49 protein-coding genes and 2 tRNA genes (1 of these 51 only partly in view) are annotated in these 57,671 nt (G+C 55.5%); 25 read left to right on the forward strand and 26 right to left on the reverse strand.

The window, feature by feature from the left end; translation table 11 throughout:
• The 3 genes from ABEA92_RS26415 to ABEA92_RS26425 all read right to left on the reverse strand — a co-directional run.
• On the reverse strand, positions 1-707 hold the 5' portion of the coding sequence (locus tag ABEA92_RS26415; protein WP_345687963.1) for a prenyltransferase/squalene oxidase repeat-containing protein. Its footprint begins 247 nt before the window's first position; only the first 707 of its 954 coding nucleotides appear in the window; the start codon lies at positions 705-707; its stop codon lies beyond the left edge, outside the window.
• Entirely contained in the window at positions 704-1,297 is a 594-nt protein-coding gene (locus ABEA92_RS26420) for a thioredoxin family protein (protein WP_345687965.1), read from the reverse strand. The genes ABEA92_RS26415 and ABEA92_RS26420 overlap by 4 nt, the downstream gene beginning before the upstream one ends.
• A gap of 148 nt (positions 1,298-1,445) precedes the next feature.
• A complete protein-coding gene (locus ABEA92_RS26425) occupies positions 1,446-2,264 on the reverse strand; it encodes an enoyl-ACP reductase FabI (protein WP_345687967.1) in 819 nt (272 codons plus the stop codon).
• A gap of 171 nt (positions 2,265-2,435) precedes the next feature.
• Between ABEA92_RS26425 and ABEA92_RS26430 the strand changes: the two genes are divergently transcribed.
• Positions 2,436-4,469, forward strand: coding sequence for a sigma-54-dependent Fis family transcriptional regulator (locus ABEA92_RS26430; RefSeq protein WP_345687969.1), 2,034 nt, complete (start codon positions 2,436-2,438; stop codon positions 4,467-4,469).
• 248 nt (positions 4,470-4,717) lie between these two features.
• Positions 4,718-5,458 carry an alpha/beta hydrolase gene (locus ABEA92_RS26435; protein ID WP_345687971.1) on the forward strand — a complete coding sequence of 247 codons (741 nt, stop codon included), beginning with the start codon at positions 4,718-4,720 and terminating at the stop codon, positions 5,456-5,458.
• On the opposite strand, the gene ABEA92_RS26440 is transcribed toward ABEA92_RS26435, so the two are convergent.
• Positions 5,455-6,018 carry a hypothetical protein gene (locus ABEA92_RS26440; protein WP_345687973.1) on the reverse strand — a complete coding sequence of 188 codons (564 nt, stop codon included), beginning with the start codon at positions 6,016-6,018 and terminating at the stop codon, positions 5,455-5,457. The two genes, ABEA92_RS26435 and ABEA92_RS26440, sit on opposite strands and share 4 nt — an antisense overlap.
• A gap of 412 nt (positions 6,019-6,430) precedes the next feature.
• Here ABEA92_RS26440 and ABEA92_RS26445 point away from each other — a divergent pair, with 412 nt between their 5' ends.
• Positions 6,431-6,982 carry a DinB family protein gene (locus tag ABEA92_RS26445; RefSeq protein ID WP_345687975.1) on the forward strand — a complete coding sequence of 184 codons (552 nt, stop codon included), beginning with the start codon at positions 6,431-6,433 and terminating at the stop codon, positions 6,980-6,982.
• A gap of 81 nt (positions 6,983-7,063) precedes the next feature.
• Here ABEA92_RS26445 and ABEA92_RS26450 read toward each other — a convergent pair whose 3' ends face one another.
• Entirely contained in the window at positions 7,064-7,702 is a 639-nt protein-coding gene (locus tag ABEA92_RS26450; protein ID WP_345687977.1) for a hypothetical protein, read from the reverse strand.
• Between the two features lie 38 nt (positions 7,703-7,740).
• Between ABEA92_RS26450 and ABEA92_RS26455 the strand changes: the two genes are divergently transcribed.
• From ABEA92_RS26455 to ABEA92_RS26470, 4 genes are read left to right on the forward strand one after another with little or no spacing between them, the layout of a single operon-like run.
• A complete protein-coding gene (locus ABEA92_RS26455; protein WP_345687979.1) occupies positions 7,741-8,274 on the forward strand; it encodes a hypothetical protein in 534 nt (177 codons plus the stop codon).
• Between the two features lie 54 nt (positions 8,275-8,328).
• Positions 8,329-8,718 (forward strand): DUF4112 domain-containing protein, encoded by a 390-nt coding sequence (locus ABEA92_RS26460; protein ID WP_345687981.1) that lies wholly within the window; start codon positions 8,329-8,331, stop codon positions 8,716-8,718.
• Positions 8,719-8,763: 45 nt separating this feature from the next.
• Positions 8,764-10,167, forward strand: a complete 1,404-nt coding sequence (locus tag ABEA92_RS26465; RefSeq protein WP_345687983.1) for an ArsB/NhaD family transporter — start codon at positions 8,764-8,766, stop codon at positions 10,165-10,167.
• Between the two features lie 14 nt (positions 10,168-10,181).
• Entirely contained in the window at positions 10,182-11,126 is a 945-nt protein-coding gene (locus tag ABEA92_RS26470; protein ID WP_345687985.1) for a universal stress protein, read from the forward strand.
• Positions 11,127-11,162: 36 nt separating this feature from the next.
• Here ABEA92_RS26470 and ABEA92_RS26475 read toward each other — a convergent pair whose 3' ends face one another.
• The 4 genes from ABEA92_RS26475 to ABEA92_RS26490 all read right to left on the reverse strand — a co-directional run bounded on the left by ABEA92_RS26475 (position 11,163) and on the right by ABEA92_RS26490 (position 17,301).
• Positions 11,163-12,143, reverse strand: a complete 981-nt coding sequence (locus tag ABEA92_RS26475; RefSeq protein WP_345687987.1) for a type II secretion system F family protein — start codon at positions 12,141-12,143, stop codon at positions 11,163-11,165.
• 113 nt (positions 12,144-12,256) lie between these two features.
• Positions 12,257-13,225 carry a type II secretion system F family protein gene (locus ABEA92_RS26480; protein ID WP_345687989.1) on the reverse strand — a complete coding sequence of 323 codons (969 nt, stop codon included), beginning with the start codon at positions 13,223-13,225 and terminating at the stop codon, positions 12,257-12,259.
• Positions 13,226-13,395: 170 nt separating this feature from the next.
• Positions 13,396-14,715, reverse strand: coding sequence for a TadA family conjugal transfer-associated ATPase (locus ABEA92_RS26485; RefSeq protein WP_339938627.1), 1,320 nt, complete (start codon positions 14,713-14,715; stop codon positions 13,396-13,398).
• A gap of 567 nt (positions 14,716-15,282) precedes the next feature.
• Positions 15,283-17,301, reverse strand: a complete 2,019-nt coding sequence (locus ABEA92_RS26490) for a M13 family metallopeptidase (protein WP_345687992.1) — start codon at positions 17,299-17,301, stop codon at positions 15,283-15,285.
• 308 nt (positions 17,302-17,609) lie between these two features.
• On the opposite strand from ABEA92_RS26490, the gene ABEA92_RS26495 reads away from it, so the two are divergent.
• Positions 17,610-18,260 carry a protein-L-isoaspartate(D-aspartate) O-methyltransferase gene (locus ABEA92_RS26495; RefSeq protein WP_345687994.1) on the forward strand — a complete coding sequence of 217 codons (651 nt, stop codon included), beginning with the start codon at positions 17,610-17,612 and terminating at the stop codon, positions 18,258-18,260.
• Positions 18,261-18,362: 102 nt separating this feature from the next.
• Here the strand turns inward: ABEA92_RS26495 and ABEA92_RS26500 are convergent, their stop codons facing one another.
• Entirely contained in the window at positions 18,363-19,073 is a 711-nt protein-coding gene (locus ABEA92_RS26500; RefSeq protein WP_345687996.1) for a hypothetical protein, read from the reverse strand.
• Between the two features lie 285 nt (positions 19,074-19,358).
• Here ABEA92_RS26500 and ABEA92_RS26505 point away from each other — a divergent pair, with 285 nt between their 5' ends.
• From ABEA92_RS26505 to ABEA92_RS26515, 3 genes are all read left to right on the forward strand, one after another.
• Complete coding sequence (locus tag ABEA92_RS26505; RefSeq protein ID WP_345687998.1) at positions 19,359-20,261, forward strand: C1 family peptidase; 903 nt, start codon at positions 19,359-19,361, stop codon at positions 20,259-20,261.
• Positions 20,262-20,893: 632 nt separating this feature from the next.
• Positions 20,894-21,538 (forward strand): hypothetical protein, encoded by a 645-nt coding sequence (locus ABEA92_RS26510; RefSeq protein ID WP_345688000.1) that lies wholly within the window; start codon positions 20,894-20,896, stop codon positions 21,536-21,538.
• A gap of 563 nt (positions 21,539-22,101) precedes the next feature.
• The gene (locus ABEA92_RS26515; protein ID WP_345688002.1) at positions 22,102-23,193 is read left to right on the forward strand and encodes a glycosyltransferase family 61 protein; all 1,092 of its coding nucleotides are present in this window, start codon (positions 22,102-22,104) and stop codon (positions 23,191-23,193) included.
• 60 nt (positions 23,194-23,253) lie between these two features.
• Here the strand turns inward: ABEA92_RS26515 and ABEA92_RS26520 are convergent, their stop codons facing one another.
• Positions 23,254-23,793: an AlkZ-related protein gene (locus tag ABEA92_RS26520; protein WP_345688004.1), complete on the reverse strand. Its 540-nt coding sequence runs from the start codon at positions 23,791-23,793 to the stop codon at positions 23,254-23,256.
• 618 nt (positions 23,794-24,411) lie between these two features.
• On the opposite strand from ABEA92_RS26520, the gene ABEA92_RS26525 reads away from it, so the two are divergent.
• Both ABEA92_RS26525 and ABEA92_RS26530 read left to right on the forward strand, forming a co-directional pair.
• Entirely contained in the window at positions 24,412-27,885 is a 3,474-nt protein-coding gene (locus ABEA92_RS26525; protein ID WP_425572504.1) for a PVC-type heme-binding CxxCH protein, read from the forward strand.
• A gap of 1,264 nt (positions 27,886-29,149) precedes the next feature.
• Positions 29,150-29,635 (forward strand): transposase, encoded by a 486-nt coding sequence (locus tag ABEA92_RS26530; RefSeq protein ID WP_345688008.1) that lies wholly within the window; start codon positions 29,150-29,152, stop codon positions 29,633-29,635.
• 873 nt (positions 29,636-30,508) lie between these two features.
• Here ABEA92_RS26530 and ABEA92_RS26535 read toward each other — a convergent pair.
• A complete protein-coding gene (locus tag ABEA92_RS26535) occupies positions 30,509-31,693 on the reverse strand; it encodes a hypothetical protein (RefSeq protein WP_425572505.1) in 1,185 nt (394 codons plus the stop codon).
• A 430-nt stretch (positions 31,694-32,123) separates the two neighbouring features.
• Between ABEA92_RS26535 and ABEA92_RS26540 the strand changes: the two genes are divergently transcribed.
• On the forward strand, positions 32,124-32,468 hold the full coding sequence (locus tag ABEA92_RS26540; RefSeq protein WP_345688010.1) for a hypothetical protein: 345 nt from the start codon (positions 32,124-32,126) through the stop codon (positions 32,466-32,468).
• 233 nt (positions 32,469-32,701) lie between these two features.
• Here the strand turns inward: ABEA92_RS26540 and ABEA92_RS26545 are convergent.
• Positions 32,702-32,785, reverse strand: a tRNA-Leu gene (locus ABEA92_RS26545).
• A 295-nt stretch (positions 32,786-33,080) separates the two neighbouring features.
• Here ABEA92_RS26545 and ABEA92_RS26550 point away from each other — a divergent pair.
• Entirely contained in the window at positions 33,081-33,833 is a 753-nt protein-coding gene (locus tag ABEA92_RS26550; protein ID WP_345688012.1) for an MBL fold metallo-hydrolase, read from the forward strand.
• Positions 33,834-33,991: 158 nt separating this feature from the next.
• On the opposite strand, the gene nusB is transcribed toward ABEA92_RS26550, so the two are convergent.
• Together nusB and ABEA92_RS26560 are read right to left on the reverse strand one after the other, a co-directional pair.
• Positions 33,992-34,414, reverse strand: a complete 423-nt coding sequence (gene nusB, locus ABEA92_RS26555) for a transcription antitermination factor NusB (protein WP_345688014.1) — start codon at positions 34,412-34,414, stop codon at positions 33,992-33,994.
• 204 nt (positions 34,415-34,618) lie between these two features.
• Positions 34,619-36,529 (reverse strand): serine/threonine-protein kinase, encoded by a 1,911-nt coding sequence (locus ABEA92_RS26560; protein WP_345688016.1) that lies wholly within the window; start codon positions 36,527-36,529, stop codon positions 34,619-34,621.
• Between the two features lie 159 nt (positions 36,530-36,688).
• On the opposite strand from ABEA92_RS26560, the gene lnt reads away from it, so the two are divergent.
• The 3 genes from lnt (at position 36,689) to ABEA92_RS26575 (ending at position 40,080) form a co-directional block, all read left to right on the forward strand.
• The gene (gene lnt, locus ABEA92_RS26565) at positions 36,689-38,425 is read left to right on the forward strand and encodes an apolipoprotein N-acyltransferase (protein ID WP_345688018.1); all 1,737 of its coding nucleotides are present in this window, start codon (positions 36,689-36,691) and stop codon (positions 38,423-38,425) included.
• A 161-nt stretch (positions 38,426-38,586) separates the two neighbouring features.
• A complete protein-coding gene (locus ABEA92_RS26570) occupies positions 38,587-38,763 on the forward strand; it encodes a hypothetical protein (RefSeq protein WP_345688020.1) in 177 nt (58 codons plus the stop codon).
• Between the two features lie 240 nt (positions 38,764-39,003).
• A complete protein-coding gene (locus ABEA92_RS26575) occupies positions 39,004-40,080 on the forward strand; it encodes a fatty acid desaturase family protein (protein WP_345688022.1) in 1,077 nt (358 codons plus the stop codon).
• A gap of 197 nt (positions 40,081-40,277) precedes the next feature.
• Here ABEA92_RS26575 and ABEA92_RS26580 read toward each other — a convergent pair whose 3' ends face one another.
• The 3 genes from ABEA92_RS26580 to ABEA92_RS26590 all read right to left on the reverse strand — a co-directional run bounded on the left by ABEA92_RS26580 (position 40,278) and on the right by ABEA92_RS26590 (position 44,226).
• Positions 40,278-41,726: an anti-sigma factor family protein gene (locus ABEA92_RS26580; RefSeq protein WP_345688024.1), complete on the reverse strand. Its 1,449-nt coding sequence runs from the start codon at positions 41,724-41,726 to the stop codon at positions 40,278-40,280.
• Entirely contained in the window at positions 41,723-42,355 is a 633-nt protein-coding gene (locus ABEA92_RS26585) for an RNA polymerase sigma factor (RefSeq protein ID WP_345688076.1), read from the reverse strand. The genes ABEA92_RS26580 and ABEA92_RS26585 overlap by 4 nt, the downstream gene beginning before the upstream one ends.
• 464 nt (positions 42,356-42,819) lie before the next feature.
• Positions 42,820-44,226, reverse strand: coding sequence for an arylsulfatase (locus tag ABEA92_RS26590; RefSeq protein ID WP_425572509.1), 1,407 nt, complete (start codon positions 44,224-44,226; stop codon positions 42,820-42,822).
• 229 nt (positions 44,227-44,455) lie between these two features.
• On the opposite strand from ABEA92_RS26590, the gene ABEA92_RS26595 reads away from it, so the two are divergent.
• Complete coding sequence (locus ABEA92_RS26595) at positions 44,456-44,611, forward strand: hypothetical protein (RefSeq protein WP_345688028.1); 156 nt, start codon at positions 44,456-44,458, stop codon at positions 44,609-44,611.
• 63 nt (positions 44,612-44,674) lie between these two features.
• Here ABEA92_RS26595 and ABEA92_RS26600 read toward each other — a convergent pair whose 3' ends face one another.
• Positions 44,675-44,911, reverse strand: a complete 237-nt coding sequence (locus ABEA92_RS26600) for a hypothetical protein (RefSeq protein ID WP_345688030.1) — start codon at positions 44,909-44,911, stop codon at positions 44,675-44,677.
• 568 nt (positions 44,912-45,479) lie between these two features.
• Between ABEA92_RS26600 and ABEA92_RS26605 the strand changes: the two genes are divergently transcribed.
• Together ABEA92_RS26605 and ABEA92_RS26610 are read left to right on the forward strand one after the other, a co-directional pair.
• A complete protein-coding gene (locus ABEA92_RS26605) occupies positions 45,480-45,887 on the forward strand; it encodes an HPF/RaiA family ribosome-associated protein (RefSeq protein WP_345688032.1) in 408 nt (135 codons plus the stop codon).
• Entirely contained in the window at positions 45,884-46,279 is a 396-nt protein-coding gene (locus ABEA92_RS26610) for a GreA/GreB family elongation factor (RefSeq protein WP_345688034.1), read from the forward strand. Before ABEA92_RS26605 ends, ABEA92_RS26610 begins: the two co-directional genes overlap by 4 nt.
• A 32-nt stretch (positions 46,280-46,311) precedes the next feature.
• Here the strand turns inward: ABEA92_RS26610 and ABEA92_RS26615 are convergent, their stop codons facing one another.
• On the reverse strand, positions 46,312-47,763 hold the full coding sequence (locus tag ABEA92_RS26615) for a sigma-54-dependent transcriptional regulator (RefSeq protein WP_345688036.1): 1,452 nt from the start codon (positions 47,761-47,763) through the stop codon (positions 46,312-46,314).
• A 32-nt stretch (positions 47,764-47,795) separates the two neighbouring features.
• Positions 47,796-49,313 carry a sensor histidine kinase gene (locus tag ABEA92_RS26620; protein WP_345688038.1) on the reverse strand — a complete coding sequence of 506 codons (1,518 nt, stop codon included), beginning with the start codon at positions 49,311-49,313 and terminating at the stop codon, positions 47,796-47,798.
• 460 nt (positions 49,314-49,773) lie between these two features.
• On the opposite strand from ABEA92_RS26620, the gene ABEA92_RS26625 reads away from it, so the two are divergent.
• Positions 49,774-50,286, forward strand: a complete 513-nt coding sequence (locus ABEA92_RS26625; protein ID WP_345688040.1) for a HEAT repeat domain-containing protein — start codon at positions 49,774-49,776, stop codon at positions 50,284-50,286.
• Between the two features lie 66 nt (positions 50,287-50,352).
• Here ABEA92_RS26625 and ABEA92_RS26630 read toward each other — a convergent pair whose 3' ends face one another.
• Complete coding sequence (locus ABEA92_RS26630; protein ID WP_345688042.1) at positions 50,353-50,499, reverse strand: hypothetical protein; 147 nt, start codon at positions 50,497-50,499, stop codon at positions 50,353-50,355.
• A 113-nt stretch (positions 50,500-50,612) separates the two neighbouring features.
• On the opposite strand from ABEA92_RS26630, the gene ABEA92_RS26635 reads away from it, so the two are divergent.
• Both ABEA92_RS26635 and ABEA92_RS26640 read left to right on the forward strand, forming a co-directional pair.
• Positions 50,613-51,605 (forward strand): site-2 protease family protein, encoded by a 993-nt coding sequence (locus tag ABEA92_RS26635; RefSeq protein ID WP_345688044.1) that lies wholly within the window; start codon positions 50,613-50,615, stop codon positions 51,603-51,605.
• Positions 51,606-51,896: 291 nt separating this feature from the next.
• Positions 51,897-52,706: an inositol monophosphatase family protein gene (locus ABEA92_RS26640; protein WP_345688046.1), complete on the forward strand. Its 810-nt coding sequence runs from the start codon at positions 51,897-51,899 to the stop codon at positions 52,704-52,706.
• Positions 52,707-52,804: 98 nt separating this feature from the next.
• On the opposite strand, the gene cmoB is transcribed toward ABEA92_RS26640, so the two are convergent.
• The 4 genes from cmoB to ABEA92_RS26660 are packed head-to-tail and all read right to left on the reverse strand — an operon-like array spanning position 52,805 to position 56,642.
• Complete coding sequence (gene cmoB, locus ABEA92_RS26645) at positions 52,805-53,785, reverse strand: tRNA 5-methoxyuridine(34)/uridine 5-oxyacetic acid(34) synthase CmoB (protein ID WP_345688048.1); 981 nt, start codon at positions 53,783-53,785, stop codon at positions 52,805-52,807.
• Positions 53,782-54,528, reverse strand: coding sequence for a carboxy-S-adenosyl-L-methionine synthase CmoA (gene cmoA / locus ABEA92_RS26650; RefSeq protein ID WP_345688050.1), 747 nt, complete (start codon positions 54,526-54,528; stop codon positions 53,782-53,784). Before cmoA ends, cmoB begins: the two co-directional genes overlap by 4 nt.
• A gap of 52 nt (positions 54,529-54,580) precedes the next feature.
• Entirely contained in the window at positions 54,581-54,865 is a 285-nt protein-coding gene (locus ABEA92_RS26655) for an acylphosphatase (protein ID WP_345688052.1), read from the reverse strand.
• A gap of 4 nt (positions 54,866-54,869) precedes the next feature.
• A complete protein-coding gene (locus ABEA92_RS26660; RefSeq protein WP_345688054.1) occupies positions 54,870-56,642 on the reverse strand; it encodes a SpoIIE family protein phosphatase in 1,773 nt (590 codons plus the stop codon).
• Positions 56,643-57,026: 384 nt separating this feature from the next.
• Between ABEA92_RS26660 and ABEA92_RS26665 the strand changes: the two genes are divergently transcribed.
• Positions 57,027-57,098: transfer RNA gene (locus ABEA92_RS26665), tRNA-Gln, on the forward strand.
• Positions 57,099-57,671 lie beyond the last annotated feature (573 nt).

The following is a 57,671-nucleotide window of genomic DNA, read 5'->3' on the forward strand; positions in this document are numbered from 1 at the left end:
CCTTCGTCGGATTGCATCTCGGACAAAAATTCGATCGTCGCGGTGTGATCGATCGCATCGAGTCGGCCAAGCGACTTGAGCGTCCCGATCGCGGCAGCGGTGGGATTTACCCCAGGTCGTTTTGCGGCTCGAATTTCCAGAAACCCGCCATCGACATGGGCTTGAGACTCGAGAAATCGCAGGATGCCGTCGGTGTCGGGAACCGGCACTTCAATCAACTCGTGACACAACACCGACAAAAACGTCTGATAGGTGCTACCGGCTCGGCCTTCGGGGGTTTTAGCGAAACCGCCATCACTGGTCCGCAGTGTGGCCAGCAAATCAGCAATATTGGTTCGCCATGAATCATCTTCGTCCGCGATCACCACGGCGCCGACAGACAATTCACAGATGGCGGCAGCAAACACCAGCGAAATCAGATCGATGATCGATTCGCGGCGCTGCATACAGCCACGCAAAAAGCGAGCGGCCCGTTCCCCTACCTCGGGCGTCATCCCATCCAAAATCCACAGCCCCCGCAATGCAAAGGCGGTGTAGTAGGGATCGCTTTCGCCTTCGCGTCCTGCGAAACCGCCATCGTCACGCTGCTGCGCGACGAGCCAGTTTGCATGAGCTTGGCGAATCTCGGGCGATAACCCTTGCGCGCCAATCGCCAAACGCAAGGTCAACTCGTGCAGGTAGCTTTGCGGAGCCTGATTGTCGCTCACGCAGTACCTTGCGGATTGAAGTACTGGGGCTCATTGCCTTCTTTCCACTTGATATTGCAACCAAGCGAAGGCGTTTGATTCTCGCTCGGCTTCTCGCCAGCAAGCACCGCATCCAAAGCGGCTCGCAGGTCTTTCCCGGTCACCGGTTGGTCGTTCTTGGGACGACTGCTATCGAGCTGGCCTCGGTACACCAATTTTGCTTGATCGTCGAACAAGAAAAAATCAGGAGTACAGGCTGCATGATACGCCTGAGCCACACTTTGATCGCCGTCAAACAGATACGGGAACGCGTAGCCACGCTCGGATTTCTCCTTCTGCATCGCCTCGGGATTGTCATCCGGATACTTGTCCGCATCGTTACTGCTAATTGCGACCACCGAGACGCCTTTGGCCATGTATTCATCAGCAAGCAACTTGATGTGGTCGGCAACATGCTTGACGTATGGGCAATGGTTGCACATGAAGATCACCAGCAACGCCTTGCCACCCGAGACGTCCGCCAATGACACTTCGCCTCCGCCACATTCGGGAAGCTTGAAATCGGGTGCGGCGGTGCCAAGGGGCAACATTGTACTTGCAGTTCTTACCATCAGAAATCCGATCGAGTCATAGGATTGGGGAAACGGGGGAATGGCCAACCAGCGTAGCCATCACCGTGATTGTCATGTCGTGAAACAACCCCGCTTCGTCCGCGGTTTGGCGACGCATCGAAGCAGGGGTTGAACGAACAGCGACGCTTTAGGATTGTTGCAGTTGATCCAACAGACGACCGGGGCTGCCCATCGCGTGGTAGCCACCATCGACATGCAGAATGTCGCCGGTGATACCGTTGCTATCATCGCCGAGCAAAAACGCTCCGGTCCGCGCGACTTCGTCATGCGTCACGTTGCGGCCCATCGGTGCCATGTGCTCGTACATGGTCAACATTTTTTCGACGCCGGCCGCACGACCGGCCAGTGTCCGGATCGGACCCGCTGAAAGGGCGTTCACTCGTACTCCTAATGGCCCCATGTCGTAAGCCAAATAACGGACGGTGGCGTCCAGTGCTGCTTTACAGATTCCCATCACGTTGTAGCCGGGAACGCATTTCTCCCCCCCGAAATAGGTCATGGTAGCTATCGCACCCCCCGGGTTCATGATACCCTTAGCAGCGTTAGTACAAGCGATCAAAGTGTAGACACTGACGTCCATCGCCAATTTAAAACCAGCCCGACTTGTTTCAACGGTGTCGCGAGAAAGGTCATCGCGGTCCGCAAACGCGATGGAATGCAGCATAAAATCAATTTTTCCAAATTGTTCTGCGGTGTGATCAAAAACACTGCGGATGTCGTCGTCATTTTGCGCATCCATGGGTACAAGAAACTTAGCGTTCTCATATTTGTCGGTTAATTGCGAAACGCGACGACGATTCCGTTGTCGTTCGTCATCCGGACGGTCTGGCAAATGAGTAAATCCACATTCACCACCTTGATCCATGATTTGTTTTGCGATGGCCCACGCGATCGAATGGTCGTTCGCCACGCCCAAAATCAGACCTTTTTTGCCTTTGAATTGCATTGTCTCTTCATTCCTAAAAATCTTGGCGGTCACGTATGGAGACCGAGTTTTGCAAATATCGCATCAACAGTTTACGCGATGGAACTTCGCGCCGCGTGGCAACGAAGTCACAGGATAACGGTTAAGTACCGTCTTCGTCTATTTGTCTAATTTCGCTTAGGAAACCTTTCAATGACCGAGACACCTGCATTGATTGAATCCGACCGGTTCGATAACGAGTTATCGATGGATATATTGAAAACATTGCAAGCGGACCATTCGCGTCATGATTTTTTAGACGTGGCGATTCCCGGGGTCTTGCAGTCGATGGGCGGAACCTTGGGCGGGTTGGTCAGCCAACGCAGTGGCAAATGGACTCCGGAATGCTGGGTCGGCGAAAAAATGCCGTTTCCACCGGAATTGGTTGGGGAAGCGTTTGAGCGTGGGATCACCATTTCGGCGGACGGTTGGCATGCCATCCCCTTGGCGCAACCGCAACACAGCGGCACCGCGGTTGGCGAACCGTCGCCCAGTTCCGCATTGGTGATGCGATTGGCCGATGATTTGAGTCACCGCGAACCGTCCCGATCGGTACCGCATACCCAACCGATTGCCGACATGTTATCCGCGGCGCTGCACCGCATCGACGCACACGACCGTAATCTGCAGCGAATCGAGCAATTGTCCTCAGTGCTGCGTGCTGCGGCTCAGTGGCAGCAACTTGATGACGACGAAGCCTTGCTGCAGCGGATCGCCGACACCGCCACGAAGCTGCTGCACTGCGAACGCGCTAGCATCTTTTTGTGGGACCGACGTCGCAAGAAACTTGTGGGTCGCCCCGCACTTGGCGTCCAGGGCAAACCGCTCGAAGTGGACGACAAAGCGGGCGTGGTCGGCGAAGTGCTCAGCAGCGGCGAAGCCAAAATCTGGAATGGCAACAGCGACGACGATGAATCGCGAGTCAACCGCACGGTGGACCGCTCGCTCGAGTTCCAAACGCACTCGTTGGTGGCCGTCCCGATGTGCAACCCGGTGGCCCACTTTGGCGCCAACACCAAGCCGACCGCACACGGTCGCGAAGAGATCGTGGGTGTATTCGAAGCGATCAACCGTCGTAGCGGATCGTTCGATCAATCCGACGCCATGCTGCTTTCGGACTTGGCACTACATGCCGCCGCGGCGATCCACAGTCTGCAAACGCGAAAATCACTGACCGATTCACGCGACCGATTGGTCGACGATGCCGCCGCCAAGACTCAATTGATCGGTGATCACCCGTCGATTGACCAAGTGCGAAAGAACGCCCAGAAGGTTGCCGCAACCGATTTGACGGTACTGGTACTTGGCAACAATGGCACGGGCAAAGAGGTGCTGGCGCGACACATTCACTACGAAAGCAATCGTCGAAGCGGTCCGTTCATCGCCGTCAATTGCGCGGCGTTGGTCGAGTCATTGTTAGAAAGCGAATTGTTTGGTCACGAGAAAGGCTCGTTCACGGACGCCAGCCACACCCGTGTCGGCAAGTTCGAATTGGCCAACGGCGGAACGCTGTTCTTGGACGAAGTGGGCGACATGAGTCCCGGAGGCCAAGCGAAATTGCTGCGTGTGCTCGAAGACAAAGTTGTCATTCGCGTCGGTGGGTCGCAAACGATTCCCGTCGACGTCCGCGTGATCGCGGCGACCAACCAACCGCTCGAACAACGGATTGCCGAGAAACGTTTTCGCGAGGATTTGTTCTTCCGGCTCAACGTGGTTTCGTTAACGCTTCCTTCGTTAGCCAAACGAGGCGAAGACGTGCTGCTGCTTGCCAATCATTTTTTAAAGCATTTCGCCTATCAAATCGGACGCACGGTTCCGACGCTCGATGCGAATGCAAAACTGATGATGCTGTCGCACCCGTGGCCAGGAAATGTCCGTGAGCTGCGAAACACGATGGAACGTGTTTGCTATCTGTGCAGTGGTGATCGGATCGGAGTTGATGACTTGATGTTGACCGGAAACACGCCACTGCAGTCGGGCGGCAATCGGGAAGCATCGTTTTTAACCAATGCTCCGCCGACGCTTTCCGATGCGACCCGCATCTATCAAATCGCCCATATCAATCAGGCAATCGAGAACTGTCGCGGCAATATGACCGAAGCCGCCGAGCGACTCGGGCTGCATCGCTCGAATCTGTATCGAAAAATGCGTCAACTCGGGATGCCTACCTCGGGCGAAGGGGCATAAATCGACGGTGCTTCCGATTTCAAACGCGTCCGATTCAGTCACGTCCGATTAAGGGATGTGTCATTGGCGATACTGGGCCATTTGCAACATCGGGGCCATTGACGTCGCTCGGGCACCACCTTTCCGAAGCAGCCGGGATCGCCTAAAAACAGGGCTCCGCGATCGATCACACGGTCGCATCTGCAACGAAAAATCCGCCCAGCCCCGCTGCGGTGGAGCATCTGTTCATAACAAGCCCCCCATCGGTCATGCTCGAACCTCGCCGCACGCTTTACGGATCCCTCGATTGCATCGTCATCGACGGAGGCCCATCGCCCAAAGTCTTGGTCGTGCTGTGTCATGGCTACGGAGCTCCCGGCACCGACCTTGCGTCGTTGGCGTTTGAATGGATCACGCTGCTGGGTGAAGACGCAGGTGATTTTCGCTTCGTGTTCCCTGCGGCACCGCAAACGTTGGCCGAAATGGGAATGCCCGACGGTCGTGCTTGGTGGCCGATCAACATGGCTCAACTTGCTCAACATGTCCAAACGTCGTCCTTCAGCGAACTTCATACTGCGGTCCCGCCAGGGATCGATGATGCGCGCGAACTGCTGAGCAAAAGTATCGAGGCGATGAAAGCAGAGATGGACGCACCATCCGCTCCGCTTGTGCTAGGCGGATTTTCGCAAGGAGCGATGTTGACGCTTGATACGGCGCTTCGTGGGAAAATCGATCCCCCACAAATTTTGCTTTTGTTCTCCGGCACGTTGGTCTGTCAAACGCACTGGACCGCATCGCTCAGCCGACTCAAGCAAACCCGGGTCTATCAATCGCATGGCAACGTCGACCCCATTTTGCCGTATTCCAGTGCGGTCGCGTTGTCCAATTGGCTAAGCGAAGCCGGCATCGAAACGGAATTTCATTCGTTTCGTGGAGGACACACCATCGATGGCGAATCGATCGAACAGACCGCAAAATGGATGACCGCTTTGCCACGCGACTCGAACTAGTAGTCGCACTCCACGCTGGAACTGCTCGAATCGGGGGTCCAATCGATCAGTGGGCGATGGTTGGCATGAGATCGAGTGACCATGCAAAGCAAGGATGGGATCGCAAGTTCGCGATGGGTCGCCATCGAAACCACCGCCAAGTTATACGAGACCATCGCTGCGTGCGATTTTTCTTGGGCGTCCGCCAACCCCTTCATGCACCCTTGGATTGATCCACGGGTTGCCAGGGCTTCGTTGTCCTCAATTCGCTTTACAAGTGACGAGGAAGTCATCAGCAATTGACGCTGTGCGTCGGCAAGCGATGCTGCCGACGCGCGGTTGGAACTGTCCGAACGCAGTTTTTTCAACGCGTTATCCGATTTCCGAAACGCTTCGGACAGTTGAACCTGATGAGCCATCTCAAAGTCACTCGGCAATGCATCGAGCAGATGACCGACAATCAAATGTTCCTTTGCGATGGCTTCGACTAAACACTCGAGCGACGAATCGCAGTGCTGCTGCATTTTGACCATTTGACGATAGGCCGTAGCAAGGGAGACGAGCCCAGCAAACATCGCCATCGCAGTTAAGAACGCAATGATCTGTAGCAAAATCCCCCCCTCATCCATTCGTTGCTGATTGAAATCTCATTTGTAACATATCCTATCCCTTGACGTAATAAATTGAGTTCCATCTTTTTCACAGGTTTGTATAAAAATACTGCAAGTTCGGCGCCATTTTCGAACTTGTCCCCAACTGCACCGCTGCGACAACCGCATGTGACCCGGGAAAAAAACGCGATAATATTAGAAACCACAAATCCCCCTGAGAACCAAAAACCTCAAATCGAGCAATAATCTATATCTTGGTATGATTTTCACATTGATATAGTTAACTTGAGTCACTGCGATTGGCCGATCGGTCAGCGCAAACACAGCTCGACGAGCTGACGGCCCACCATTCACTTCCCCCCTCTTTTTACCCCCGGTTAACATGACACGAATTGCGAGCCGGCGGCCGATGCCCGCTGAAACGACGCTGCCCTACCATCGAGAGTTGATCGAGCGTGTCAGCGGTGACTGTGTTTTGAAGGCAATGGATAAACAATTGTTTACGATCTGCGAGTTGGCGGGCAGCTTGTGCGTCGAGCAACTCGACAAGGTTCATCCGCCCTATGGGTGGACGATTCGCCAAGTCTACGAACACTGCACCAATGCCGAGCGTGTGTTTGGCTATCGCATCATGCGATTTGCGGCAGGCGACACGACGGAACTGCCCGGATGGGACGAAAATCTGTACGCCAACAGCCGTTTTGGGCTCGGCAGTTTTCACCAGATCGTCAGCGAATTGGGAGCGCTTCGCCAAGCCAACCTCGCGTTACTGAAGCGAATGACCCCGAACGCTTGGGACCGCAGCGGCGTCGCTGAGAAACAAACGGTCACGGTGCGGGCACTCGCTTGGATCGCCGCCGGACATCTTCAGCACCACATGGAAATCGTTGCCGATCGCTGCAAGGTTCCACTGAAAATGCCGCCCGCAATGTAGATCGCGGTTGGCCAGCACCCCGCGTCGCCCTGATGAAATCCGTGTCGCCCTGAGACCCGACGCGTGAAACGCCACTTCCCATCACCCCGCAGGGGACTGGGACGCACCGCGATGCGGCGCTGGTTCATTCGTTTCCGCTTGACCGTGAAACTCGGCCCGCTCTTGAACCTCAGGCCGCTGTTGAGACGCAGGATTGTTTTGCTCTGCGAGATAGTCCTGAAGATCCGGATGCGCCTTCATCGTTGCCAATAATGCCAACAAGCGATCAGGGTGTTCTTGCCGATCCATCAACGTGTAGATCAGCAACAATTCGCGTAACCGCAACGGGGCGTACAGCGGATCGGGAAGCGATGCTTGGGACAGATCAAGATTGGCATGGTAAGCCAACAAATGAGCCGCATTTTGTCGGTCGCAAATGCCAAACCCATGCGTGTTAGGATACAGAAAGTGATTGCTTAACCGCCACAGCATCGCGATGATCACGGCTAGGATTGTCAATTGAAAACCGGTCGCGATGACCAGCGGAACCGGGCCTGACACTCCCGCTCCGTACAAAATCATCATCCGCAATTGGTACGCGGTCATCACCATGATGCCCGCGAACAGCACTGCAAATGCCCCCGCAATGATTCGCGTTGCCCACCCCAACGCACGGTGAACGACGGGACGATGTGGCAGCGGAGGCGGCAAATACGGCGAAGACGAATGCGGTGAAGACAACGAAAATTTTCCCACGATACAAAATGGTTTGAAACGCAATGTCGACAATTATCCACGCTCGATTTGCCCTCGCGGTGCTTCTGTTGGGGCTACAAACACTTGGACTGCCGAACGATGCATCGGCGGTGGAACGATATTCGCTCACGCTAGAGAAGCCTCACCGACCGGGTGACCGTGGCGAGATCACGCTTAGCGACGAGCAGCTTCAAGTCAAAATCTTGTCCTCCACAGGGATTGGCAAGCTGAAATTGCATCGCAGTGCCACCGAAACGTCATGGCCCCAAACCATCGTGGTGTTGCTTCAGTACGCCAGCGGAGACCCGCTCAGTGAACTCGAAGGTTTTACGCTGCGAGGTGAATCGAACCTGATTCAAGGGTCTCGGCGAACCAGCGATGCGATGGACCACTTCATTTTGACCGACGAGGGAACCAAATTCCAGAACTTACCCGCTCGAAAGGCCAAGATCCGTGTCTCGCGGACGAAAGAGGCGATGCGAGTGGAGATCCCTGGCAAATTGCTCTCGGAGGAAACGAAGATTGAAATCCAGTGGATCGATTACTACCGCACCTGAGCGTCCCTTTTGAATCTACTGTCAACAGCCAACCTTTTTTAACAGCCATCCTTGATGCCCAACGCCAACGATCGAAGTCAGAATCCCGACCTGGAAAAACTGCATCGTTTTGCCTCGATGTTGGATGATCGATTCCGCATCCCAGGAACCAACATTCGCTTCGGTTTGGACAGTTTGATCGGTCTAATTCCAGGAATCGGCGACGCCGCGACTGCGGTGAGTCATGGGTATCTATTTTGGCATGCGTTCCGGCTGGGGGTGCGAAAGCGGGTGTTTTGGAAGATGTTGTTCAACGCGTTGTTGGATTTGTTGGGCGGTGCGATTCCGGTGGTCGGAGACATTTTTGACGTTTATTGGAAAAGCAACCGCCGCAACGCCGACCTGATCGTCCGCGAGCTAAAAAAACAGGGGCAACTCGGTGGTGGACGATCACCCAGGACGTGATAGGTTGTGGGGGCTCGTCGTATCCCGTCTGCCTGCTCCGCATTGATGAATGATCCAATGGACTTGCTCGCTGCTGCTGTAGAAGAAACGCCGATCGAACCCGCATCGGCTGGAATCATGTTGTTATTCGCGGCCGTCATGATGGCGACTTACGTCGGCGTCGCGATCGAGCGGTTTCACAAAACCGTCGCCGCGTTGTGCGGCGCTGCCGTGTTGGTGGTGCTCGGCATCGCGTTGGATTTGTTTCCCTATCCCAAGATCTACGATTTTCTAAAAGAAGATTTGAATATCTTCGGCGTCATCATTGGCACCGGGATCCTCGTTGATGTCGTTGGCAAGAGCGGACTGTTCCACTTTCTCAGCATGTGGATCGTGCGACTGACCGGCGGCCAAGCAGGCAAGTTGTATCTGACGTTGTGCTTGGTAACCTTTCTATTCGTCTCGGTGCTGACGATCGTCCCGGCCATGCTGATTCTCAGCTCGTTGGTGCTTGTGATTTGTCGATCACTCGATTACAAGCCTGCACCATTACTGTTAAGTGTTGCCATTTGTGCCAACAGCGGCGCGATCGCCACGTTCGCCAGCGGCTTGCCCAACATCATGATCGGGACGGCCGCAGGGATTCCGTACATGCAGTTTTTGAAAGTCTCACTTCCCTATGCGGTGGTCAGCCTGTTCATCGCGATTGCATTTTTGCGATTCTTTTTTCGCAACGACTTGCCCTGGAAACAATCCGCCGAACAAAAGGCGGCTCTGCAAGACCAAATCGATACGTTTGATCCATGGGCATTGGTCGAGGACCGTAAGATTTTGTTGCGAAGCGCCACCATTTTGGCTTTGACCGTTGTCGGTTTTGCGTTGGCTCAGCAGATGGGGGTGGGGATGGATTTCATCGCCATGGTCGGTGCGACCGCTGCGTTGTTGTTTGCGGGCAAGGGGGTCGAGGATGCAATTCACAAAGTCAACTGGACCGTGATCCTGTTCTTCATGGGATTGTTTGTCATCATCGGCTGTGTCAAGCAAACCGGGGCTCTTGGTTGGGTCGCCGAGCAAGTGATCGCGTTGTCCGACAACCAGCTTTCATTGCTGGTCCCACTGCTTGGAATTTTTTCCGCCGTCGCCAGCTCGATTGTCGACAACATTCCTGTTGCGGCCACCTTGATCCCAATCGTCCAAGACATTTCCGGTGACACGGTACCGGCTGAACCGCTGTGGTGGACATTGATCATCTGCTGCAACCTTGGTGGCAACGGAACGCCGATTGGTTCGATCTCGTGCGTGATCGCGATCTATGCACTGAAACGCGAAGCCGGGGTGCACATCGGCTGGGGAACGTTCCTAAAACTCGGTGGCAGCATCATGTTGGTTCAAGTTGCCGGAGCGATCGTCTACGTGATGCTGGCCTACAACATGGATTGGATCCCCGACCTTCCCCCTCTCGCCCATTGATCGATGGAAAGAAAATGAACAACGAATCTGAATCACATGATCTGGATCGCGAAGTCGATGCTTCGATGCGAATGTTCGAGCGATCCAAAGTCGGCCATGCCGCCGCGATCACCCCGATCGTGCCCGCGCGTGCCCTGTGGGTTCTCGATGGTTCCCCGCAAGACGAAACCGGATTGACGTCGGCGATTTATTTGCGTGAACGCTTCAACATCGAAACGCTTGTGCTGGACGCGCGTGACAGCGTCAGCGGCGATTCGGAATTGGCCGCAACCATGTGCAAGAAAATTTCCGGAGCCCGCCCCGTCAGCTCGACCGAAGGCGAAGCGTACGAAAAGATTATCGCATCGCTGGATCGCCATGATGTGGATCTCGTGATCGTGCCGTGTCCCTTTGGCCGCTCGTTCCAGCACGTCGGCACCGACAGCGCCGGGACGGTGATCGACGTATTGCTCAGCCGCTGCCCTAAACCGATCCTGGTGATTCGACGCGATGACCAATCGCTTGATGAGTGCTGTCACACCGTATCGATGATCGTGGGCAGCGAATGCGACATGGAACAACGTGCCGCCGGTTGGGTGTTTGGCTTGGCAAGCGAAAAAGCGACGGTGACGCTCAATCTGGTGATCGAAAAAGAGCATTTCGAGAACATTCGCAGCATCCTCGAAGCGATCGACCCCGAAAAGCCGCTTGAACCAGAACAGTTCAGCGAAGCGTTGACCAAGACGCATCAATCGATCCACTCCGCGATGGCTAAAACTGCAACGCAGCGGAACTTGAGCTACCGTTTGTCGCCACAAGCAGGCGAGATCGCGCCCCCGAATCCGCTGAACGACAAGCACAAAATGCTGCTCGTCATGCCGTTGGAAGCCGACGATCGTTTTGGCCAAGGGTTTGTCCAAGACCGCATTCGCCGCAGTCCCCATCCTGTGTTGATCGTGCCGGGGCACACGCCCCAGTAACCCATCCGTCACCGACGGATCGGCCGACGATCAAGCTTATTGGCTGATCATGTTGCGATACATGCTGATGCCGGCAGGCCCGACAAGGACCACGAAAATGCCCGGGAAGATGAACAAAACGAGTGGGAAAATCATTTTCACCGCCGTCTTAGCCGCCTTTTCTTCGGCGATTTGACGTCGTTTGGTTCGCATCGCATCGCTTTGGACACGCAGGGCGCTCCCCACGCTCGAACCAAATTTGTCCGCTTGAATCAGGATCGAAGCCAACTGCTTTAGATCATCCACGCCGCTTCGTTGACCGAGCGCGCTGAGCACTTCGCTTCGTGGGCTACCGAATTGCAGTTGTTGATTGGCGACGTTGAATTCTTCGCCGATGTGACGATGACTCTTCTTCATCTCTTCGGAAACCTTCCGCAGTGCTTGGTCCATCCCAAGCCCGGCTTCGACACAAACGACCATCAAGTCCAATGCGTCAGGCAGCCCCAAAAAGATCTTCTCTTTCCGCTTCTTCGCCAAATGTCCAAGCACGAACTTGGGTAGCATGAAGCCGACGATCAATCCGCCCAGCAATTTCACCAACATGCCTTGGGTCAATCCGTCGGTAAAGATCCCCAGCACACCGCCGAAAAACAGACCGATGCATGCGATGATCAACTGAATCCCCTTGAACACCACCGGAGCGGTATCACGACGGAATCCTGCGTTCATCAACTCGACTCGCAACGCTCCCATCTCTTCCTCGCTGCCGGTCACGGTATCCTTTAGCGGAGACGTGGCTTTTTCAAGCGCCGCGGCAAGCTTGGCGTTCTTATCTCGTTTCTTGTCGATATCAGACAGCTCGACCGTAGCCCCTCGGGTGCTACGCATCGCATCCAGACGAGCTTCGGCGCGTGGCTTGTTGTCGCCACTGACCCGTCCGAGCACGACCCACGCGACCCCCGTGACCGCAACAAAGATTGCGATCGACGTCAACGTCACCGGATCCAAAGCAAAAGCGAGTATCGTGAATGTGTTCATGGTAGATCGTTCCTGGCAGAACTCGTTCGACGAGATAAATAATTCGTGAGGGTATGACGTCAATTTAATGGATGAACCACCGCGTCATGGGAACGCGGTGACAATGGGCCTGGTTAAACTTTGATCGTGATAATTTTCTTGATCATCAACGCACCCAACAATTGTGAAAACAGAGCACCGCCGAGCATGTATTGACCATATTCGTCAGTGAACAACATCATCACGTAGTCGTAGTTCAATTTCAGCATCACCCCGAACAATACCGGCGGCAACGCCAACAGCACCGCGCCACTCATTCGGCCTTCTCCGGTCAACGCTTGGATTTGACCTTGGATCTGCAGACGTTCGCGAACCAAATGGCTGATCTTGTCAAGAATTTCAGCCAAGTCGCCCCCGGTTTGACGCTGCAAGATGATCGCCGTGGCAAAGAAGCGAAGGTCCATGTTTGGGACGCGCGCTGCCATCCCTTCGATGGCTTCTTCGAGTGGAATCCCAAAGTTTTGCTCTTCAAACGCCCGACCGAACTCGACCGACAACGGGGCTTCCATCTGCTTGGAAACCAAGTCGAAACCGGCGTTCAGCGAGTGTCCTGCGCGAAGTGATCGGCCCAGCAACTCAAGCGCTTCGGGCATCTGGTTGCCGAATTTATTCAGACGTCGTTTGCGTTTGAACATCAACCAACCAACCGGCAGCGTCATGAATGCCAAACCCACGATCGGTGCCAATAGGATTGGCAACGGAGAGACCACGGTAATCACGATGCCGCCGACGAGCGTGGCCAAACAGATCATGGCAAACTGCATCGCGTTCATGTTGATGTCGGCTTGCTCGAGATAGTCGTTTAACCCCGGCACCTCTTCTAAGAACTTGGCCAACGGGTTGGTCGAATTTTCACCACCATTGAGTAGCAGCGACTTGAAATCCGATTCGGGGCTGTTGGTCGCCCCACGCCGTGAAGCCATTGCAGCCAATCGGTCTTCTGCCGACGTCGAGTCCGAGTTTGGCATCAGAACGTTGATGGCAAATGCGACGATGGACGCAACAAAGACACCCACGGCGACAACAATGACGATTCCGCTCATGACAGGAAAGCTTTAATTCTCGAGGAAGTGGTTCAGGCGTGCCTCGGTGTTCGCGTCAACGCGGTGGGGCACTTGGTGACTCGGTTTACTTTGTGTTTTTGTAACCTTGCATGTCGGCCGGGCATGCACCCGCGACCGACACGTTCGAAAGGGCTGTAACGCCGCCGGGTCTAGGCGGGCATGATCACGCGTTCGCGGAATGCGCTGGCGGGCAAACGCACGCCGGACGACTCCAATTTATCCATGAACGATGGCCGGACTCCGGTGCATTCGAAGTGTCCAAATGCCTTGCCGTCTTCGTCGACGCCCTTTTGGACATAACGATAAATGTCTTGCAATACGATCGTGTCTTGTTCCATCCCGACGACTTCGGTGATTGCGGTCACGCGACGCGGTCCACCTTGCAAACGGTTGGCTTGAATCAACACGTCGACTGCACCAGAAATTTGTTGGCGAATCGCTTTGACCGGCAAATCAAACCCGGCCATCATGACCAACGTTTCCAAACGGGCGATGGCGTCACGAGGGGTATTGGCGTGAATCGTGGTTAACGATCCATCATGACCGGTGTTCATCGCTTGCAACATGTCCAACGTCTCACCACCACGACATTCGCCGATGATGATTCGCTCAGGACGCATACGCAGCGCGTTTTTGACCAAGTCGGTCGCGGTCACCGCCCCGGTACCTTCGATGTTCGGCGGACGTGTTTCCAATCGCACGACATGGTCTTGTTGCAACTGCAATTCCGCCGCGTCTTCGATGGTTACGATCCGGTCTTCGTGACCAATGAACGAGGAAAGCGTATTCAGCAGCGTCGTTTTACCAGAACCGGTACCACCGGCAATGATCATATTCAAACGTGCCTTGATACAGCCTTCTAACAACATCACCATCTCGGGGGTGAAGGCTTTGTAGTTCAGCAGGTCTTCGAGTTTCAGCGGGTTGCTACCGAAACGACGAATCGAAACCGCCGCTCCATCGAGTGCAAGCGGAGGAATGATCGCATTGACACGCGAACCGTCTTCCAAACGAGCATCCACCATCGGACAGGTTTCGTCGACGCGGCGTCCCACTTTGCTGACGATGCGGTCGATGATTTGCAGCAAGTGTTTGCCGTCACGGAACTCGACGTCCGTCTTCTGCATCCGGCCGCCTTTTTCGACGTAAATATTTTTGGGACCGTTGATCAGAATATCGCTGACCTTGGGGTCCTTCAAAATCAATTCGAGCGGGCCAAGTCCGAGCACTTCATCGAGCACTTCGTCAATGATACGATCGCGTTCCTGACGGTTCAACAACGTGTCTTCGGCATCGCACAGATGCTCGACCACAAGTCGGATTTCACGAGTCAGCGTTTCGCCCTTCAACTCGCCAACGCGTGAAAGGTCTAGTTTGTCGACCAATTTCCCGTGAATGCGTCGCTTGATCTCTTCGAACTGATGCTGACGATTGACTTCAGGTTTAGCTGTTTGTGTACCAGATCGCATGACTGGAAGTTCCCCGGTGAATGCTCAGACAATTGTTTCGTTTTGACTTCGACTGCCATCCCTGTTTCCAAAACAGGGCTCCGTTGCGAAGCATGCTGCTTGCAGCCATCCTGCGACGTGAAACGCTTGCCACCCCTTACATGCCCATGGGGGGGACGCAGCACCTTCGCGATCGAATGACCCACGCAAACATAGACCACGATTAGGGCACAGGTCGCCTAAACCGTACAAATTACGCCAGAACGTGCCGGGTACAGAAAGTTTGCCGAAGCAATCCAACCTGTGTCGCTTGAGAAAAAAAACAGGTTATTCCGGTCCTAGCGAATGCAACGATCGCCGAGAGCAAGCGGACGCAAGCAACGAGAGCGTGCTGACGCAAGGAAATGGGGCGTGCAAGTAGCCGGGACCAGCGGGCCGACAGCAGAGCGGCAGAGAGAAAGCAGGGGAGGAGAGCGGGGACGCCGTGCGGCGGCACTCGAATTGAGTCACCGCCGCGACCACCACGCGAACGTCACGGTGACGATCGCAACCTCATCGCTTTGGATCCGGTATCGATGCCTCGTGAACCTACCAAATGCGGACGCGTTCTTCCGGTGGCAGGTACAACGGATCACTTGGCTTGACGTCAAACGCCTTGTACCAAGCATCCATGTTGCGGACGATTCCGTTGACGCGATACTCGCTCGGGCTGTGAGGATCGGTAATCAATCGCTTCAACAACTCTTGCTCGCGATACAAACGTCGCCAAATTTGCGACCATCCCAAAAAGAAACGTTGGTCCCCGGTCAAGCCATCGATCACGGGTGCCTCTTTGCCGTCAAGCGACAATTGGTAAGCCTCGTACGCCAGGCTCAATCCACCCAGATCGCCGATGTTTTCACCAAGCGTCAGGTCACCGTTGACGAAGTTGCCTTCGACCGGCTCGAATTCGCTGTACTGTTTTGACAAGATGGCAGCGCGACGCTCGAATTCTTCGCGGTCGCTCGGGGTCCACCACATTCGCAGATTGCCATGACCATCATATTTGCTGCCCTTGTCATCAAATCCGTGGCTCAATTCGTGCCCGATCACGGCACCAATCGCGCCGTAGTTCACCGCATCGTCCGCCGCCATATTGAAAAACGGTGGCTGCAAGATCGCCGCCGGAAAAACGATCTCGTTCATCGTCGGGTTGTAGTAGGCGTTGATCGTTTGCGGTGTCATGTGCCATTCGTCGCGATCGATTGGACCGCCTAACTTTTGCAAATCCCGCTCGTGCTCGAAATTTGCCGATGCGATGATATTGGACGCCAACGAATCGGGATCGATACTCAGTTTTGAATAGTCTTTCCATTGATCGGGATAGCCGATCTTGGTGGTGAACAACCCCAGCTTCTCGATCGCTTGTTTCTTGGTTCCTTCACTCATCCAATCTCGCGACTCAATCCGTTTTGCGAAGGCTTGCTTCAAGTTTTCGACCAACTCATTCATCCGTTCTTTTGCTTCGGGCTTGAAATGCCGTTCCACATAAACTTGGCCGACAAGCTCGCCCAACACACTGCTCGTCGTGTTGACCGCCCGTTTCCATAGCGGCTCTTGCTCGGTGATCCCGCTGATCGCGGTGTAATGAAAATCAAAGTGACGCTGTTCAAGCGACTCGGTCAATTCCGAGGCGTAGGCGTCGAGCAAGCGAAATTTCAAGTAGGCTTTCCAAGCTGCCAAATCGGTCTCGACAAACTGAGTTGCAAAGGCATCGATGTAACTTGGTTGGCGGACGACGTACTTGTCTTGCTTCTGCAGCCCAGTCGCTTTGGCATAAGCCGTCCAATCGAAACTGCCAAACTTTTTAGCCAACTCGGCCGCAGTCATCGCGTTGTAGGTTTTGTCGGGATCTCGATTCTCAGTCTTTGTCCACTGAGCCTGGGCGATTGCATGTTCAATCTTGTAAACGTTTTCGACATCCGCGTCACTCACCTCGCCGAACTGGCTTAGCAGATCACGAATGTAGACCTTCAATTGCTCGCGAAGCTCGACGTAACGTGGTACGTCTTCGAGATAGTAATCACGATCCGGCAGCGTCAATCCCGCCTGAGTGACGTACACGGTGTACTGATCACTTTTTTTCGCATCCACTCCGACGAACGATGCAAACGGACCGTAGACACCGTTTCGCGACAACGATCCAAGCACTTTAGCAAGCTCGGCTTTGGATGTTGCCGAATCGATGGTGGCGACCAAAGGTTCAATCGGTGAAATTCCAGCCTCGTTCCGCGATTGCATGTCCGTCACGCTGCGGTACAAGTCGCCGATCTTTTGTGCCGCCGAGCCCTTGCTACTTTTTTTCGCCGCCGACTCTTCGATCAATTCACGGACTTGCTCGCGAGTCTGGTCATTCAAAATCGTGAAGATGCCGTAGTCCGACTTGTCTCCAGGAATTTGGGTCGTTTCCAACCATTTCTGATTGGCATATTTGTAAAAGTTCTCACCCGGTGAAACACTTTCACTAAACAGCGATTTGTCGATCCCGGACACAGCGGATGTCGCTGCCGAAACCGTTTGTTGTGCATGAAGCGTTGCCGAAACCAGCGAGCTGGTGATACCGCACAAGCATGCGCTCGCGAAAAGTGAACTTCGATTAAAACCTATCAATGGTAGTCTCCGACTGGATTGAATTGAAACGTTAGCGGTCCACAGCATCCGCTGTGCCAGTGGGGGTGAAAATCTCGCCACATTGGCTCGAAATGGCCATCAGTCTCGCTGCCACGCCAAAATGCCGCCCCCCTGACCACATTCAGCCGGCATTCTATCCGAAAACCGGCAATTGCTTTATCCGCGTGACGAGAATCTCGGCAGTTTGTTTGCCGAGATCCGCGGCGGTATGATGAACGAAGACGCAGCATTGGAGTGGCCAAGTGATGGGCGACGATGATTTTCAACATCAGCGAGCACAATTGATCCGCGACGAGTTGCCACAACTTGGCATCCATGACGAAGCGGTCCTGCATGCGATGATGTCGGTCCCGCGAGAACACTTTGTCAGCGAAAAGAATCGCGAATTCGCCTATCGCAACGCCCCGCTGCCCATTGGTTTTGGGCAAACCATCTCGCAACCACTGATTGTCGCCTACATGATCGAGGCCTCGCAGTTGGCGTCGCACGAGCGATTGCTCGAAATCGGCACCGGATCTGGATACGCCGCCGCCGTGATGTCGAAAATTGCAAAGGAGGTTTTGACCGTCGAGCGGCACCCCAAACTTGCTGAATCGGCACGCAAGCGACTGAAGCGACTCGGTTATGAAAATATCCGCGTCTTTCAATCCGACGGCACCCTCGGGTTACCCGAGCACGCCCCTTTCGCCGCCATCATTGTCGCGGCGTGCGGCCCCAGCGTGCCTCCGCCACTGCTTCAACAACTCGAACTCGGAGGACGCCTGGTCATTCCCGTAGGCGAGAAACAGGGATCTCAAAAACTGGTTCGCGTGACGCGGCAAGCGGAAAACAAATTCAAGCACGAAGAATTAGGATTCGTACACTTCGTACCGCTCGTCGGTGAAGCGGGCTGGTAGACGGATCCCGATTGGGGCGCGGGCAAGATGCCTCAATCGCGGCCTTCAGTCCCAACGCCGGCGGCAGGACATGGGACTCGCAATCACGCCGCTGACGGACCATCAGTCGAGTCGATCCCACAACACGCCTTCTCCGGTCCCGTCGCCACGGAACCGCAGCAGCCTCGACTCCTGGTTGCGATTGAGACATTTGATCGCGTCAGCGAGCCGGCGTTTGGGATCAAGGTCGGGCTTTTGAGACAAAGGATCATCAATTTTTGCCGGCCAACCATCCTCTTCGAACGCGGTCAAAATCGTTTCTTGATTCAGCGCGGGCCAGCGAAACCGTTTGATCAACTGGGTCCCCAAACGCAATTCATGACGTGCGGCATCCCAACACGGACCGCTGTTGGCCAGCGGAGACGCCGTCTCGCCACTCCGGTTCACATGCACACCACTTGAAGATCGCACACCACTTGAAGATCGCAATTGCCGTGACACCAACCGTTGGCCTTCGTCAGAAAGCGTGAAACAGGATCGGCCATCAAAGACGACCCCGGCTAGCTCGCGAACCATGCGATGCTCGTCCCCCGGTGAACTGAGGTCCTGGCCATGCAACAGCCAATGACGACACACCAACCAGCGAACATCATTGATGCGGATTCCAATCTCTTGCAACTCGGCAAACGAAATCGCAAACTCCCACGGCGAGCATGCCGCATCCGCCGCATATTGCGCCGCGTCATGAAGAAGCGTGAGTGCATCGGCGAATGAATTCAGCTTCTCGGTAACGAATTCATCTTCGCGATGCCAATTTTCGCTGACGACATCCATGTTTGAAAAACCTATGGATTGAAATCAAACCGATCTTCGTGCTTGAAATCTACACGCCCCCCATCCGAAGGTCAAGGCACACGGGTGCATGAGCTTGCTTTCTCGATTCATCTCTTCGCAATCAAGAACCATGCTGCTTCTTTTTGCAACCTGATGGCTTCACCACGCTGTACGTATTGAATTCTTGCACTCGTCGGTTCAATAGCCATTCCAGGTGCAATGGAGGGAGACAGCCATGACAAGTCGCGGCAACGAAACGGTGCTGTCAACGACAAGGTGCGGTCAATGACATCATTTACTCCTGAGGCGTTTGGCTGGTGTCCCGATATCACCGATCCGCGAGACTTTCCGTTCACCCAGGGCATCTTAACCAACCGTCCCGCGACACTCGCCCCAACAACACCGTCCCCGCCAACACTCGCCCGCCCGCTGAATTCACTGCCGGACTTTTTGGCCACTTCGCGATTGCCGGCTGCACAAATTTTGGACGAAGAAACACTGCAGCTGCATCCACGCAACGACGGTCCAGATCATTCGACCGCTGCAGTGATGAGCTTGTCATTGGTCGATTGGCTCAGCCGACGGTGGCGTGGCATCCCACTGAACCGCAGTGTCAAATTCTTGCACCAGATGACCATTCGAACTCAGGGAGGCGGCGGTGTGATGGGAGTCGGTCTACGGGCGACGCTCAAGACGCTGGTTCGCTTCGGCGCCCCTCCCGAACCGATGTGGCCATCGAATTCCCCCGCAGCGGACTTTCCCACGGACCCGATGCTGTTTGCATTCCGCGGCGACTATGCGAATTTGAAGTTCTATCGCATCGACGATCGCTCCAGCTCAGCGAACGACACCTTGATTGCGATCAAACAGTGGTTGGCATCAGGAGCTCCTTGTTTGTTTGGATTTTCGGTTCCCGATTGCCTTACCACTCACAGCTGGATCCCCCATGAACACGATCGCAGCGGCATTTTGGGCGGGACCGCAGCCATCGCGATGGGATACGACGACGATTTTGTCGAAAATGCCCCGCGGCCTGAACTGCGAGGTGCCTTGCGAATCCGCTGCGGCTGGGGCGACCAGTGGGGCGAGCATGGCTATGGATGGTTGCCCTATCGCTACGTCCTGGAGCGTTGGGCCATCGATTTCTGGGGAGTCCATTACCCGCAACGCCCGAGCGTCTCGGAATGATCCCGTTGCCGTCGTGGCTGGCGAGTCGTCGCCGTGGTTGGCGAGTCATTGTGAAACCGTGGTACAGCGATGGGACGCCCTGGGGGCAGCCATCGGGTTAGTATCGAACACTGCATGCCCGGTCGGCTTCCGTTGTTCTGCCGAACCAACGTCTTAAGATCGAAACAGCGCCGTAGGTGGTTGGCACTTCCGTTGATTTCGTTACCCGGTACCGAGGAAACCAAGCAATGACTCTGTTTCGCACTCTGGCTCCATTACTGGGGCTCTCTGTTTTGATGGTCACCAGTGCCAACGCCCAACACTTCGGTGGTCACCGGATCATTCATTCGCAACCGACATGCTGGACAGTTCCGACCTATCGCACCATTTTGCCACCGCCAGTGATCCATCACTCACCGTCGCTCTGTTATTGTGGGCATCCCAGCACGCCACATCCGCATGGGCATTGTCATGTCGTCCATCCGCCATGCACACACTGTGGACATTACCCATGCCGCTGCCACTCGCACCACCCACACTGTTCCCATTGTGGACACTACCCCTGCACGTGCCACCATCACGACCCTTGTTCGCACTGTGGACACTACCCCTGCAACTGCGACTGCAATCATTGTTTGGATTGTGAGATCCGGATGAGCCATCACTGCGACCGACGCACCTGCAGCAAAACTCCTATCCACGTGAAAATCATTGGCCGCATCCCGCGAATCGATGAAGAAACGAATTGCTATGTGACAAAGATCGATTTCCAAGCACCGACCAAAGTGCCCTACGTCATTTCAAAAACACACAGGTGTGTCGAGATTGGCAAACGTGCGATCACCTGTCTGCCCGGCTGTACGTTCTCGCTATGCGTGCCCATCAATGAATGTTGTGAAAACGTGCTGACCTGTGAACTTCGCAACAAAACGATGAACCTGCGTGCTTGGAAACGAAACAATGGGACGTATGACGTCTACGTCTTGAACCAAGCAAGCGGTCCTTTTTCAGCAGGGGGCATGCCTGAGAAATGGTTGGTCATGCACTGCGCGACCAAGTCGCAAGTCGAATCAAAATTCCCAGAGGTCCAAGTCACCGCGCGCGACGGCAAACCGGTGTCGGAACGCGTGGTGTTGAATCGTCGCGTTCCTCAATCCACGTCGGCCGACACCGAGATGGAATTCGTTGTTTCTCAGCCGGACGAAAAAACGGCGGCGGACGAAGACAAACCGTCAGTCACCAGTCGTGCGGCGACCGCGACGCCCCAGCCACCGCTGGCCGGTTTGGCAGCCCAATGAGTCGACAACCAAATCGCACGTCGCGAAGTCCCGGCGGCTTCGCGACGCGATCACACAAAACGCGGGCATAAAGCGATTTAGGAACGATTCGGAAATAACATCGGCAATCGAGTTTTGTGACAAATCACGCGGGTGACGTGTTTTCTTTGTCGTGAACGAGGCTACGTACCCCCTTCGTGCCACTGAGTCGCTGGGACTCGTTGTCTCGTCCATTACCTCCAAAGCGGACGGCCGAGCTACGCGCATTCCAGCAACGCTCTAGCGGAACGGCCAAACGCCACCGCAGGGTTCGTGTCATTCGGGAAACATATCGAAATGACGAATCTGTTTTCGAACGGTTGCTTTAGAGGAGGTTTTGCGAAAGAAACGAGAGAATCCCACGAGGCTTGCAGGTTGGTCTTGAACCGGTCACGCGACAAACGATACATACAGGCCGCAGAACCGGTTGTTTATGCTAGCCATACACTGCGCTAGCCGCAGACTGCACGAAGCAATGGCCCGGGTGACAAAGGAATTCTGCCCGCGTGCGAAGCCGCCTTGCATAGCCCCCCTGGATGGATAACGTGAAGATTCGAGAGTATGAGACGCCTCTATCGGGTGAAATCGTCGAGCGGCCTCTTCCTTCGAATTTGGATCCCCGTCATCGCGATCGTTTCGTCGAACTGCAGCATGAACGTTTGACGCATCCCAAGATCGAGATCTATCAAGACGCAGAAGTCCGAGGACGCGGTCCGGTGTTTTCACAGGGCCGTCCCATTGCCGAATCGTTCGCGGCAACGCCGTGCTTAGACCGCTGGTATCGTCGACACGGACCGGCGAAGGCAGCGATCGAAGCATGCCTCAGCCGGCCGCAAACACTCGACAGGCCAGCGCTCTGGATTACCGACAACTGGTGTTCCAACTACTACCACTGGATGTGCGATACTTTGCCGCGACTCGAATTGGCGGCGATGCATTGCGACCTTCCATCGACAACCCTGTTGTTGCCGGCACAGCTCCGGCGAATGAGGTTTGTGGCGGAATCGCTGCTTACGTATGAGCTGAAAGAAGTTCGATTTTTGCATCGATTCGAGCGAATCCGCTGCCGTGAATTAACGATCCCTTCGCACGTCGCGTCTTGCGGCAATGTCCGTCCGCCGATAATCCACGCGTTACGAAAACGGTTCTTGGATCAGATTGCTCAGTGCAATGAAACCGACGGTTCTTCGCCGCAACCTAGGCGAATCGATAGCACACGGATCTATATCAGCCGCCGCAATGCCAAACGTCGACGCATCGAAAACGAGCAAGACATCCTGCCGATCTTAGCCGAACACGGTTTCGCCACGGTGGTGGCCGAAGACCTTAGTTGGCTACAACAGCTACGGATTTTCTCTCGGGCGCACTCGGTGGTGACGAACCATGGCGCGGGCCTGACCAATATCCTGATGATGGCACCGGGATCCCAGGTGCTTGAAATCACAGGCGACGAGACGTTCAGCGTGCCTTGTTTTCATTCGCTCGCCGCGGCGTCCCAACTCGACTACCGGTACTTGGTTGTCGACCAAGCAAACGCTCGAAAATCGTCGCATGATGGGCACCTGCGGGTAGCCCCCTCGTCGCTTGACCGCACCCTCACGGAAATGCTGCAGCCACTGCAACGCCAATCAGCCTAGCGTCGATCCCAACGTCATGGGCGATTTCGGCAAGGCAACGAACCGCGGTCCACCCCATTTTCACTCGTACTGGCTCACGATGTCCAAGTGAACTTCACGCATCGGCAACCAGAAATCGTTTTTCAGTTTCGGGTCGTTGGAGCGGACGATGTTCAGACTCACTTGCAACCTCTTGAGCGCCGAATCGAACTGGCTTTTCGTACATCCCAATCGCGTGATCGCTCGCTTGCGAAGCGGGCCGGTGTAATCGGGCTCCAACCGGATCAGCTCATACACGTCCTGGGACAGCGGATCCAATTCGCAAACCCGCTTGAATGCGACCGGGTAGTGCACATTGCGAAAATGCTGCATCTCCATCAGCACCGCATCGCCGCCAGGGACCTTTCCATAGAACACAGTATCGGGATAGGTCTGGGGAATCCGCGTCTTCCAGTCCCATACGGCCTTCACCTTTGGACTCCATCCGCCACCGCTGGGTTTCTGTTCGGACAATCCCGTGTGGTCCCACAACGAGGGGTAAGGCGAGTCTTTGCTGCCGAAAACCGTGCAAACCTTTTGCTTCAACACAAATTGGTAGGCTTCATCGAATGTCGTGATCATGGAAACGGCTAAATGAGTGAAAAGCACAGCACCACGGTGCGTTGACATCAGTGCCCCGGAAAACACCCTCGGCTTTATAACCAAACCGCCGCCCCCCGCCTAATGCTGTCCACTTCGATCAGCCCCCCGCTCAGGACAAAAACGACACTATTGCGGTATCATCATCGAGCAAACCAGTCCCGCAGAGGGGGCCAAAATAGACTCCGTTTACGATGGGCGACTCGCCCACGGAAAAACGACAATGACACAGTCTCAACAATGGGGCACTTGGGTTGATTCGAACCATTGCCCGGCTACAAACGGATCAATCCCGCGTCGCCCTGCTGCAGAAAAAGCCCTTGGCGACGGCGATCCCGCGATCCATCTCCGCAGGGACTACCGCCGGGTGCCTCCGCATAAACGGCCTATCGGACCGTCAAACCCGCTAAGAATCAACATCAAGGGTAAATCGAGTTCTCGCTTCGTAGGCATCTAGGTTACAATCGTCCTACCTACCGTTGGGGAACGCCCCGTTAACCGCACCATTCCTTGCCCACTGTGTCATTGTGCGACCTTGTTCGCATAAAAACCCAGCCAAAATTAAGCGACATCGAGAAAATGAATCGCAGCTTTTTTGCCATGCTTAAAACGCCATTACCTATACTTTTGATCACCGCCATATTGTCATCGGTGATCGCGGCTCCGTCGGCGAAAGCGGAGACGCCGTTTAGCTTCAAAGCCAATGATGTGGTTGCCATTTACGGCAACGGCCTGGCCGACCGAATGCAGCATGCTCCGTGGGTCGAAACGATTCTGCAGAGCCATTTGAAGGGGATGAATGTCCGCTTCCGCAACATGAGTTTTTCCGGTGACATGGTCAACCAAAAACCCCGCAGCAAGGGGTTCACCAACGACGACGAGTACCTGCAACACGTCGCCCCGGACGTTGTCTTTAGTTTCTACGGATACAACGAGTCCTTCGCGGGCCTCGGTGGTGCGGATGCTTATCAAGCCGAATTGGTGAAATTGGTCCAGCGATACACCGCGTTGCGACGCGAGAAAGGAAAGGAACTCCGCTTCGTTCTGTTCAGCCCCATTGCCTATCAAAACACCGGCAACCGGCATCTTCCCGAGGGAACGGAACTGAATGCGAATCTGGCTCTCTACACCGAAGTGACTCGCAAAGCTGCGGCCGAAGCGGGTGTCACCTTCGTCGACTTGTTCACCCCGACGATGCAGTTGTTCGCGTCCACGACGGAACCGTACACGATCAACGGCATCCATTTAAACGCCGAAGGATACTACAAACTTGGCGGTATCATCTCGCAAGCGTTGCTTGACAAACCGGCACCGCCCAAAGATCAACTTGCCGACATCTACGCCACGGTCCAAGACAAGAACTGGCATTGGCACAATCGATATCGCGCCACCGACGGCAACGACATCTGGGGCAGTCGATCGACGCTGACGTTTGTCGATGGTCAAAGTAACGCCGACGTGCTCAAGCACGAACTGGTGATGTTGGACGTGATGACCGCTAATCGCGACAAGGCGATTTGGGCGGCGGCTGAAGGTAAAAAACACGTGGTCGACGACAGCAACGTCCCGCCTCCCGTGAAAGTCATCTCCAACGTTGGCGGCGGCAGCAAAAGCTCGAGCGCCGCGAAAGAAGGCAGCATTGATTACCTAAGCCCCGAAGAATCGCTGGCAAAGATCAATGTTCCTGAAGGCTATGAATTGAACGTCTTCGCATCCGAAGTTCAATTTCCGGACCTTGCTAATCCTGTGCAAATGCAAGTCGACTCCAAAGGACGCTTGTGGGTTGCCAGCTGGAACACCTACCCGAAGTGGGAACCAGGCAAGGAGATGAACGACAGCCTGATGATTCTCGAGGACACCGACAAAGACGGCAAAGCCGACGTTCGCAAGATCTTTGCCCACGTCCACAACCCGCTCGGGTTTGAATTTTGGAACGACGGCGTCATCGTCACTTCGGGTCCAGACTTGTTGTTTTTGAAGGACACCGATGGCGACGACAAAGCCGACGTGCGATACCCGCTGCTACAAGGTTTGGGAACTTCCGATACCCACCACGCCGCAAACAACTTGATCTACGGTCCCGACGGCGGGATTTATTGGCAAAGCGGAATTTTCTTGGTGCACAACCACGAAACGCCTTGGAAGCAAAACCTGCACATCGGCGATTCGGGCATGTACCGTTTCGACCCTCGTACGTTTGCAATCACGCCTCACGCCGCCAATGCACCGAACCCGCACGGCACCAGCTTTGATCGCTGGGGTTATTGCTATGCAAACGATGGCACCGGTGGCCGATCCTACCAAGTGCGTCCCGAAGGCAAGGGATTCAAAATGCATACCTTGCTGACAAAGGAATTCCGTCCAGTTGCGGCGAATGCCATTCTTTCCTCGTCGCACTTTCCCGAAGAATTGCAGGACGATTTCCTGATCTGCAACACGATCGGTTTCCTCGGTGTCAAACAATATTCGCTCGACCGCGAGGGCAATGGCAAAGACCGTGCGTTCGGAGAGGTCTGGGGAACGCCTGGACTTGAATTGCTGAACAGCGATGATCGCAATTTCCGCCCCACCGATGCAGTCGTCGGCGAAGACGGTGCGTTGTACGTTTCCGATTGGCACAACGCCATCATCGGGCACATGCAGCACAACATCCGTGACCCCAATCGTGACCACCATCACGGCCGCATCTTTCGCTTGACAGCGAAGGGTCGCCCACTGCAAGAGCCGGTTGCGATTGACGGTCAACCGATCGAAGCGTTGCTTGAAAACCTGAAGCACCCGGTCGATGGAGTTCGGCACCGAACCCGAGTCGAACTGAGTGCTCGCGACTCGGACGCCGTGATCGCCGCGGCACAGCAGTGGATCAAGGACTTTGACCCCAACGATGAAACCGAGGCCCACCATCTTCTCGAAGCCCTCTGGTTGCACCAACAACACGGTGTGCGAAACGAAGAACTGCTCAATACGCTGCTAAGTTCGGACGTCAAGCACGCGGTGGTCGCAGCCAAGACGGTCAAGCATTTCTGGGAGAACGTGGACGCCAAGGGAGCGAGCGGTTTTGCGGCCGCTGCCGAACAGGAATTCGTCAAGTTCACTCCTCCGAAGCACCTCAAAGGGGCCGACCGAAAGGCTTACAAATTAGGAGCGGAGGTCTATCAACGCGAATCACACTGTGCGACTTGCCATCTAACCCATGGCCAAGGAAGTGCGAATGTCTATCCCTCGCTGGTCGGCAGCCCGTGGGTCAACGGTAGCGAAGAGCGTCTGATCAAAACGACGCTGCACGGTTTGTGGGGCAAGATCACGGTCAACGGAAAAACCTTTGACCCATCGCGAGGGGTGCCCCCGATGACGGCGTTCCGATCGTTGTTAAACGACGAAGAACTGGCAGCCGTTTTAACGTTTGTCCGCAACACATGGGGCAACCAATCCGCACCGGTCAGTTCGGCGAGCGTGAAGAAGATTCGCGAACAGACCCGTGACCGTAGTACTTTCTGGAAGCCCGAGGAATTGCTCGCCGAGCATCCGCTCGAAGCATCATTGGCCTCGGGAAGTGCCGAAACGAAAGAGTTTTCGAACGAGGCGTTAGAAGCCGAGCTGTTGAGTGCATCGCCAGCCGAACTAGCGAAGACGGCCATTTCCCGCGGCAATGTTCAGCGAGGCAAGAGGTTGTTCTTTGAATCCGGCGCGGCCTGTTTCGCTTGCCACGAACCTCCCAAGGGAGCCGCTCGCCTGGGCCCTGACTTGGCTAAAGTCGAGACCAAGTTGACACCCGAAGAACTGGTCGATTCGATCCTGCGTCCCTCGAAGCTGATCGACAAGAACTATGCCCAAGTCAGCGTGTTGACGGTCGAAGGCAACGTCTACACCGGCGTTCGTGTAGCAGAGAACGACGACGAAATGGTGTTGCAAAACCTTGCCCAGCCTGATCCTATCAAGATCAAGCAAGACGACATCGAAGAGGTCGTCGAGTCCAAGGTATCGATCATGCCCGAGAACCTGACCCGGCAATTGCGAAGTCGCAAGGAGTTCGACGATTTGATGAAGTACATCATCGAAATCCGCAAGCGATAATCGCGGCTCTGCTTGATGGTCCTGATCACAAACGGCGCGGGAGCAGAACTCCCGCGTCGTTTTTTTATGCGTGGTCAGTATTCATGTTCACCACCCGCCCTAAAACCGCGACGCGTAAGCGGCCGGGTCTCCCCGAACCAAAGCTGCAACGTACAAGCAAAACCCGATGCCTCACGGCAAACGGCTCACACCCCCTGAGCCGTGACGCGTAAGCGGCCGGGTACCGTCGAACCACCGCTGCAACCTACAAGCAAGACCCGATGCCTTACGGCAAACGGCTCACACCCCCTGAGCCGCGACGCGTAAGCGGCCGGGTCTCCCCGAACCAAAGCTGCATCGTGCAAGCAAGACCCGATGCCTTACGGCAAACGGCTCACACCCTCTGAGCCGCGACGCGTGAGCGGCCGGGTCCCACCGAACCACAGCTGCAACGTGCAAGCTAAAACCCGATGCCTTACGGCAAACGGCTCACATCCTCTGAGCCGCGACGCGTAAGCGGCCGGGTCTCCCCGAACCAAAGCTGCAACGTGCAAGCTAAAACCCGATGCCTCACGGCAAACGGCTCACACCCCCTGAGCCGCGACGCGTAAGCGGCCGGGTACCGCCGAACCAAAGCTACAACCTGCAAGCAAGCCCCGATGCCTCACGGCAAACGGCTCACATCCCCTGAGCCGCGACGCGTAAGCGGCCGGGTCCCGCCGAACCACAGCGGCATCGTGCAAGCTCGACCCGATGCCTTACGGCAAACGGCTCCCCCCCCCTTAGCCGTGACGCGTAAGCGGCCGGGTATCCCCGAACCACAGCTGCATCGTACAAGCTCGACCCGATGCCTTACGGCAAACGGCTCACACCCCCTGAGCCGCGACGCGTAAGCGGCCGGGTCCCACCGAACCACAGCTGCATCGTACAAGCTCGACCCGATGCCTTACGGCAAACGGCTCACACCCCCTGAGCCGCGACGCGTAAGCGGCCGGGTATCCCCGAACCACAGCCGCAACCTACAAGCAAGACCCGATGCCTTACGGCAAACGGCTCACCCCCCCTGAGCCGCGACGCGTAAGCGGCCGGGTCTCCCAGAACCAAAGCTGCAACGTACAAGAAAAACCGATGCCTCACGGCAAACGGCTCACATCCTCTGAGCCGCGACGCGTTAGCGGCTGGGTACCACGGTAGCCTCTGAACATCGTTTTAGGAAATGCTTTCGATACAACTCGGCTCTCATCCCTCGTCTGTGATACATTTAACATGATTGGGGGCAATTTGCATGAACACGACACCGCTTGGGCTGTTCATTACGTGGACGGTGTACGGCACCTTCCTGCCCGGAGACGCCCGTGGCTGGAGGCACCGCAGCGTTGGGCCTCAACTTGCTCAGCCTCACTTGGAAACTTGGCACCGCGATCGCTTAGGTCACGATGTCATTCTTCTTGAAGACTCAATGCAATTAGTTGCAGAAGCTGCGATTTATGAGATCTGCGATGTTCGGCCCTGGTCTCTCTGGACGACGTCAGCGCGAACAAATCATGTGCATGTCGTCATCACCGCGCCGGAGTACAAGCCCAAAGTGGTGCGAGACCAATTGAAGGCAAAAGCAACCATGGAACTTCGCCGAACATTTGCAATCTGGAGAGATCGTCCAGTCTGGACAGGGAAAGGTGACATTGAATTCCTACATAGTGAATCAGAGATCCAACAATGCGTGATTTACATCAACGAAGCCCAAGACCGCAAGCACCGCGATTTGATGTGAGCCGCGACGCGTAAGCGGCCGGGTCTCCCCGAACCACAGATGCAACGTGCAAGCAAGACCCGATGCCTTACGGCAAACGGCTCACATCCTCTGAGCCGCGACGCGTAAGCGGCCGGGTACCGCCGAACCACAGCTGCAACCTACAAGCAAGACCCGATGCCTTACGGCAAACGGCTCACACCCCCTGCGCCGAGACGCGTAAGCGGCCGGGTCCCCCCGAACCACAGCTGCATCGTGCAAGCTCGACCCGATGCCTCACGGCAAACGGCTCACATCCTCTGAGCCGCGACGCGTAAGCGGCCGGGTACCGCCGAACCACAGCTGCAACGTGCAAGCTCGACCCGATGCCTTACGGCAAACGGCTCACACCCCCTGAGCCGCGACGCGTAAGCGGCCGGGTCTCCCCGAACCAGACCTGCATCGTACAAGCAAGACCCGATGCCTTACGGCAAACGGCTCACATCCCCTGAGCCGTGACGCGTAAGCGGCCGGGTCCCGCCGTACCAAAGCTGCAACGTACAAGCTCGACCCGATGCCTTTCGGCAAACGGCTCACATCCTCTGAGCCGCGACGCGTAAGCGGCCGGGTCTCTACGAACCACAGCGGCATCGTGCAAGCAAGACCCGATGCCTCACGGCAAACGGCTCACACCCCCTGAGCCGCGACGCGTAAGCGGCCGGGTCTCCCCAAAACAAAGCTGCATCGTGCAAGCTCGACCCGATGCCTCACGGCAAACGGCTCACATCCTCTGAGCCGCGACGCGTAAGCGGCCGGGTCTCCCCGAACCAAAGCTGCAACGTGCAAGCGAGCAGGGGCAATCGATTAGGATTACATACTCACTTGCACCTTCCGTGCAGCGTGTGACACCTTGCTCTACTGCGCTACGGCCTCGAAGATCGCGATACGTCCATCGTTTCGTTTGCCTTTGGCGTTTTCTCCGCCGTTTGGCCATGAAAGGACAACGCCGTACAGTTTGCCGTCCTTTTCGACGGGGCAGAATCCGTGCATGTGATGCATGTACTCGAGTTCGTCGTAGGTTGCGGGAATTAGCGAACCAGTGGGCTTGCCGTCATCCATCACCAACACGGGAGCCACGCCGTTGGTCATCGACAATGGATTCAGCAGCGGCAAAAACATGCTCGAACCGTGATGCGAGATGTTGCAAGGGTTCGAGCCTTTGGGCAACTCGACGTAATACTTGTTCTCTGCGCCCGTCGCCTTGATCTGCGCGCCGCCGGTGGTGAAAGCGTAGACACGACCATGGGCACGCGAGGCGACTTCGACAATCTCCTGGCCGCTCTCATTCGCGACCTGAACACCGTGTGCGGTGTTGAACGGGCCACCCACGTTCTCCTTTCCGCCCCACGCAGGACCACTCCATTGCCACTGGCCGTCACGGTACTCGGCCGACAATGCATAGTCGCCCGGAGCATAGCCGATTACGGTGACGAGTCGTTTTGCTTCAGGAAGGTAAACCACATCGCAAGGAGTGAATCTGCCACCGGCAGCGAAATACGAATTGACGGTCGGATTGTCAAACTCGGTGCCTTTGGGTTGTTTCAATTTGGCGACCACCTTGCCACGCTGCGAAACAACCACTTCGCCAGTGTTGGTCGATGCGAACGCCCAATACGATTGGCCATCCATTACAAAGCAATCGGCTCCGTGAGCGTTCATGCCACCGGCAAAGATCGAATCTTGATCCTCAACCAATTTCCATTCTTTCAATTCGGCATCCAGCGTTACCAGACCATGTTTGGCAACCACCGTCACGATCTCGTGGGTCGTCTGGTCGACATCAGCATTGTTGTGCAAACCGCCCTTGGCCGCAGCGATCATCGCATCAGACTGCTTGCCCAATTCAGGACGATGCTCCCAGCGATAGGTCTTGCCGTTCGCATTAAACGTGTTTTCAGCAGTCGCCAGATCGACCGCCACGACAGGGTGTTTCGCATCAGACGCGTGATCGTGATCGTGCCCCTCATGGGCAATTCCCTGCGAGGAAATTCCAAATGCGAACGCGATATTTAAACAGAAAACAGCTCGGGTGTATGGCACAGTAGCAGGCTCGATTGAGGAAGAAAGGGGACAGATTGCGGCGTTATTGTGACCCAATCTCTGCCATAAATCAATCACCGCCCCTTTGCAACGGGCAAGGACCCCGTGGCCGACTTTCAACAATTTGACACCGTTTCAGCGATGCAATGTCTCCAGACGGTTGGCATTGTGTTCGTCTTCGGTGGGATTCGAGTCTAGAGTCACGAGCCGCGTGATTGCGGTGGTTGTGCAGATTGTCGGCGGCAGGGCGGAGATGTTTCAACAAATTGCGACTGTAACGCAACGAGTTGCCGGTCCGCGGTGATTTCCGCGTCCTAATCTGGTTGCAGATCGATATTCTCGCCCTAAGTGCGAGCTGCACTCGACGACTTGTCTTGGCGTTCGGCGATTAATCATGCAACACAGCCAGCTTCATGTAATGAATTCGAAAATGACAATCAAAAAGTTTTTCACACTCACTTGCGGCGTGATCGTGCTCTCTTCGGTCATGGTTTCGATGCCAGAAATCCGTCCAGCTCAGGCGACGACGCCGAAAAGCCTCATACCGGCCGATTTTGAAATGGAAGGCACCTGGGTGTTCGCAGCATCGACGACCGACACCGGCATCCCCATCGAAAATCCAAAGATCGTTCACATCGAAGGCGTGCCGTTTGTCGTCGGTAAACGCAAAGGTCGATTCGAGACGTTTCAAGAAACCATGTTTGCAGGCGGCAGTACCTACATTCGTCTGAAATCGATCAACCTGATCCAGCAGGTTCCGGAATCGAACCAATGACTCATCATGGATGAAATTCGGGCTGGCTGTCCTGCGATCTTGTTAGAGATCCTCTCGCATCGGGATCTTTAGCAAGATCCACTACCAAAAATTTTCGGTAGCACACCAAAGTTGATCAAAACCGCAGAAAGTCCTTTCCCATCAGCACAAGCCACCATTGGCCAGAAAATCGAACCAGAGAAACGAAAAAAGGGTTTTCGCTGCTCAAGCGAAAACCCTTTGATTTCGATCAGTGCGGATGAGAGGACTTGAACCTCCACGCCCTTGCGGGCACTAGAACCTGAATCTAGCGCGTCTGCCAATTCCGCCACATCCGCGAATTAGCCCTAGAACAATATCGCGATTTTCCTTGAATCGCAAGTGGATGCGAGCATGAAAAAGTAGAATTCACTTCCCTATCCCACTGGCCCAAAAAAGTGGCCGACGAACGCACCACGGTCGCTCGCTTTCGACCGCCACCGCTGGACGCTTGTCAATCGCGAAGGCCTCTCAATCCGCTGCTCGGGATAATCCAACCGAGAACGCTTCTCTCTGATATACTTGGGTGCTACAACTTGCCCCCCTGATTACCCCATTCCCTTTATTTTTTGGTCCGAGCGAGGATTGGCGAGCATGCAACTTCATTGCCTCGGTACGGTAGGCTATCACCCCAACGCCCATCGCCATACCTCGTGCTACTTCCTGCCCGAATCAGGACTGCTGTTGGATGCCGGGACCGGCGTCTTTCGCTTGGCCCCCCTGATCCAGACCGATTCGCTTGATGTGCTGCTCAGCCACGCTCACCTGGATCACACCTGTGGCTTGACCTTCTTGCTGGACGTGCTGTTTGAAAGCCCAGTGAAGACCTGCCGAATCTGGGGCGAAAAAGACAAACTCGATGCGGTCCGCAAACACTTATTCAACGACTTGATCTTCCCCGCGTCGCTCAACGCCGAGTGGATGGAGATTGATTCGCTTGATGAGTTTCGAATCGGCGACACGATGATTTCACACCGCCCTCAGGATCATCCGGGCGGCAGCGTGGCTTATCGTATCGAGTGGCAGAAACAACAAAAACGACTTGTCTATGCCACCGACAACACTGGTGACACGAGCGACGAGATGGCTCAGTGGGGTCAAGCATGTGACCTGTTGATGCAAGAGTGCTACTTTCGTGACGCGTCGGCCGAATGGGCAAAGAAGACCGGGCACTGCTGGACCAGCCGCGTGGCCGAAGTCGCTCAGCGGATCCGCCCCAAAAAATTGTTGGTCACTCACATCAATCCGCTTGAACAGTGCAATGATCCCGTCGATCTGGATGTGATCCGCAATGCCGTCGATTGCCCCGTCGTGCTCGCCGAAGACGAGATGACGATCGAGTTCTAGAACCGTCGGAAATCTAAAACAGTCGAGCGTTAAAAGCCTCGAGCTGAACAAGCGAAGCGACCCGGAAAAGCAGCGTCGCTGTGGAGGGGCGATGAATGCCCCGCGATGAATGCCCCGCGAAGACAACGCCGAAGCGTCAGCCGTGGCCAACCGCGGCGTCAGTCTTTGGACTGCTTGGCTTCGAGTTCTTTGTACAGTCGGTCGAGCACCCCGTTGACGAATCGCGGGCTGTTTTTGTCGCCGTAACGTTTTGCCAAAACAATGGCTTCGTTGACCGCGACACGCCCCGGCGTATCACCAAACAAAATCTCGTAGCCCCCCAATCGCAACACATTGCGGTCGGTCACCGCCATGCGAGGCAGCGTCCAGTGGCTGGCCAATTTGCTCAGATGGGCATCGACATCATCACGATGCTCGAGCGTCCCCATCAACAATTTGTAGGCGAACTCGGTTAACGCTTTGCGTCCTTGTAAACGCGAGCGAATGAACTGCTTGGCGGATTCATCAGAGCGGGGATCGTTAACGTCCGCCTCGTAAAGCAGCTGCAATACAATCTCGCGGGCACGGCGGCGAGTGGACATTCGAACCTGACAACAATGAGGGGAAACAAAATGGAGATGCGTGTGTGGGATTCTATGCGGAAATCAGAGAAGCGCCGATTGGGGCAGCGAAGAAACCTTTGATTTCATTCGAGCAGCCCTTCGCCCAATGCCATCGACTTGGGGGGGCAGCGGTGCGGACGCGGCACGCCCCCCGATGGTGCAAAACACAGACCGCTCAGCTCGCTAGCGTGCGGGCGAAGGAGGCGGCAACTTTTCGAGCTGACGCCGGGCTTCTTCGACCGCAGGCTCGGCCCAGTCGTGATCAGCGTGCAACTGAATGATCCCCGTCAACGCTTCGCGGGCCGTTTGCGGCGGTGCGTTTTCGACCGTCTGGCGGATGCGATCGAGCAATTGGACCGCGCGAGGGTCGTGAATCACGACCGGAGCACGTTCACGCAGCAGCTGCACTTCGTGCTTCGCTAGTTCGATCATCTCCGCAAGCGGCCTATCCTCCTGCAAGGTTTGCGTGTCGTAAATCGCCAACCACTGAGTCAATCGCGACGCGGCGCCGACGGCATCCTGTTCGCGGCCGTTGATCGCATCCAAAAAACCTTGCTCTGCAGCCGAAAGCGGCGAAATGTCCAACTTTGCTTGCACACTCAACCGTCTCACCAACCGCTGCAAATCGATCGAGTGTCGCAAACGGTTGACCGTTTCATAGCGAGGATCGTCGGGAAATCGTTTGATGAATTGGTCCATCTCGAGCCGAGCTTCTCCGGGGTTTTCCGCCTCGGAGTGTTCCGCGATGACTTGATACAGCTCGTCGGCGGTGGGCTGCTCGGCCGCTTTGAAGAACAAGATCATGCCCGCAATCAGCACTGCCGTCATCAGCGAAATCGAGATCGCTTGCTTCCAGTGTTCGGCGGGCGATCCGCTGGCCGAACGCTCCGACGCGTGTTGCGGATCGCTGTCGACAGACTGAAAATGGGTGGACCGGCTAACGGTATCGGTGGGCGTTTGGGCGTCATCCTCGACGTTGGTCGGCGGGTCCGAGACCACGGTATTCTGAGAAGCAACGGTGGCGGAATAGTGCGGATTCGCGTTCTCGGAGACAGGCGGCTCAGAGTCTGGTGGGTTGCCGAGATCCGCCGTTCGAATTTCTTCGCTTGGCGGTCGACCACCGGTCATTGGATGGACACTCAACCCCGTCGTGTCGTGGCCTCCCGCGTCCGTTTTTTCAGTCGATTCGCCGATCGGCTTGGCTGGCGGTTGATCTCGCTCTGGAACCGCATGCGCGGTCGGCATCGAATGGTCCGGCAGTGTCTGCTGACGCAGCAGTCCCGCACGCATCGCTTTCAACCGATTCATCACCGACAGCGCGGTCGGGGGGCGATCCGATGGATCTTTTTCCAGCAGTTGATGGACAAGTTCGCAAAGCGCTTCGGGCAATTCCGAATCGATCAATTCCAACGGCACCGGACGATCGCGCCGCAGTGCTTCGATGACCTCGGTGGTCCGTTTGCCCGGAAAGGGAGGCCGCCCGGTCAACATCGCATACATCACACTGCCCAATGCATACAGATCGGTGCGTACCGAAACTCCGCTGCTGTCCGCCTGCTCGGGCGCCATGTAGTCGGCGGTCCCCAAGATAGAACCGGCCAGCGTCTGTTCGCCAAACCCAAACAGCTTGGCGATCCCGAAGTCGACCAATTTGACCTTCCCCGAAGTCGACAGGATCAAGTTCGCTGGCTTCAAATCGCGGTGAATCACGCCAAAGTCGTGAGCATGTTTCAGCGCGCCACAAATTTCGATGGCGATGTCGATCACCGCCTGCCAATGGATTCGCTTTTGACGCCGAATCCGCTGCTGCAGCGATTCCCCGTCCACCAATTCCATCGAATAAAACAGCTGCCCATCCTCTTCGCCGTAACCGATCAGCCGCACAATGCCTGGATGACGAAGTCGCTTTAGCGTTTCCACTTCGGAATTGAACCGTCGTCGAAATCGAGGCTCGTCGGCGACGTGGGTTGCAATCAGTTTGACGGCTACTTTTTCCCCCGTGTGCTCGTGAACTCCCACGTAGACGGCTCCCATTCCGCCTCGCCCCAATGTTTCTCCGACTCGATATGGCCCAAGGAATTCAGGAGATTTCATTGCGGATGATTTAGCACGAGAGTGGAAAAACGAAGGGAACATCACTGCGACAGCGGCATGATTGTACCGGAATCGGTCACCGATCCCATCATCACCCCCGACGCCACAAGATTGCAAAGTGCAATTTAATTGCATCCGCGGAAACACTAAGATCCCCCCATGAATGCAATTCCCCCCACGACCGCAGACGGCAGCCTCGCTAGCAAATCGAGCCGAAATCGCATCCTGCTTGCGGGAACTGGCGTTTCCATGCTCTGGTTAGCCCAGCCCCCCCTTGGATTGTGGCCGTTGGTGTGGCTGTGCTTGGTCCCGCTATTGTGGATCGTTTTCGATCAGACTGCGTTCACGCGGCGAGATTTCGGGGCGATTTGGTTGGCGTCTTTCTTGTATTGGCTGGTATCGCTGCAAGGCATCCGGCATGCGCATCCGGCCATGTACGCGTGCCTGCTGGCATTGGCTGGTTATCTCGGTATCTACCTACCGCTGTTTGTGATCCTTTGCCGCCGCTGCACACGGTGGAAAATTCCGCTGTGGTTGTCGGCCCCCGCGATGTGGGTCGGACTCGAGTGCGTGCGAAACTACATGCTCACCGGCATCTCGGCCCTGATGCTCGGCCACACCCTTGCCAACGTCCCGGTGATGATTCAAATCGCCGACCTGTTTGGCACCTACGGGGTTAGCTTCGTGATCGTTTCGGTGAACGTTGCGCTGTTCCGTTTGGCAAGGCAATTCGTTCTGCGAAAATCATCCACGGCCAAGTCGGCTAACGACGAATCCGTTGGTGGCACCATCGCCGCATGTGTGGTGGCAGTCGCATGCATCGGCGCCAGTTTCATGTATGGCCAATTCCGACTCGGCCAACCCGTCACCGAACCCTTATCGACGTTCGCGCTAATCCAGCGTGATGAACAAGTCGAATACCAACAAGACATTGAGCGTGAACTGTCAATTTTCCAAAACTATGCCGCTCAAAGCATCGAGGCACTCGAGCATAGCGACCGCGCGGTGGATGTCGTGGTTTGGCCCGAATCGATGTTCACCGGTGGATTGCCATGGATGATCGTCGAAGCCGATGCGGCCGTGCCCGAACAATACGAAGGGCCGCCCGAATCGTTTGTTGCCATGGTGGGGCAGAACCAAAACTATTTTCGAAGCCGCGCCGATGAATTGGTTCGCATACTTGCCCAAGCTCCGTCGCAGCCACAATCACCTCATTTGGTAGTGGGATGTGGCGTGGTGCGATATGGCAAACAACCACACGCGTACAGCGGAATGGTTCACGTATCGCCCGCAGCAGAGGTCAGTCAGTGGTACGGTAAAAATCATTTGGTCATGTTCGGGGAATACGTTCCGCTGCTGCCGAGTATTCCCGGTTTGCGATCGTTGATCCCGGCTGGCTTGGGGGTCACGCCTGGCGACGGGCCGACGGTGTTTACAGTCGACGACACCGCCATCGTGCCGAGCGTCTGTATCGAAACCGCTGTGGAACGGGTCATGGTCAATCACCTGAGCCGTTTACAAAAAAACAACAAACGCGGCGATGTGTTCGTCACGGTGACCAATGATGGATGGTTTGATGATTCAAGCATCTTGGCACACCATCAACGTTGCGCGCAATTGGTCGCGGTGGGGACGCGGCGACCGGTTTTGTCATCGGCCAACAATGGACCTACCGCGTGGATCGATAGCTGTGGCCGGGTAGTGGAATCATTGCCCTCGGGGACCCACGGTGCGATCATTGCCACACCCAACCGTGATGATCGAACCAGTTTGTACGTTCGCATTGGCGATCTACCGGCAAAGCTGCTGGGATTGGCTTGTCTGATTGTGCTGACTGCGATGATCGCCGAGGCCAACGCGAAACGCAGGGCACGACACTCGACATCGGCTTCGTAACGCCGCAGCGTATTACGGCGAAGCAGTCGGAGTCGGCCAATTGGGGCGTTTGCATTCGGTGTAGCTACGCTCGCCAGAGCGTGGATATCGCGTGGATCGTTGCAGCACGAATACGACTCGCCACCATTTTGGGAAAAGTAGTTATTCGAACATGCCTCAGCGTGTCGCCCATAAAGCCAGAGGGGGGCGGCCCCCAGTACCGTCGGGCTCGTCGTGGCGAAGCCAGCGACACCATCGGCCACCGCGTTGCCGATGCACTGTTGTCGCCCAGTTGTCGCCCGATTGTCGCCACCACGTTGACGACACCACCGCCGCCATCATGGGGGCACGCTTGTTGAAGTTCCTGTGAATACGTCCCCGCCCCTCCGCAGGATTTATCTACTAATTGCCGCAAATTTCGGATTGGTTCCCCATCGGCTGCGGGTTGTGGTTGTCGATCTTGGGCAGTTTTGCTCACATACTACCCCGCGACCGTGCTGCCAGCTCGATCGCCCCTTGGATGCACCACGCATCTGAAACGTTTTGGGCCAATAAATCGGCGGAATACGTTTGCAACTATGCTTTAGGAAATAGACCCATTGAGTGCCAATTGCATTGAATCCGATACGGAAATCGAATCGTGGCAACCGCCTGTTGACGAAGAAAACGAAACACGATCCTCGGCTCATCAGCGAAGTCTGGATCGCGAGCTATTGATTGCCAGTCGTGAATTTGCCGTCGAACATCGCGGCAAGAGTTGGTGGCATCTGGGCAGCACACTTGCGGCGGTCCTGTTTTTCGCCGCGGTTGCCGGGATGACCGAGCCGCTTTGGTTGCGAACGCTCGCCAGTGTATTGACGGGGCTGACGCTGGTTCGCATGTTTATTTTGTACCACGACTACCAGCACAACACGATTTTAACTCGGTCTAAATTGGCCAAGCTGATCTTGAGCGTGTACGGCAATCTGATGCTGACGCCGCCAAGTGCGTGGAAGCATTCGCACGATCATCACCATCACCACAATTCAAAATTGTTCGGTACCGACCTTGGTTCGTTTCCGATCATGACCACGGCGAACTATCGCAAAGCAACGAAGCTCGAGCGATTGAGCTACCGCATTGCTCGCAACCCATTGGTCATCTTGTTGGGTTACTTTCCGGTGTTCTTGTATGGGATGTGCATCTACACCGCCAATCGTGACCCGCGGCGGCACTGGGATGCATTCACTTCGATGCTGCTGCACTTTGGATTTATCGCGGCCTGCATTTGGTTTAGCGGATGGGTGACCACGGCGTTTGTGTTTTTACTGCCGACCTGGATCGCGACCTGCTTGGGAACGTACCTGTTTTACATTCAACACAATTTCCCTGGTGCAAAGATCCGTGACGGCGAAGAGTGGAGCTACACCAATGCCGCACTGGAATCCTCGAGCTTTCTCGAGATGGGACCGCTAATGCACTGGATGACGGGCAACATTGGCTACCATCACGTGCATCACTTGAACGCAAAGATCCCGTTCTACAGGTTACCCGAAGCGATGCAGGCCCTGCCTCCACTGCAGACCCCAAAGAAGACGTCGCTGAAAATTCGCGACATAGTCCGCTGTCTGCAGCTGAAGTTTTGGGATGAGGACCGCGATCGTTTGATCACCTATGCCGAACTCGACGCAGCATAACGGAGCGTGACTGCAGAACCAAACGGCTTGTTGATTTATTGAGCCGCGACGCGTCAGCGGCCGGGTCCCACGCAACACCCCGGTGCCTTACGGCCAATGCCATCGACTTTCGCACGAAACGGGCGTTCTTATAGCGGTGCGGCGCAGGGCCTCGCGCCGCGAATGCTACCCAATAGTCGCAACCGGCAAACTTGCGGTTAGGGGCCGCGGCGGTAGGACGGGGTCAACCGATCGATCGCCTGTTTTGCGGGCAATAAATCGATCAGCTCACGCTCACGCGAATCCAATTGTTGGTAGCGATCCACCAACGTCGTCTCGTTTTCATTTCGAGTCCAAGCCTTGCGCCGGACCGTTTCTTCGGCCCAATAACGCAGCGTCACCCCTTCCATGATCGGATTGCGGGGATCGCCTGCGATCGAATCGAGCACGTCGCGGTCGGCATCCGAGAGGATGATTTCGATCATCGACAACTCTTCCAACGTCAATGGGGCGGGGCGATCATTGGGGGCATTCCCCGAGGATCCTCGGTCACCGGGACCATTCGGCCCCCCTGGGCCGCGGCCGAAACCGAACCGACCACCTCGGCCATCGGGACGACCGCTATCGCCAAATACCATCGCGCCGATCGCCATCATCTCAGCTCGATCGCTATCGACCAATTGCTTGAGCCGCGAGACAAACCGCGTCACGCCGGGATCGTCATTTTTAAGACGCTGCTTCAGAATTTGATGCAGCGCGAATGCGATTCGCTCGATGGTGTCGTCCGACAAATTCAAACTGGACCGTTTCGACATCGCCAACTGAGTCTGATCAATCGCTTGCTTGATTGCCTCGCGACGCAGATCCAAATCATCCGATTCGATCTTGTCACGCAGGTCACTCGCGAGCGTCTCTCGCCACACCGAATAGATCTGCATCGTTTGCAGCAATACATCTGGATTGGCCGCGGCTTGAACGCGTTCCGCAGTCTCACGAATCTGCTGCTGGTCGTGTCCTTCCAAACGAGTGAAACGCTTCCAGTTTGAATCCAATTGCGAACGCTGGACCAACGTCAACGTTTCGATCACATCTTCTCGTTCGGATAGATCGACATTCGACACGATCGGCTCAGGCGTGGACAAATCACCGATGTCCTTCATCGCCGTCACCATATTGCTCCATGATTCGTTGAGCGCCAGATCACGCATCAACTGCAGATCACGACCCGCCAGGTAGGCGTCCATGTTCTCGGCGACGGCGAGATCTGCTAACTCGGATTGGTAGTGCAATGTTCGGATACCATAGATCGTCGCCGCAGCGCCCAATACGCCCAACACACACAATCCCGCCGTGATCAATGGCCAGCGAAAACGACGAACGATTGCACGCGGAGCTGATTGATCGGGGGTCGGTTTGACGATATCCGAAACGACCAACTCGAGCGTGGATTCGACCAATTTTTCACAGGGCGTCAACGCAGGAAAATCGTCTAGATAATCCCACCCTTGCTGCAATGATTGCAGTCGTCGTCGCAACGACTCGTCGTCCAACAAACGATCTTCGAGCTGCGTACGTGATTCATGATCAAGTTCACCATCGACATAGGCGACGAGCAATTCGTCGTCCGGATCCAGTGGTGCATCATCGGTCAATAGTTTCAAACTCATGGTCCCACCTCCTTGGGGATGAGTCCCGAGTCGATGTAAGGTTGCAGCATTTCTTTCAAGTTGACTCGCGCCCGGCTCAGCAGCGATTTGACTGCCTTGGGCGTCAGATCCATCGTTTCGGCAATTTCGGCGTAGCTCATGCTCTCGAATCGCGACAACATCAAAGCCATCCGCTGCCGTTCGCTGAGTGATTCGACCGCTTGGCGAACGATCTGTGCTCGTTCACTGCCTTCGCTCACACGCGCCGGCATCAATCCGCTGGCGTCCAGTGCGGTGGACGCCAACAATTGAGCGTTACTAGGTGAATCTTGGCTTCGCGGCGCGTCGACTTCGCTCACTTCGCGACGACGCGACATCGTGCGAGCCGAGTTCCGCGCTACGTTGCCAGCGATCGTAAACAGCCAAGTTGAAAATTTGGCTCCCGGTTCATAGCGTTTGCGAGCACGATAGACACGCAAAAAAACTTCTTGCGTTAAGTCTTCTGCCAATTCATGGCTCGGTCCGAGTGTGTGCATCAATCGCACCAATCTTGCCTCATACCGACGCACTAATTCCTCAAACGCTCCCGCATCATCGTCGCGAACGCGCAGCATCAAACGAACGTCCGGATCGGATTGTTGATAACGCATCGCGGTCGAATCGCTTACAGCCAAACCAGCCTGTTGGGATAATTAGGAACGAGAACGAGTCTTCTTTGTTTTAGTTTAGTGTCTCAGCGACTGTTGGGGATACCATCCCCGGTTACCTCAAGAATTAACCCAAGAATTGCCCTGAAGGTTCCGCAAAAAATCGAAAGATCGAGAGAACGTCCTCGCGTTCGCGTCGCCGGGGGAATCGTCAAGGGGTCGAAGCGTCGAACGAGCGGAAATCGAACGTGTGAATGGGCGAGTGGGCAAACGGGCGAACGTCGGGGGGAGTGCAGCGCAAGGCTGACAGCAAGAACGAAAGGCCGACAGAAAAAAACGAATTGCATCGGTTCTCGATTTCACGTCGCCCCACGCTCATTTTACGTCGTCCCACGTTCGGCTCCGAATCGGTTCCGGGTCCCCCGCGCCCTCATGTTGGCCCCACACCTGCGATGGGCGACGGAATGCTATTGAGGCTTCGTGTCCCACCACGCTTGCCAGGCTGCCGCCATCTGTTCGACCAACTCTGGTTTCTCGGCCGCGCGATCAACGATTTCGGTGGGGTCCAACTGAAGATCGTAGAGTTCCCATGTGCCATTGGCCCGACGAATGCATTTCCATTGGCGATCGCGGATAGCTTGGTACTTGCCGAATTGCCAATACAGCGGCCATGGACGTTCGCCCGCTTCACCGCGTAGTGCGGGAACAAGCGAGTGACCAGCCAAATCACGGGGCACGTCGACGTTCGCCAGGTCCAACATGGTTGGAGTGAAATCGACAAGATGACCGACATGATCGGTGACCGATCCCGCTTGAATCTTGCCGGGCCAATACGCGATCATCGGCGTCCGTGTTCCTCCTTCGTAGTCGGTTGTTTTGTATTTGCGATACGGCGTATTCGACGCATTGGCCCACACACGGCCTTGGGTCAAGTAACTGGTGACCTCCCACGGCATTGCCCCTTCGACAGTCGATCGGTCGGCCGAATCCTCGCTGGCCCCATTGTCGGACAAGAAAAAGACAACGGTGTTCTCGGCTTCACCGAGCTGCTCAATCTTGGCGAGCACGCGACCGATGTTACGGTCCAATCGATCAATCATCGCAGCGTAGGTGGCCATTCGCAGATCCCAGTGGTCACGCTGATCGGCAGGGATCGAATCCCACGCCGGCAATTGCTCGTCGCGTGGTGACAACGTTGCATTGACGGTCAGCACCCCAAGCGACTGCTGTCTTTCAAAACGCTGCTCTCTTAGCTGGTCCCAGCCGATTGCTTTGTACTTTCCTCGATACTTGGCCACATCCTCTTCGCTGGCGTGCATCGGATAGTGTGGCGCCGTGTAGGCGAGGTACAACAGGAACGGTTTTGATTCGTCCTGGTACTGATCAAGATATCCAATCGCATGATCAGTGAACGCGTCCGTGGTGTAGAAGTCCTTTGACTCCGGTGTAAACGGCAAAAACGTTTGGTCATCAATTGCCCAGCGACGTACTTTCTTTTTCGCTGGCTCAGGCTCTCCATCCCTTGCAAGCCCGGGATTCCAAAAATTGCAGCAGCCATCGGTTAGTCCATAGTAGCGATCAAATCCACGTTCAAATGGCGTTTGTCCGGCGTGCCATTTTCCCGTCATCAACGTTCGATAACCGGCCGCCCGCATTCGCTCGCCAAACGTTTCGTCCGCGTAGTGAACCGTGGGCGACGCCCCCACATGATGCCACCAATGCCCCGTCAAAATCGACGCCCGCGTGTGCTCGCATTTCGCGTTGTTGTAAAACGTTCGAAAACGCATCCCGCCGCGGGCTAGACGATCCAAGTTAGGTGTATCGATCTCGCCGCCATAACATCCGATGTCCGAAAACCCCATATCATCGGCCATGATCAAGACAATGTTCGGGCGTTCCCGGTCCGCGGCATTCAACGTTCCGGGAACCGCGTGAACGAACAGCCCCAATAATGCGATCCCAAAGACACAGTGCCGTGCATGAACCATGCATCGGCACCCAGCAGTCGGCGGATTCACAGTGGACAGAAGCATGTTGAATTCCTGTGGAGAACAAGTTGCAATAAGAGGGAAGCGAGCGGCACCGCCCAAGGGAGTCACATCGATGATGTCACGAAGCGGATGCGGATGGTCGGCCAAACGCAATTCCGCGGCCGAGGCGATGAACGGTAATCTTAATTCAAAACCGCAGCGCGGAGGACTGGTCCGCCATGACGTCGGCGTAATCGCAATCCATACACGCGTTCAAGCGGTCCGCTGAAACGGGGCCGTGCGAGGAAATCCGGATTGGCCACGAAATCGCCTTTTACCCCGAGTCCGATTTTCATCCGCGGCGACTGTTAATCCGGCGCACCGCCATTTTGTCGCTGACGCGTCCACTGCGTCGCGTGGCATGGTGAGGACAAAAAATCGTCAACCGCTCGTCGTTGAAATCTGCCGAGAAAACCGGCGTTCTCGCCACAAACGGCACCGAACAATTCAAGTCCGATGCATGCGTTGGCACACTCTTTGCCAACATCTCTTCCTTCACCTGCTTGCAACCGCAATGCAGGGTGGTCATCCAGCGGGATTGCCCCTTTTTTTCCGCGAAAAACCGACAAAAAAGCGATTTGCTTGCACAACAATGTTCTTGTCCCCCCAGTTCCTTAGAAAACGATTAAACCGATTGTGACGCTCGGCAGCGTCCGCAGGTGTGAATCGACAATGAGAGAGCGGATGTGACTGATTTTAAAAAAATTGACGGCACAGAAAACGAAGGCGTCATGCTCAGCCAAAACTCGCTCCGTCACGCCCCAAAATTCGCTGGTCCGATGCCCTGCCAGCCCGCCTTCCCCACCGCCGACGGGGAGGGTAACGAAAACAATTCTGCCCCTGTTAACTTCCCCACGGCCCCCATGGATCGGAGTAAAATATTTGTATCCATGGAACGCCGCGGCCACTTCGATCAGCGACTGCGAACGTTTCGAGTCACGCTGTCCATTTTGGTCAGCGGCTGCATCACATTAGGAGCGGTCGTGTGGTGGCGACTGCTTAACTAATTCCTCGTTCGTCATCCCGCACTGCGGATGCGCATCCACCGCATCGTTCGAAGATCGTTTCACTGTTTCCACTATCAAGGAACTCGCCAGATGAAGTTAGTAATCAGCAGCAACCGAGTCGCAGTAGGCAACAAGCTTCGCAATTACATCGAATCACGCTTGCAGCAATCCTTTCAGCGACTTGACCGGTGGGTACAGAAAGTCTCTGTGTGCTTGGATGACATCAACGGCCCTCGCGGCGGCGTCTGCAAACAATGCCGACTTGTCGTGACGTTAAACGGAGCCGAAACGGTGGTGGTTACAGAGACGGGCGCCAGTGTCGGCGCATCGGTATCCAAGGCGATTCGGCGTGCTGGTTTTGCGATGACGAAACGAGTGAAATCACGACAGGACCGTCGCGTTAAAAAGGTCTCTCATCGGCACATTCCGGTAGTCGCCTTGGCGGAATCCCCGGAACTTCCTCAAGAAGATGATCCGTATTGGAGCAACACGCCATGAAATCTCTCGCCACGAAGTACACGGTAACCACTCGTGATCGTGCAAAGATCACCGAACTGCTAAACGCCCCCGAGGTCTGCAATCAGACCTCGGCCGAGGTGCAACGTTCGCTACGCGAACGACTGCAACAAGCAGCGAGTGTCGAAGCGTCCCAAGTGTCGGGTGAGCTGGTGTCGATGAATTCGCCGTTCTATCTACAAGATCAAACGACCGGCGAAGTAATCAAACAATGGCTCTGTTACCCTGATGCCGCCGGCTATTCGGCAAACGACTTGTCCATTTTGTCACCACTTGGCGCCCAAGCACTGGGATGTCGCGTCGGGGATGAAATCGTAGTGGACGATTCGAATGGCCGACGACGTCGCTTCACCGTGTTACGAATCTTGGCGTGAGCGGTATAACCTCTTGGAAAATGTTCGGAACATCAATCTTGATGTTCCGTTTCCGATCTCAGGCGTTTTTCAAACGTCAGCCCCAAGTCCGTGATTTTCGTCCGCAAGGTGCTCCGGGCGATCCCCAAAATCTCACTTGCCTGAGCTTGGTTCCCTCCGGCATGGCTAAGCACTTCGGGCAACACAATCCGGTCAACTTCGTTATGCAGTTTCTGGTACAGATTGGGCTGGCCTTCGGAAAGCAGCCCGTTGACAAACTGCTGCAGATTGGCCGCGTCTAATTCCGAAGAAACCGCTGCGGGGGACGACGGCATCTCACCGCGACAGGATGGCGGCAAGGAATTCAACGTCAAAACCTCTCCCACGTTTCGCACCAACGCATGCTTCACCGCACTTTGCAGCTCGCGAACGTTCCCCGGCCAAGCGTATTGTTTCAGCCGTAACATTGCATCCGGCGCGATCGAGCGAACTTGTTTGCGCAACTCCTGATTGAAGAGCTTGACGAAGTGCTCGACGAAAATCGGGATATCCTCAGCACGTTCTCGCAGCGGAGGCAATTGGATCGTGAACACGCTGAGCCGGTAATACAGGTCTTCACGAAAATCCCCTGCCTTGACCATTTCCAATAGATTTCGATTCGTCGCCGCGATCACTCGCACATCGACTTGGATCGTTTCATTGTTGCCGACACGTTCAAAGCTGCCGTCTTGCAATAACCGCAACACTTTGGCTTGGGTTGCCGGGGTCATATCCCCAATTTCGTCAAGGAAGATCGTTCCCCCATCGACTTGTTCAAACTTTCCCACCCTGCGTTTTTCGGCACCAGTAAATGCTCCGCGTTCGTGGCCAAACAATTCGCTTTCCAGCAGATTTTCGGGCAGCGCGGCGCAGTTGATGGCTAGAAACGGGCGATCGGCGCGACGGCTGTGCTGCAGGATCGCGCGTGCGATCATCTCCTTGCCGGTTCCACTTTCCCCTAAAATCAAAGCGTTCACGTCTTGCGGAGCCACTTGGCCAATCGCCTTGTAAACCTCTTGCATCGCAGGCGAACGGCCAACGATCTGTTCTGCGGTGGCTTCGCCGTCCGGCGGGACCGGAAACACGGTCGCGGCTTGCCCCAATTGACGCATCTCGATTGCACGCTGGACGGTTGACAGCAGGTCGTCAAACTCAACCGGCTTCAAGAGGTATTCAAACGCGCCTCGCTTCATCGCTTCGATCGCCGTTTCGGTTGTCGAAAAAGCGGTGATGATGATCACAGGAATTCGCGACTCAAGCTGGTGCAAACAATCAAACGCGTCGAGCCCCGACATGTCAGGCAGTCGCACGTCCAAGATGACCGCGTCGGGACGATCTTGCTTGAACGCCGCGATTCCTGCTTCAGCAGTCGCCGCCGTGATCACTTGCAATTCGTCCGTTTCCAAACTCTTTTTAAGCGAGTACAGCAGGTTCGGTTCGTCATCAATGATCAGTAGTTTTGACACTTAAGATTCCAACAGCATGAAAAGATCGACTATCAAGTTTGCGCGAGCACGCCGGACAGTGGCAACATCACCTTGAACACGGTCCCACCTTGGTCTCGATCCTCGGCCGTCAATTCGCCCTGGTGAGCTTCGATGATTCGTTTCGAGACGGCCAATCCAAGCCCCACTCCGGGGTCCTTCGTGCTGAAGAAGGGTTCAAAAATACGCTCGCGCTGCATATCCGGCAAACCGCAACCATTGTCCGCGACGCTCAAGCATATCCAATTTTGTGTTCCGCCGGAGGGCGCCTCGTCGCGTTGCGGCTCCTGCGTTTGACGCTGGAGCTCAACCATGATCTGGCCATGATTGGCAACCGCATCCAATGCGTTCAGTAGCAGGTTCAGTAACACCTGTCTGAGTTGCGTTGCATCGCCTTGAACCGTCAGCGGTTGATCCGGCATTCGACACTCAATCTCAATTTGACGTGTCTGAGCACGGCTGGCAACAAGATCAAGCGTTTTGTGGACGATCGGAGCGAGTTCGACCGGCTGGAATTGCAACGGCGCGGGGCGAGCAAAATCAAGAAACGTTTGCAGCAGTCGGTCCACGCGGGTGATCTCTTCGTCCAATACCGCCAAGTCGGTCGCGTTCAAATTTGCCTGGTCGTTTTTTCGCCGCGCCGATTGAACGAGCGTTTTCATGCACATCAGCGGATTGCGGATCTCGTGCGCCAACCCTGCCGCCAATTGACCAACGGCCACCAATTGATCGGCGCGAATCACTTCATGGTGCCGCAGCTGCAGTTGCTCGACGACCGATCCCACTCGATTGGAAACATTCTCAAGCACCAATTGCAAATCTTGTAGCGTGGGATCGGCCGAAATTTCGATCGGCCCTACGACGGTGTCAAGTTTTCCCGCGACGTCACGAATCGGTACCGTCAACAAAAACATCGATCGATTGATCGCACGGGCGACGCCGTAGCCCGCCTCTAACCCGACGACGCCACCGCATGCCCCCAGCAGCGCCATCACCAATGCCAACTTTTGAGCCATCGCTTGGTTTTGTTGGTTACTTTGCTCGAGCTCATTCTCATTCAGATCGAGGTAGCGGTGCGCGGCTTGTAGCACTTGCTTCGAAAGCATCTCGTCTTGAAGTCTTCGGACGCTGGCAAACGAAATTTCGGTCATCGGATCATCGACAAGCCGATGGAGTTGGGCAAAATATTCCTCCAGCCCCTCGGACACTTCGGTTAAACAAGCGATCTCTTCGTCCGATCCCGACAGGGCCGAGGCGGTGGCGAGCCAATTGTTTGCTTCCTGCTGCTTACTGGCCGCGGTCACGAGATGCTCTCGATCCAAAGTCAGCAGGAACACCCCTAATTCGTGTCGCATCTCGCGAACGAGCAATTCCATCTCTTCGGCCGCTCGAATGCTCGCCACATTGACGTCAAGAATCTGCGAGTTTTGGCGTTGCAATTGCAAAACATACCAGGCCCCCGAAAACCCCAAGCACAACAACAGCAAACCGGTCACGGGCAAAAAGACGCCTAGTTTGTTTCGTAACCTCATCGGGTTGGTCTCGGCATGAGTTTGGTTGAAATTTGGCCGGAAAACAGTAATTTCGACGTTGCGTTGTGGGCTGGCCTACGAAAGCGGTGCAGCAATCCGGGAAATACAGGCATTCGCCTCAACGTAATGACACCGGCCCCCACGGGCAATCAACCCATTTGGCAAACCCCGTGCCCTCTAGGCATTGCCTGTGCTCCCTAAACGGCTGTGCTCCCTAAACGCCTGTGCTCTGCTGAATCCTGTGCTCTGCTAAACATTGCGAGATCAGGCCCCCGGACGCGGAATCACCACTGCGGCCCACCGCAATGACATTGATTTGTTCTTCGCCGCCCTCCCTTGGTATACTGAACGGAAGCGGGGTCGCGGCAAAGGTATCGGCGTTCTCTGTCTTCTGATGTTGCTTTGCTTGACGCTCCCAGGCAGTCCCCCCAATGATCTCCAACGCCAGGAACAGCAAACAATGAAGACGAATGAAATCAGTTCGGCCATCAAACAACTTGCTTCGGATGATGGCGTTGCTCGCGAGAAAGCACGGAACGCCTTGGTCGCGGCAGAGAGTCGCGAAGTGACCGCAGCGTTGATCGCTGAACTAGTCGACCACCGCCATCAAGTTCGCTGGGAGGCGGCAAAGGCGTTATCTCAAATCGCAGATCCCGTCGCCGCGTTGCCATTGGTGCACGCGATGGACGACGATGATCACGACGTTGCTTGGGTCGCCGCCGAAGGCGTGGCTGAAATGGGCGAGATCGGGCTGCAGGCCGTGCTCAGCGGACTGACTCACTCGAGTCGATCGGGAACGTTTTACAAAGTCGCTCACCATGCCTTGAAAGAAATTCGCAAGCACGGCAAACATCGCGGGGTGGTGGCAAAAGTCATGGCAACACTCGAAGGGGTCGAACCGCGTCTGTCTGCACCGATCGCTGCCTACGAGGCGTTGCAAGAACTCCGAGGCAACGAACTGCCGACCACGTGAGCGTATCGGCAGCCCTCGTCGCCGAGCACGGCTAACAACCATCCTTTCGAAATGGGTGAGCAAGAATCACGCAAACGCGTTCAAAACCACGAACGTGTCGAGCATCGCCCCAGCCCCCTCGTTTAGCGGTGCTTCTGCGGTACCGCCAGCGGCAATGGGAAAAATCGTGGCAAATTGCCCCACCGAGACCGTATTTCCCCGAACGGCACACATGGCGAGCGTACCGCTGCAAGACATTCACCGCCGAAATGGCAGGTCCAGTTCATTGGCACAGCGTATGCATTCATCACTCGACTTGAGTTCACCTTTTTCGAGGAGATTGATAGATGAGGGGTTCATGGCATTTGGGGCGATTCGCCAACATCGACGTTCGTATTCACTGGACGTTTTTACTCGTCCCCCTGTGGATCTATTTTTCAAGCCTAGCAGCGGGCTTCGGAGTCGCAGGGGCGACCGTCTCGGTGCTGTTCGTGCTCTCGATTTTTGCGTGTGTACTGCTGCATGAATATGGGCACGCGTTGACGGCACGCCGGTTTGGCATTCCCACGCGCGACATCACGTTGTTGCCGATCGGGGGCGTTGCCAGTCTTGAGCGGATGCCGCGTCGACCGGCTCACGAATTGGCAATCGCTGTTGCCGGCCCCGCAGTCAACGTCGTGATCGCAGCGGCGATTTTCATTGGCTTTGCGATCGTTGATCCCACCGCCGGTGCCGTCACTTCGTTTCTAAGTCGCTTGGCGGTCGTCAATGTCGCGTTGGTTCTGTTCAACATGCTGCCTGCATTCCCAATGGATGGTGGCCGCGTATTGCGATCGCTGTTGGCGATGACGATGCCTTACGCTTCGGCAACGCGAATCGCGGCAAACGTGGGTCAAGTCACTGCGGTCGGCTTCGGTCTACTCGGTTTGGTCAGTGGCAATTTGATGCTGGTCTTCATTGCCGGTTTCATCTTCTTGGCCGCTCGTGGCGAAGCGATGATGGCTAACGCCCCGGATCGACACGATGATCATCGGATGCCACCGATTGACAACGAATCCAGTGATGCGGTCAAAGCAAGGTTGTTGAACCAATCCGGCCCAAACTTTCCCGACGTTCGCTCGCTGCCAATCATCAGCAGCCAGTGGAATGCGACAAACGCATTGGGTTGGCTGTGCAACCATTCACTGGAACGCTTCCTGGTCTCTAGCGGTGGCACGGTCGTAGGAATGATCAGCAAGAGCGACCTGCAACGCGTCGTTCGCGAAGGCCGCGGCGCGATGGCAATCGAACGTTTATTGGCGCTGCGGATCATTCCAGTGCAATCGCTCCGCTCGGTATGAATCGAGCCGTCGGAAGCCCCTTTCAGCGGCCAGCGTCGATGACGCAAGCCAAACAAGCGATTGGGGCAGACCGACGTCACGACCAGCCGCGCCGATTAGGCATCAGCTCACGCAACCGCCTGCCACGCGAATGACACGAATGCACTTAGCCCCCTTCGCTGGCAGGCGAACGACAGGCTCGGTCACCGGCGTGCTTGTCGTTTGGTCTTGGCATCGGGGCGTCGGCAATCGAAGGTTGGCTTGGTAATGTAGTTGCACGATCCCTCCTTTCTTTGCAACCGAGACCAACCGATGCTCGACCAAAACGAACTTTTACTGACCGCCACAAGCGCCGCACGCGCCGGCGGCGAGATCCTGCTTCGCTATTTTCGCGATGGCGTGACGATTCGCGACAAGTCCGATTTGGGCGGCAAGACTTACGATTTGGTCAGTGACGCGGATTTGGAAAGCGAACAAGCGATTGCGAACTTTCTTAGAACACGCTATCCCGACCATGAACTTTTGGGGGAGGAGTCATTGGCCGGCGGTGCAACGGATGCCGAACATCTTTGGATCATCGATCCGCTGGACGGCACGAATAACTTCGCACACCGCTTGCCTCATTTTGCGGTTTCGATCGCCTACTATCACCGCGGCGAACCAGTGGTCGGTGCGGTCTTTAATCCGGTGCGTGACGAGATGTTCACGGCAATCCGAGGGGGCGGGGCGGCGATCAATGGCGTCGCAGCATCCGTTTGCAATGCCGAGAGCTTAGGCAAAGTCTTGATCGGTTGCGGTTTCTATTACGATCGTGGCGATATGATGCGAAGCACGCTTGCCGCGATTGAGGCTTTTTTTGGCCAGGACATTCACGGCATCCGTCGGTTCGGCACCGCATCACTCGACCTGTGCCAAGTGGGCTGTGGTCAATTCGGCGGCTTCTTTGAATACCAGCTTTCCCCCTGGGATTTTGCAGCGGGTCGACTATTCGTGACCGAAGCTGGCGGCCAAGTCAGCGATGCCAAAGGTGGCAATTTACCACTTAAAACCACCAGCCTTGTCGCAAGCAATGGAAAACTGCATGCCGCGATGCTGGAGATCACAAAGCGACACCATCCCTAGAAAGATGCTGCGAGGGTCGCACCCGCCGGCGACACGCCATACACCGTTCGCATGTCTCTTCGATATCGCGATTCAATCCATAGTGGCAAATTGGCCATCTAGGACTTTGTCGCCACGACAATCGCTCGCACCGGCGACGGATAACCTTCGACCGTGCGTGATGGATCCACGGGGTCCAAGAAATCGACCAACGAATGGAATGTCATCCATGGGGTCGCCCGCTGTTCGGCGGTCGTGGTCGGGGTCACGTCGATGACTTCGATACGTTCAAAGCCAGTCCGTCTTAACCACCGATTTAACATCGGTACCGATGGGATGAACCAAACGTTTCGCATCTTGGCGTAACGATCCTCTGGGACAAGCACCTCCTCATCCTCCGACGAGATCACCAACGTTTCGACCACCACTTGTCCGCCGGGCTTGAGCGTTTCAGCCAATGTTTGCAAGTGATCAATCGGGCTGGTGCGATGGTACAACACGCCCATCGACAGTGCCAGATCAAACGCCTGCAGTTGGCGGGGCAGATCCGTGTCGGCCAACGGCACAATGAAGTGTTTTTCGGGTTCTTGGGCGTAGCGACGAATGGCTTCGAACTGCATCACGTACAAGAGATAGGGATCACACCCGAGCACCCACTCGGCTCCTGCATCAATCATTCGCCATCCGTAGTATCCGTTGCCACAGCCGACATCGAGCACCGATTTACCGCGAAAATCGAGCGATTCAGCCAGCCGATCCCACTTCAAATTCGATCGCCATTCGGTATCCAGCGAGACTCCGAAGAAATCAAACGGCCCTTTCCTCCATGGGTGCATCTGCATCAACGTCTCCGTCAGCGAGTCGGCTTGGCTGGCATCCGCAACGAACGAACCGCGAATGGTCACCGCATCGCCGCTGGCATCAATCGTTGCGTCCTGGCAATCCGGCAGCGACTGCCATGCCGATTTCCATTTCTCGAGGTTGCCGTGCTTGGAAGGATGAAATCGCTCGCGACAAATTTGCCGCAATTCACTTGCCCAATCGGATAAACCTCGCTGACACAATTGCTCAAACAGGGCCTCTCGATCCAATAACGTCACGCTGTCGACTCCGATTTGACCGCCAAAATCGAAGCAAAATTGAAGCACTGGAACCACGGCGCAACACAATCAAATCCTGCGGCCCCCAATCGATCGATGTGCGTTTGCATCGTTTCGGGCAGCAGACGGTCTTCTAACGCAGTGCGTTTCTGAGCAATCTCGAGATCGCTGTATCCATTGGCTCGTTTAAAGTCATGGTGCAAATCATTCAGCAGCGATTGTTGTCCCGGATCATCGAAACAGATTTTCTCCGAAAGCAGCAGGGCTCCGCCCGGAACGAGTGCTTCGGCGACCGCGGTCAATAGCGACGCTCGTTGGTCTTTGGGGATGAACTGAAGCGTCAGATTTAGCACCACAAACGACGCGTTGGTCATCGGAAATTCACATACGTCCGCTTGATGCACGCGAACCTCGGCCATCCCGGTTTGTTCCTCGTTATCCTGCAATTTCATCCGCAAACGCTCGATCATCGCCGGAGCGTTATCGACCGCGTGAATGACACAGTCCCGCGGCACTTGCGGCTGAATCAGCAAAGTAGCAGCGCCAAGCGAACAACCTAAATCGTAGACATTCGTTTTCGCTTGAACGAACCGGGGAGCCAACTGCTGGATCATCGCCAAGATCGAAGCGTACCCCGGAACCGATCTCGCGATCATATCGGGAAACACCTCGACCACTTGTTCGTCAAAGGCGAAGCTGCCCACACGGTCGTGTGGCAACGAGTAAATCCGGTCGCGTTTCATCAAAGCTCGTTCATCGTCAAAGGGACCTTCGTTGTCGGGAATCTAGCGTGATCTAGGAATATCGAATCCGAAACTCATCCGCACGCTCTTCCGCTGGCAATGTTTCGATCACTCGGTCATCGATGTTTCCTTTCATCGATTCGTCGATCCGTTTCAACAATTCCCGCAGGTCTGGTTCCGAGCCGACCACATCCAATTCAACCGAACCGTCAGCCCGGTTTCGCACAAACCCACGCACACGGAGTCCCCGGCTTTGCGAAAGCGCGTTCGCGCGAAATCCGACGCCCTGAACTTGACCATCGAAGCGTACGACGTATCGAATTTGTGAATCGCTCATGGTTTTAGAATCCTGTGTCTTCCTCGGCCATTTGCCCCACCAGATCTTGGTCCGCCGTATCGGTCAATCCGGTGACGGATTCCCCCGCCGCGGCGAGCCGCTCGATCACCACCAAACACATATCGTCAAATGGCGGGGCGTCGCCTACATGCTCCAGCACCGCTTTGACCAACCGGTCCTTGATTTCTTCGGCGCGGCCGCCGAGCGCTGTCAATTCGCGAACCTTATCGATCCCAAATTCGTTGTCGTCTTCGTCCATGGCTTCGTTGATCCCATCGGTATACAAGACGGCGACATCTCCCACCGCCATTGGAAACTCGACCGCTTCGTACGACATTCCATCATCAATCGCGATTGGCAGCCCCGACTCTTCTTCGCCGGGCTCGACAATCGTTCCGGCACGAGCCAGACGCACGATGGGCGCCATATGCCCCGCATTGACGATGGTCACCGAATCGCTGGTCGGATCAATCACGACCAATAAAAAAGTAACAAAACGCTCGACATGCAACCGGCTCATGCGATCATTCAGCCGTTCGACCGCGCGAGCCACATCGGGATCGCTTGCCAAACAAAAACGTGTTTCCGCTGACAACTTGGCCATAAACATCGCCGCCGCCACGCCGTGACCGACCACATCAGCCACCACCACCGCGACACGCCCGTCGGCCAAATGGATGTAATCGAAGTAGTCGCCACCGATATGATTGGCCGCCTGATAAAAGCTGCAAACCTGGTAGCCCGGAGCATCCGGCGGAGACTGCGGCAAGAAGGCTTGCTGAACCTCGGTGGCTAATTTCAGGTCTTGTTCGACTTCGCGTTGATGCAACGCTTGCTCGTGCAATCGTGCGTTGTTGATCACCACCCCGGCCTGCGCCGCCACACCACTGAGCAAATCAGTGTCTTCCTCGCGAAACTGGCCGCGGCCTTTCAGCGAATCAATTTGCAACGCGCCGAAGGATTGACCACTACCGTCGATCAGCGGAGCGCAAATCATCGACCGGATCGAAAAATCGGCAATCGATTGACTGCTGTCAAACCGCATGTCTTCCGAGGCGTCAAGCGACAGGATGGCTTCGCCGGTTTTCATCACTTCACGAATGATCGTACGGCTGATCCGCACTGTCTCGCTCTCATCGCGAGTTTGCCGCGTTTTGACCCAGCGAGGAACCAAATTGCCGTTGGCATCCTCCATCACGACAAAACCGCGATCCGCTGCCGGAAAGATGTCGAACAAACTATTGAGCACCTTGGGGAGCACTTCGTCGAGCCCCAAAGCGTTGCTGAGGTTGCTGTTGATTCGCATTAGCGCTTCGAGCTTTGCCTCGGCCGTTGCCGATAATTTCAACCCTTCGCTGCTGCTGCGGAATTCGACTTTCGACGAGCTGATTTTCTCTGCATCGGCGTCTTCGACCATCATGATGCCAAAGTTCGATCCATCGAACGTCATCAAGTTATGATCTTGGGCAAACTCGGGCACCGCGTCTTGGTGAAAGACGAGCTCCACGTCACTGATGCGAACGCGGTCCCCTTCCCGCAGCACCTCGGGCTCGGTCAACAATTGGCCATTCAGAAAGGTCCCGTTGCGGCTTCCCGAGTCCTCGACAAGAAAATCGCCGTCTCGCTGCACCACCTTGGCGTGGTAGCGGCTGACCGCTCCGGCATCGACCACGATATGGCAATCCGGGTGTCGACCGATCACGGTCTCGCCATCTTGCAGACGAAAACGTTCTGCGCTGCCGTCATCTCCGATCGAACTTGTCGACAAGAAAGCCATAGGAAATGCCTCGGAATCGAGTAAAGCAAAAGGAGGGGGCAACGACGAGCGACCACTCATCGACCAGGATCGCTGGCGTTTCGTCACGGTTTTGCCACACCCAAAGTCGTCAAAGTCTCGCGGGGGGCTGTGCCAGAAGCACATTCTATGCCAATTGGTCCCAAACAACAACGAAGGAATCAGAAGACCACCTTGACTGCGAAACAAAAAACGATCCAAATAGGCATCGCAGTCAGCGGTAGCGAAGAAAGCAATTTCGCTTATGATGAATCAGCACGTGCGATGTAACGAGGCGAATTCAAATCACCCCATTTGAAAACCCGCTACGGTCAAAACGCAAATTCTGCGTAACGACGATCCACGTTCATCCATCGGCGTCAACACTGCCCCATAGTGTAATTGGCAACACGACAGATTCTGACTCTGTTATTCTAGGTTCAAGTCCTAGTGGGGCAGCTCTCGCAGCAGAAAAGGCGTGGCTTTTTGCTGGGCAAAGGTGGAGACACCATAAAGTCCACCACGTTTGCAATTCTGTCTGTGAAATGTCCACGCACATCTTACGGAACCGCAATTCGCCGAACTGCCAAATCGCCTCGCCGCACTTCGCGGACTCATCCGATAATCGACGAACCGTTCTCGCCGTCGATTCCTCCAAACGAGACGTCTTCAGGCAACCACGTCGCACTCTCGTGCAATTTTGCTGGGCAATCTCTCGAGTTCTCAAGCTACCTTTGAATCAGCCTTCATGCTCTTTGGAGACTCTTCGAAAGAATCGGGGCTGGCATTAACCGCGACGAATCGACGGCGATGCCACGCCGCGGGGATACAAAGAAAGGTTAAAAGATGGGAGGTTAGAAGATGGGGAAGAGTTGTCCATCCAAGCCCAAACGCAAACGGCCGTGGTAGTCTCATTTTTCTGCCGCACCAATCTTTCTGTCGACCTAATGCCATGACGGTCGCCGACCGGGACCATTGTCGTGTCCCGTCGTATCGCACGTTTCCGCAGACTCTGGGACAAGCATGTGCGAA

It is taken from the genome of Novipirellula caenicola, from assembly GCF_039545035.1.
GTDB classification, from domain to species: Bacteria; Planctomycetota; Planctomycetia; order Pirellulales; family Pirellulaceae; genus Novipirellula; species Novipirellula caenicola.

Excerpts from the sequence above, each read along its gene's own strand:
- ABEA92_RS26655 (WP_345688052.1), bottom strand. The coding sequence starts at position 54,865 with ATGAGCGATTCACAAATTCGATACGTCGTACGCTTCGATGGTCAAGTT.
- ABEA92_RS26465 (WP_345687983.1), top strand. The coding sequence starts at position 8,764 with ATGAATGATCCAATGGACTTGCTCGCTGCTGCTGTAGAAGAAACGCCG.
- ABEA92_RS26510 (WP_345688000.1), top strand. The coding sequence starts at position 20,894 with ATGAGCCATCACTGCGACCGACGCACCTGCAGCAAAACTCCTATCCAC.
- ABEA92_RS26540 (WP_345688010.1), top strand. The coding sequence starts at position 32,124 with ATGACAATCAAAAAGTTTTTCACACTCACTTGCGGCGTGATCGTGCTC.
- ABEA92_RS26420 (WP_345687965.1), bottom strand. The coding sequence starts at position 1,297 with ATGGTAAGAACTGCAAGTACAATGTTGCCCCTTGGCACCGCCGCACCC.
- ABEA92_RS26600 (WP_345688030.1), bottom strand. The coding sequence starts at position 44,911 with ATGACCACCCTGCATTGCGGTTGCAAGCAGGTGAAGGAAGAGATGTTG.
- ABEA92_RS26620 (WP_345688038.1), bottom strand. The coding sequence starts at position 49,313 with ATGAGGTTACGAAACAAACTAGGCGTCTTTTTGCCCGTGACCGGTTTG.
- ABEA92_RS26445 (WP_345687975.1), top strand. The coding sequence starts at position 6,431 with ATGACACGAATTGCGAGCCGGCGGCCGATGCCCGCTGAAACGACGCTG.
- ABEA92_RS26590 (WP_425572509.1), bottom strand. The coding sequence starts at position 44,226 with ATGGCCGATGATATGGGGTTTTCGGACATCGGATGTTATGGCGGCGAG.
- ABEA92_RS26435 (WP_345687971.1), top strand. The coding sequence starts at position 4,718 with ATGCTCGAACCTCGCCGCACGCTTTACGGATCCCTCGATTGCATCGTC.
- nusB (WP_345688014.1), bottom strand. The coding sequence starts at position 34,414 with ATGTCCACTCGCCGCCGTGCCCGCGAGATTGTATTGCAGCTGCTTTAC.
- ABEA92_RS26560 (WP_345688016.1), bottom strand. The coding sequence starts at position 36,529 with ATGAAATCTCCTGAATTCCTTGGGCCATATCGAGTCGGAGAAACATTG.
- ABEA92_RS26550 (WP_345688012.1), top strand. The coding sequence starts at position 33,081 with ATGCAACTTCATTGCCTCGGTACGGTAGGCTATCACCCCAACGCCCAT.
- ABEA92_RS26610 (WP_345688034.1), top strand. The coding sequence starts at position 45,884 with ATGAAATCTCTCGCCACGAAGTACACGGTAACCACTCGTGATCGTGCA.
- ABEA92_RS26585 (WP_345688076.1), bottom strand. The coding sequence starts at position 42,355 with ATGCGTTATCAACAATCCGATCCGGACGTTCGTTTGATGCTGCGCGTT.
- ABEA92_RS26430 (WP_345687969.1), top strand. The coding sequence starts at position 2,436 with ATGACCGAGACACCTGCATTGATTGAATCCGACCGGTTCGATAACGAG.
- cmoA (WP_345688050.1), bottom strand. The coding sequence starts at position 54,528 with ATGAAACGCGACCGGATTTACTCGTTGCCACACGACCGTGTGGGCAGC.
- ABEA92_RS26630 (WP_345688042.1), bottom strand. The coding sequence starts at position 50,499 with ATGTGTGCCGTTCGGGGAAATACGGTCTCGGTGGGGCAATTTGCCACG.
- ABEA92_RS26595 (WP_345688028.1), top strand. The coding sequence starts at position 44,456 with ATGATGTCACGAAGCGGATGCGGATGGTCGGCCAAACGCAATTCCGCG.
- ABEA92_RS26500 (WP_345687996.1), bottom strand. The coding sequence starts at position 19,073 with ATGGATGTCGTCAGCGAAAATTGGCATCGCGAAGATGAATTCGTTACC.
- ABEA92_RS26505 (WP_345687998.1), top strand. The coding sequence starts at position 19,359 with ATGACATCATTTACTCCTGAGGCGTTTGGCTGGTGTCCCGATATCACC.
- ABEA92_RS26635 (WP_345688044.1), top strand. The coding sequence starts at position 50,613 with ATGAGGGGTTCATGGCATTTGGGGCGATTCGCCAACATCGACGTTCGT.
- ABEA92_RS26440 (WP_345687973.1), bottom strand. The coding sequence starts at position 6,018 with ATGGCGATGTTTGCTGGGCTCGTCTCCCTTGCTACGGCCTATCGTCAA.
- ABEA92_RS26525 (WP_425572504.1), top strand. The coding sequence starts at position 24,412 with ATGCTTAAAACGCCATTACCTATACTTTTGATCACCGCCATATTGTCA.
- ABEA92_RS26455 (WP_345687979.1), top strand. The coding sequence starts at position 7,741 with ATGTCGACAATTATCCACGCTCGATTTGCCCTCGCGGTGCTTCTGTTG.
- ABEA92_RS26580 (WP_345688024.1), bottom strand. The coding sequence starts at position 41,726 with ATGAGTTTGAAACTATTGACCGATGATGCACCACTGGATCCGGACGAC.
- ABEA92_RS26480 (WP_345687989.1), bottom strand. The coding sequence starts at position 13,225 with ATGAGCGGAATCGTCATTGTTGTCGCCGTGGGTGTCTTTGTTGCGTCC.
- ABEA92_RS26520 (WP_345688004.1), bottom strand. The coding sequence starts at position 23,793 with ATGATCACGACATTCGATGAAGCCTACCAATTTGTGTTGAAGCAAAAG.
- ABEA92_RS26640 (WP_345688046.1), top strand. The coding sequence starts at position 51,897 with ATGCTCGACCAAAACGAACTTTTACTGACCGCCACAAGCGCCGCACGC.
- ABEA92_RS26425 (WP_345687967.1), bottom strand. The coding sequence starts at position 2,264 with ATGCAATTCAAAGGCAAAAAAGGTCTGATTTTGGGCGTGGCGAACGAC.
- ABEA92_RS26460 (WP_345687981.1), top strand. The coding sequence starts at position 8,329 with ATGCCCAACGCCAACGATCGAAGTCAGAATCCCGACCTGGAAAAACTG.
- ABEA92_RS26485 (WP_339938627.1), bottom strand. The coding sequence starts at position 14,715 with ATGCGATCTGGTACACAAACAGCTAAACCTGAAGTCAATCGTCAGCAT.
- ABEA92_RS26495 (WP_345687994.1), top strand. The coding sequence starts at position 17,610 with ATGGGCGACGATGATTTTCAACATCAGCGAGCACAATTGATCCGCGAC.
- lnt (WP_345688018.1), top strand. The coding sequence starts at position 36,689 with ATGAATGCAATTCCCCCCACGACCGCAGACGGCAGCCTCGCTAGCAAA.
- ABEA92_RS26470 (WP_345687985.1), top strand. The coding sequence starts at position 10,182 with ATGAACAACGAATCTGAATCACATGATCTGGATCGCGAAGTCGATGCT.
- ABEA92_RS26475 (WP_345687987.1), bottom strand. The coding sequence starts at position 12,143 with ATGAACACATTCACGATACTCGCTTTTGCTTTGGATCCGGTGACGTTG.
- ABEA92_RS26605 (WP_345688032.1), top strand. The coding sequence starts at position 45,480 with ATGAAGTTAGTAATCAGCAGCAACCGAGTCGCAGTAGGCAACAAGCTT.
- ABEA92_RS26660 (WP_345688054.1), bottom strand. The coding sequence starts at position 56,642 with ATGGCTTTCTTGTCGACAAGTTCGATCGGAGATGACGGCAGCGCAGAA.
- ABEA92_RS26625 (WP_345688040.1), top strand. The coding sequence starts at position 49,774 with ATGAAGACGAATGAAATCAGTTCGGCCATCAAACAACTTGCTTCGGAT.
- ABEA92_RS26530 (WP_345688008.1), top strand. The coding sequence starts at position 29,150 with ATGAACACGACACCGCTTGGGCTGTTCATTACGTGGACGGTGTACGGC.